Consider the following 57,671-nt stretch of genomic DNA (forward strand, 5'->3'; position numbering starts at 1 on the left):
AAAATCAGAGTGCACAAGCCAATGTGTCGGATAGACACCGATCATCACATCACCCACGCCCTTACGCTTTGCCATCGCAGAACGAGCGCCCATGATCTGCTTAACTTCCGTCAGACCATCCAGCGTGAAATCAACAATATTACCACGACTGGTATGGAAAACTGTCTGACCGTCCTTCATTTTCGGACCGGACAAGCTGCCCTGCTGCACATATGCAACCTGACGATCTGCAATTTCCGCAGCCATGCGCTTGCCAAACTGCGTACCGTCATTGCCAAGGCGAGAACCGGCATTGATCGTCAATTCATATGACTTGCTCGTAATGCCGCCGATCACGGCAACACTGACAGTTTCACCAGTTTCGTGAATGAACGAATGCTTGTATTCACCGCTTTCCAATTTGTCGGCGATTGCAAGGCTGGTCCAATCGGCAAGGCCGCGTGTTTCTGCATTGAATGTCGAAACACTGTCGCGACCAAACAAAGCGGCCATAGGCGAAGCCGCTGCATCCAGTTCGCGGCGCATAGCGAGATTGAAAGTGCCGCCTGCAATCAGTGGAAAATCGGACGTTGTGGCAGCACGACGAACAACTTCCGCATCAGACAGGCCGATGGTTGCAATACCAGCATTGCGGCAAAGGCGCTCGGCCAATGCGCGTTCACCCTGTGCAAACACTTCCGCAGCCTGTCCGTTCGGCTGTTCACCACGATTGACGGCATCATAGAAGTTCACAACCGCATTGCGCAGAACGACAGGATTGTCGAGTGTCTCGTCATTATGCTGGCGGATTGTGCGGACAGGTGGAGCGCCACGCTCTACCGCTGCAAGCGCCAAGGCCGTGCGCTCACTGTCGGGCGCATCAGAATTGCGCAGTGCTTCACGCACGGCATCTGGAACGCCAGCGGCACGACAAACCGTGTCCCATTGTTCAACCGACATGCGGTTGTTTTCGATCACATCTTCGGGGTCCATAGGACTGCTCCTGATTTTTGAATGGGGATCAGCAGGGTTGACCACAAAGCTGCCCTCGATCAGCTTCCCCGAAAGGGCTGTTCTGATCTTGCGGCCTGTTTCTGGGTCTTTGCTGTCACGCCATTTCGAAACTGAAAAGGAAATGGAAAAACTCGATTGCACGCCATCTTTAAGATTGGCTGCTAGCGCGTCATTATCAGCGCGCGAAGATAAGCGCCCTTCGGCTATGAGGGCTTGAATGTTGCCTTCGATTGTTTCGAGGCGGAAGTTTTTAAGAATGCCCACCGTGTCACGAACACTGATGGAATGATCTGTTTGCAGTGGCAGGCTTTCCGGCCAGCCGTCAGCGCCAAACGATGCAAGGTCCAGCACTTCGAAATGGCTTCCGCAATTTACGGGCGCAGATGTTGCGACAACAACCGTAAATGAACGCGTTTCTGGATCGTAACTGTTCGGTTTGGCCTGTGCCTGAAACCGACGAACAAGATTTGTCATTGTTTATTTCCTTGAATTTTGACGGTTTTGTCGGCTTCAATTTCTGACTGCACAGTCTCGTATTCGCGGCCTCTCGCTTCGATGATTTCCTTGCGAGATTTCAAACCAGCATTCAGCAAGGAAATATCGGCATTGGCTTCCTTGAGACGGTCAATTTCCGGCCAGCTTGGTTCAATCCAACCGTGGTCAAGATCGGCTCTTATCCGGCCTGCCAATCGCTCAATTGCTTGCCAGCGGGAGAATACGGGATCGAGAACGCCCTCGATCAAAATCACTTTGCGAGTGGCTTCCGCCTTGCGGCGTGCCGTCAAGGCACCGCCACGAAAGCTGGAATAATTCACACCCTCAAGATCACCGATCAGGTCTTCATAGGTCACGCCAACTGACGCCGCTATCTGGCGATAAAGCACCTTGATAAATGCGTTGAAGTCCGGCGACTGTGGGCCGTTGACGACTTCAACCTGTTCGCCTGGACGTGCACGAATAATGGCACCGGGTTCCAACGATGGATTAGGCTCACCGTCAAAAGCGTCTGTGCCGTCAGGACTGGTCAAGATTGCTGTCAGCATCGCACTGACTTGCAACTGCTTGAGCCGTGCTTCTATGGCAATGCTTGCATTGTTGAGAACCGGCAATGTTGCGACAAGCGCACTGATACCGCGCACCTGTCCGGGAAACTCATGCTCAAACACATGCACAACGTCCGATGCATCAAAACGAACCGATTGCGTGTTACGGGCAAATGGATCGCCGGGAGAGTTCGGCAATATCCAATAACCGGCAATCACGCCACGGCCATCACGCTCGACACCGGCGACGATAGAGCCAGACGTGCCCAAATCTTCATTCTTGGAGCGATCAAGCTGTTCCGGGTCGAGAAGCTGGAATGCGTACCGGCCATCAATGACACGATGCAAACCGAGAATTTCACCGCTGATCACCCATGAACGGATCGAAGCACGCTGCATGGCAGTGACCGACATTAGCGCAGATGGATCAATGCGCGTGGCATTGAACCGTGCATCAACGATCTGATCTGGCGTGTTCAACCGAACACCGCTGCCGACGATCTGCGATACAACGAGATTGACCGCCGAACGCACAACGGGATCGTTCACATAAAGACCCGCAACACGCTGCGAAACTGTCTGGCCTGCCTGACGAATATCAGCCGATCCAGAGATCATGCGCGAGTCATCGGGCCAATTCACGCTTGCGGCGTTCACGGCACGTTTATGATTTGGATTCCCTTTGTTCGCACGCGAGAAAAGTTTAGGGAAAGGCAGGCCCATTATTCGATCTCCATTCTCTAAACTTATTCAAACAGTCCGTTGAGAGGTTCGTGCAATTGTTCCATGACCTTATTTAGATCGAGGGCAATAAGCCCCAGAGGCTGTAACTTAAACACCTCGTCCAAGCTGGCGTGCACCTCAACTTGCAGCCGCCCTCCCTCCCAAAAATTAAAAGCTACAAGAAAAGGCAGCTTACCTACTTTTTTTGCGTAAACTGGATCATCAGCGACAGCAGCGTAAACGTATGGAACCGCAGAACCGGCGACGTGGAAAGCGTCTGTCAGATCTGAAATTATTCGCCACTTCATGAGAATGTTGACAACGGCCAATTGAGCTACATCGCCTACGGAATACCCCCATCGGCCATTATCCTGTTGAGTACCCAGTTGGAGAAGTCCACGACGCCGCCAATCCCTCAAAACATCAGGTGAAAGGCCGGTTCTTGCTTCAACTTCGGAAGGTGAGATTAAACGAGTCATCTTAAATATCCATGTGATTGTCTCACACATAATACCGTGTGATGATCCCATGTCAATGCTCGAACTACATACTTATTCAAGCTATGGCTTATATTAGTATCGAGCGTGACGGCGTGGATAAGTTTTCGCTACAAGCGAGACCGCGCCGAAGGCTCTTGCATTTCGACACCCTCTAATGCAGCTAACGCATTAAGTGTTTTCTTGTCCGCAATCTCAAGAACACGGCTCACACCGCCGAGAATGTTGTTATATGGGCGGGATAGATCTTCACTGATATTTCCTAAACACTCGATAGCAGTTCGCAGTAATGCAGAAACATCGTAAGCATCATCAATAGCCAGATTGATTTCGTCTTTATCTATCATGGCAAGAGAACCCCCTTTTTGGCGCAAACACGATACGCATAAGCGGCTTTTTCATGCGTCATTTCATTAGATTTTACTGCTTCAAGCCCTCGTATCAGAAGCGCTCTAATCGCATGGGAACGACTCGGCATTCCGGCTGGAACACCCCAACCATCTATCTGATCGAGAACTTCGCTATCGACGAGAAAGACAATTCGCTTGTCTGCCGACTTACCAACATATTGAGGCATGTCACTTCCTATTATCAAACGAATTACCATTTTTATGGTAACTTCATTTACAATTGTCTGTGTGACATAAGAATGTCAATAGGTATGTCAAAATTTAGAGGTGTATGGATGGCAAAACCTTCAGGTGATCACACGCGGCGCGTCTACGTCCTCCCCAACGACCTAGTGGAGCGGATTACCGCGTTTCAAGCAGAGCGCGGTTTTTCTTCTGAGGTAGAAGCTGTCAGAAAACTCCTCAATGACGCACTACAATCCAAAGACACCCCAGTAGTTTTGCTCAACAGAGCTATGGAACGCATGAGGGTAATCAGAGTTGCCTCTGAGGTAGCGCGAGAGATTCTAGTGGGCCATCCGCTTGTTAGTGAAATAAAGTTCGAGGATGACGACATAGATTTTTGGATTAAATCTGCCGGACATTATAAAATTAACTACAAGGGTGAATTATTCCACGATGCTGATAGCAGCGGTAATGGTTGGGAATTCATCAAAGGACTTGATTAACCTACAATCAAGTCGCCAAGTTGGCGACTTGATCAACTGGCCAACTTGGCCACATGAAATACGGGTGACACCGTGTCACCCGTACGGGTCTGCAAATTTGCAGACCCATAACCCTCACCGCAGCCACTTCGATTTCATAACCGTCTGCACCTTCGGCGCTACGGTTTCGACACCAAGCCGCAAATCATCAATGCGCTGATCCCAGTTGATATTCAGTATCTGGCGCGCTGCGAAACCATACACAACACAATCCAGCGCTTCGGCTCTACGACCGGGAATGCGCTCAAATCGACGCTGTGGCTGTCCGCGTGTATAGCGAACAACAACCCGCTCACTCGCAAGCTGTTCAAACCACGACAGCGGCAACCGATCAGAAAAACGGATTGTGCGCCCACGCGATAACCGTGCCGTCAGGTGCGATTTCAGCCCATCTACACCGACGATCCAGAGTGCCCCACCTTTCACCTTCGATTTGGATTTCTCAATCCATGGGCGATTTCCGTTCACACCCTTGATTGCGAGCACCTTGCGCGATGAACGCGGAAAGCAGAACGAATAGACATTTTCCATCGTTTCACCGTCCGAGCTATCGATTGCAACAGCGTCCAGACCGAGCTTGCCACCGAGCGGGTGATCAAAGCGCATTTTCAACACTGCATCGAGTTCGGTCCATGTCGCATCGTCGTCAGGCAAGCCCCAAATCACCTTGTGATCAAGGATCATGGCTTCGCCATCCCGCGTCCAGCCGATGATTGTAACCTCAAGGCGGTCGCGTTGCGTGTCTACGCCTGCTGTGAGGGCAAGAACGCTTTCCGGCAGCATATCAAGCGAGATCGCTTCGACGCGGCTTGCAAGCTCGCTATCGTCCATTTCTTCGCCGCTTTCGCGCCAGCCCTGCCCCAGCACAAGATTGATGAACGTTTGCAGCAATGCCGGATCATCTTTGGCCGCAAGAAACTCTTTGGCAAGAATGCCCCACGCTGCATTTTCAAGCGGCGACACAAGCGAGTTGATACGAAAACCCGCATGGCCCTTCACTTCCGGCGCTGTAATACGCCAGCGACCGGCTGCAACCATGCTGCCCTTATGCTTTTCCTCCACGATAGAACCGCAGCCAGGACAAGCCCAATGAGCCTTATCCGGTTCGCCTTCCGGCCAGTGAATATCCTTCCATTCGATTTCGTGGAAGTCACCACATTCAGGGCAAGGCACCTCATAGATTCGCTTGTCGGAACGCTCATAGGCGCTCAGAACATGGCTGCTATCTTCATAAATCGGCGTCGATCCAATGATGATTTTTCGATCTGGAAAGGACATGGTGCGCCGTTCCGCAATCGGGATCGGACTGCCTTCCTTGGTCATTTCCATGCCGTCTGTCTCGTCCATGATCAGAATACGGGCATTGTGAGCGCGAAGATTGCGCGGCGCTTTGGCTGCAATAACCTTGAGACTACCACCGGGAAAGCGCCGTGACAGAAGCGTGTTGCGCTTCTCGCTGCCCTTATCGCTCGCCAGCGCGTTTGCAAGGCATGGCGAAGCCTCGAAAGTCGGTTCGACATTTGACACAACGAATGTTCGGCAGTCATCCTCTGTCGGCAGCACGAACAGAACGGGTGCCGGTTCGTTCACCACATGCGAACCAAGCAAGCCAACCAGCAATGTGGTGTAACCGATACGCGCCGATTTCACGACCGTAATGCGTTCGATCTTCGAATCGCTCATTGCATCGGCCATGCCGCACTGAAACGGATATAGCCGGATAGGTCCGCGCATGGCCGATACATCGGCAGGCAACCGCACTTCACGCTCGATCCACTGCGACAGTTCCAATCGTGCAGGCGGAATAATCGACCGGCGTGCACGCTCACGTACTTCGAGAAGTGTTTCACTGATCATTGCCAAACTCCGTAAGCATCCGGCGCAGCTCGCCGTCTATGGCTTCGATATCCTCAGCCGCCAGTTGCGGCAGGATCTGCCGTAACCGCGAAGGAACCGCGAGAACGCTGGAGCGCAACTGCATCCACTCGCCTGACCAGAGCCGTTCCACTTCGCTTGCAGGCACCAATTCGCGCCGCATGGTCGCATTTTTCAGTTCGACAGCATCGGCTTGCGCCTTCGCCAGCCTTGCGCGCTCGGCTGTCAACGATACCGCCTGCTTTTCCTCGCCGAACAGCGTGGCACCTTGTGCCTGACTTGCTGCCCGTGTCGGATTGATATTCTCGGAGATCCAGAGTTTGCACCGCGCCACATCAAGCTTTCCATCACGCTCAACCGGCATTCCCGCCGTGATCATCTGCGAAACTCGACCGGGAGAAACATTGATCAGCTTGGAGAAACCGCTTTTCGAAATGGTGCGCGGCTCTTGTTTCAACGCTGGATCGGCTGAAACTTCATGAACAATATTCATGACTATCACCATTTAACCCATTGTTTTTAGCTATAAAATTTAATTGCACAGACCGAAATCCCGCAGTCGCGCTCACCCGCAGCAGACAGACGCCCGGAAGGACCCAAACATTCATGCCCCGACTGCCCTCGCAGCCATCGGCACCACATTCCCGCCGCCTGCCTGCCTTGCCACCAGTGCATTCATGAACGCTGGCAGTGCCTTCACTCCACCGCGTGGAAAGCTCATAGCCTTGGCATCTCGTGGAAACGGCCAGCCCCTTGCCTCAAACTCGCACTGCCAATCCTTCCATTGATCGCTGCCTGACATGACAGCCACCATCTCGAAAGCGATCTTGCGTATCGAAGGCGCAAGCGTTTCATGCTCAAGTGCCTTTGGCTGTTCGAACATGCTGTTGATCTCAGGCCATCCATGCTTAGCCTGATGATCCAGAACAAGGGCTGGCCTTTTCTCGATCTCGATCAGGTTTCGAAGCAAAGCAGTTCCCGGCCTTGGCAATGCCCCCGGCCCTTTTGCCAATTTGTCGAAAACAGCTATCGACCATGCAGCCTTGAACGGTTCATCGGCAGCGTCATGCGCACGCGCCGCGCTCAAGGATTTAATCAGGGATTTATTCAAAGAGGTTTGTAGGACATTTTTGTCCACCTTTTCGGCATTCAAATGTCCACCTTTAGGGACAGCCATGTCCACCTTTTCCACTAAACGTGGACAATTTTGTCCACCTTTATCAGTGACAACAGACGGCATATCAGTGACGGTTTCTTCCGTTCTCGCAATGGTCTTGATAACCGCAAAATACGTAAGCGCCTTCGAACGTCCGCCATTGCCATTCGTCACAACATGGCCGCGTTCCCGCAACAATGAAACCGCACGCTGGATCGTCTTTGGAGAGCAGCCAGCCTCTTTTGCAAGCGTCTCATATGACGGCCATGCATTCAGGTTTCCGCTGCCTGCAAAGCCCCTACGATTGAAATAACGGCTAATTCGAAAGGCGGCATCGCGTGCTACTGTGGTAAGTTGCTGATCATCGTATATCTGATCAAGCCACGCCATGCGGCAACGGGTGAAATCATCGCTCATGGCTACAATCCCCCGCATTGGCTGAATTTTCCAGCATACGCGCTTGTTTCATCGCCTCGATAGCGTCTAGCAGAGTAAGCGTGAAGCGCTCACGTAGGGCCGGTATTTTGGCCCCTACGCATTGGTGGCCGCATTCAATAAGCCATTTCGCAGCAACCAATATTTCAGGATTAAGGTGATCAGCCATCATCAAGCCTCACCAAGCTGCAAAACTAAACGGTTTTCGCCACGATCATCGACGGCTGAAACCTCAAACCAAGGCTGGCCTGGACGGGCCAATGCTCGCACCTTGTCCTTTGCCCTGACTATGACAGTCGGGTATTTGGTACGGTCGATATGAAGTTCTGATTTTTGGGCGACAATGCGCGTGCGCCAAGATGATTTGCTCGAACCGCCAATCGTAGTGGACTTGCCACCACCAACGCGCAGAACGGCTTCTATCTCGATTATAGGGCGGCTGGGATCGGCTGTGCCTTGAGCAGTGAAAAATGATAGTCGAACAGGCTCAGCAAATGCCCGATCAACCGCAGCCACAGTCCGATCTCGCAAGCGGTGATAACGTGCGGGCATCATAGTGACACCTCGCAAACGTTATCGGCAGTGGTTATTTCTCTGCCTTCAACTGTTTTACAATAGGCCGGTTTGTTCCAACTATGTTCACGGTTTTCCTTAGCTTTGCTGGAAAACGTATTCTCTTTAATTTCAATAGGTAAAGCGGGTTTAGGCGGAAGCCTCCACTTTCCCTTTCACAAAGCCTATGCAGCCGCAGCTTCCGTATCCAGTTCGCTCGCCTTGCGCGAAAGAACGATCTGCGTCAGCACGAAGGCCGTCAGCGCACAACCGGCGATCCCGCCTACCATCGGCAGAGCCGTTCCATCAAAGAATGAACCGGTTACACCAATCGCCACGCCGCCAATCACGAAATGCAGCGTCCCCATCAGCGCGGAAGCAGTTCCAGCAATCTCGCCGTAATCCTCAAGAGCCAGAACTGCCGTTGTCGGGATAACGAGGCCGAGAAAACCATATCCCACGAACAGGAAGCCTGCGATCAGCCAAAGCGACTGATGGCCCATGAGTGCCGCGGCGAACATGGCGAGCATTGCCGCTGCAAAACCGGAGACCGCGAATCGCATGACGCGGCGAAGCCCGAAGCGCGATCCCAACCACCCATTCAACTGCGACACGCCGAAGAACGATACCGCATTGGCCGAGAACGCAATGGCATATTGCGTTGGCGTCAGGCCGTAATGGTCGATAAGCACGAAGGACGAATTGGCGAGATAGACGAAGAACGACGCGATGCCAAAGCCGCCGACAAAAACCAGCCCAAGAAAATAACGGTCCTTGAGCAGACGGCCATAGCCGCGCAGGGCACTGCCCAGATTGCTTTCAAGTCGCGCTTCTGCCGTCCGCGTCTCTTTCTGTGCAGTTGCCACCAGAATGATACCAATGGCAGCAGCGACCAGAACCGCCCAGAAAACACCACGCCAGCCAAAGAAGCTGATGATGACCGAGCCGGTCAGCGGCGCCAGAATCGGCGAAATAGAGAAAACCAGCATCAGAAGCGACATCAGGCGCGCTGCCTCGATGCCTGTATGAAGGTCGCGCACGACAGCGCGTGGAATGACCATACCTGCCGCTGCTCCCAGCCCCTGAACGAAGCGGAAAAGCACCAGCACATCTATATCGGTCGCCATAGCAGAACCGATACTGCCGATACCAAACAGTACCAGACCGCCGTAAAGCGGAAGTTTGCGTCCGACCATGTCGGACAGCGGCCCGCAGAAAAGCTGCGCAACCGCAAGAGCAATGAAAAAGGCCAGAAGACTCATCTGCACAGCACCAGTTTCCGCATGCAGATCAGCGGCAATGGTGGGCAGAGCTGGCAGATACATATCGATCGCAAATGGGCCAATGGCGGAAAGAAGGCCAAGAACAATGGCATTGCGCACAAGACTGGAAGCCATGGGGAACGCGCTTTCATCAATGTTTCGTGAGATTCCCGCACCGATTTCGGATCTCCGGTTTTGCTTGGGAGGATGGCGCCATCGGGCTCGCAAAATCGGTACAGGACAGATAATTATTTGTATTCGCTACCAGTTTTCGTCTGAGCCGTATGATATCGACCTGTTTTCCATTACAGTCGACACTTGAAAACTCTCCAACGAAAGGCATTCTATACGCATGGTCAAAACAGATTTGACACTAATGTCAAATTAGACACCATTGTCCAAAACGTCAAGCTATCTTATGTTGGAGTTATGAAGCCTACTGACATAATCGACATGGCCGCCCTGCCCGAGAAGCGTGCTGTATCCGAAAAGGGCCTGAATTCCGCGGCGATAAAGCCCGGACAGTGCATGAAGCGCGACTTCATTTTGTGCTCTGCGGCACGCGTTTTCAATCGCGATGGTTTTCAGGGCGCGAGCATAGACCTTATTGCCAACGAAGCGGGCGTGTCGCGTCAGACCATCTATAATCACTATCGCGACAAGGAAGCCTTGCTTGCCGCCGTCGTTGAGGATGCGCTTGCGCGCATGAATGCGAGCCTGTTCGCAGTTCTGGCTACCTTCCCCCAGACTGGGGAAAATCTGGAGCACGATCTGGTGGCTTTCTCGATCCGCATGAGCCGGAATTGCATTTACGATTCGTCCGGTGCGTTTCTGCGCAAGGTCATGCAGGCCAACGAGACCAATCTGCCGCTCGCAGCCAATATTTGCAGTACCAAAGGTCCGGCACAAGCTATTCCGGCTATAGCGGCACGTCTGGCGCGCCTTGCCATGGATGGACATCTACGCGTTGACGATCCAGATCTTGCTGCACGCCATTTCATGGCACTCATCAATGCCGATACGCACTATCATATGCTGACGGGCCAAGGCGTTGATGATGCAATCATCGAGAAGAGCGCCGTCAACGGAGTGCGCACCTTCCTGATGGCCTTCGGAAGACGATAGGGCAAGCGCACCCTGCTGCGTTCAAAAATTGCACATCTTTCCGCCACAGGCATCGCCCTGTAGCATTTTCGGGTCATATATCATCGGTTCCTGCGAGAACGAACTTGACATCGACCTCCGAATCCGTGGGATAAGCAAACCATGGTACAGGACCTAATCCGTTACGATATTCTCGCTCAGGAAGCCCTACGCGGCGTCATTCGCAAGGTTCTTGCGGAAGTGGCCAAGGCTGGCTTGCCAGGTAACCATCATTTCTTCATCACGTTCCTGACTGGAGCGCCCGGTGTGCGAATTTCCTCGCGCCTGAAGGAGAAATATCCCGAGCAGATGACAATCGTTTTGCAGCATCAGTTCTGGGACATGCTGGTTACAGATCAGCTGTTCGAAGTTGGCCTGTCGTTCGGTGATATTCCTGAAAAGCTTACAGTGCCTTTTTCTGCCGTCCGTGGCTTCTACGACCCTTCGGTCAATTTCGAACTCGAGTTCGATGTCGCGGTCGCACAGCCGGAAAGCGACAATGACGAAGGCGGCAATGTAGCCCCTATTGAAATCCTCCCGACGGAAGCACCGGTCGAGAAGTCAGAAAAGCCCAAATCGAAGTCGCGCAAGACTGTAGCCGAAAAAGAAGCCGCTGCGGCCAAAGACAGCAATGCAGATGATGGCGCCGACAAGGAAGCCAAACCTTCTGCCGATGTTGTTTCTCTGGATGCCTTTCGGAAGAAATAATTCCGCGCGGTCCATCCTCATGTGAAGAATGTGCCAGAGCTCCTGCTGGTTTCGTCCGCTTGTTTGATTGGATAGTTCAGATTCACTGTTGATCGTGATCAATGGTGAAAAACAAGCAGGCGTTTTATACTCTGTTCTGACGGCAACCAGTTCAGGATTGATTTCGATGATTCGTGCAATTGCTCAGGCAGTATTGTGGATAAGCGGCATCGTAGCCGCCTTCTTTGTGGCAAAGGACGAACCCAACTTTCCTCTTCTGCAGATGACAGTTGGGCTCATACTTCTAATTCTGGTGTCCTTGGCCATCTGGTGGTTTACCAATCCGAAGGGCCCCCAGAAATAAAGCCAGCCTATTACGAGCTTGCTAGATTGAACCGAAACGCAGTATTTTTTCAGAAGCTTCAACATTTCCGCGTGGTTCCATGAGCGACATCGTCAATCTCAGGCAGTTTAAAAAGCAGAAAGCCCGCGCTGAAAAAGAAAAGCGGGCTGACCAGAACCGCATTCAATTCGGTCGAACGAAGACTGAAAAGGCCTTCGCCCGTACGGAAGCAACGAAAGTGGAACGTTTTCTGGATCAGAACCGTCTGGAAAAGAACGATAAGCCGGACGAGACAAAGTGAACTCGTCCGGGCGGTTACGCAAACATTCCGTCAGTATTCGCGGACACGCGACCAGCTACACGCTTGAAGACCCATTTTTCGAACTGATTGAGGAGATTGCTGCCGAGCGGGAGTTGTCCGTGGCGGCTCTGATCGCCGAAATCGACAGCAAGCGTGACAGGTCAATCAATCTGTCTTCCGCGCTCAGGCTCCACGTTCTCGACTGGCTTAAGTCCAGAATAACTCAAGGCTGAGGTGCTGGTAGCGCAGGTGTCGGTTCCAGACTTTTCAGGAATTCATTCAGGGATTGACCGCCCTCTGGCGATACCAGGGGATCTTTCGATCCACCAGCCGGCCCGCCTTGGGGTTTCTCTGCCTCAAGCCGTTGGGCTTCCTCAGCAGTTTTCCGAGCCACTTCGCGCGCACTGGCCTCGGCGCGTCGTCTCGCCTCGTCCTCACGCTGCGAACGATCACGTTCCGCTTCATCCGCTTCGAAAAGCCCAAGCTGACGACGAAGACGCTGCTTTTCCATCAGGCTCGCCTGCATGGATTCAACACGTTCCTGTTCCCGTTCAAGCGCACGCTGGGTCAGGAACTGAACGAGCGGCTGCTTGTCGAATGACATCTGGGGCTCGCTGTAGCTACCACCCAGCGAGAAGGCTACCTGCGGCGAGATGCCAGTATCGGCGCCATCCCCGTTCTGGAATGTCAAAGTACCGTTTCCGCCAATTCCAAGTGTCGACAGATCGAATTGCAGATCGCTGAGAAGAGCAGCACTTCCATCGCTCAGATTTGCCGCAGCCATACGCGCGACACCGCCGCTGATCGTAAAGTCAAACCGCGCATTACCGGGTGCAAATGTGCCTTGCCCGGTTGCCTTATCGGCAATGGCGGCAAATTGTTTGGAAGCGAGCTTGTCAGGACCGGAAGACTGGTCGCCCGTGGCATCGGCTGCCGCGATCATTGCAGGCAATGCCGTCCCATCCAGACCATTGACGGTAAAATTCTCCACATCAAAACTTGCAGTTCCGGCTAATGACCCGACCAGTGCCGTAACGCTCTCACCACTGCCATTCAGATTAACAGCAGCCTTCACGACACCGCCAAGCGGTGCAATACCACTCTCGAGCTGGTAAAAATCCTTGAGGTTTGCGCCACTCCATTTCAGCTCTGTCGAGAGGATAGCGTTCTTGTCGCTGTTGCTCAGAGACACGTTGCCAATGAGATATCCACCCGCCCAGTTGCCGGTCAATTCATTCAACTGGAGCCCGTCCATGGTCTTCACAAGCCGTGCGGCAAAGTCCGTGGCCGTTCCAAATCCATCCATGTGAGCCTGCGCCACGCTGAGTTTCATGTCCAACAGCAGCGGCAGTGACGGGCGGACCGCGAATGCTCCGCGTGGCCAGATTGACTTCGCAGTGGGCTTTGCCGGCTCGAATGCATCTTGCCCCAGCATGATCGCTGCAAGGCTAGCGACCTCAAGCGTCGCGAGCTTTGCCTCCCCCTTCAACTGCGGCAGACCGCTATCGGCAAAATTGGCCTCCAGCCGTGCGGAAACATCTTCTCCATCCAGCTTTCCGGCGAGATTGGGGAACCGCAAGATACCCTTTGCAAACTGAAAATCGCTGGCAAGGTCTGCCGAAAGCCCTTCACCAAATCCGGGCAGTGCGAAACCCGCCGTTGCGATGAACGGTTGCAGATCGGCGGACTTCAGTTGGGCCTTGCCGCTGGCAGCGACATCCCCTCCGATCAACGAAATCACACCATCTGCCACAGCCGACCCGTCAGGTGCCGTGAGCTTGAGCAATGTCCGCATGCCTGCACTCGGCGCACCCTGCATGCTCAGATCGGCAGTGAGCTCACCAGCAAGCCCAAGCGGCAAGGCGGGCAAGCCGATCAATGCGAGTACCGCCTCGCCTTGATCCGATGTTGCCGTGCCGTTCAATTGCATCTGTAACGGCTCGCTCTCACCCTCGCCGCCGCTCGCCGTGCCCGAAAGGTCCAACTTCATGCCGCCTGTTTTTCCGGTAACGCTGAACGAAAATTCGCCGACACCTGGAGCGGTTTTGGTATTTGTCTCGACAGGCCGTGCACCCTTGCCCTTGGATGCCGTACCTTTTGAAGGCACCTTGTCGGCTTGTGGCACGGACGGCGCCACCGCGTTGGCAATGACATTAATTTCGCTATCCTCGAACAACCCTGGAAAATTCGCCGCACGGATCGAGAGTGCATGAAACAGCGGGAGCTGCGGATAGCGATTGGCCATCAACGAGAAGAAACGCGAAAGGTCGCCGGAAAGGATCGTCGCATCGAGCGAGCCGGAAGGCGTATTGGCAAAAGGCTCATAAGTGCCTGTTGCGGTCAGCGTCGTGCCCGCTACATCACCGACCAGCAGCCGGTCGAAATCGAAGCGCCCGTCATGCAGCCGAATCGCCATATCGACATTGCCCGCTTCCATGTCCTGATAGCGGACGGGCCCTGCCTTGAATGCCAGGTTCAGCGACTGACCGTCGAGAAAACCCAGCCCGTCACCACTGGAGAAAAAGGCTGTAAAGGCTTGTAGCGCTTCGCTTTCAACCGCGCCGCCATTGAGGGCTAGCGTGATCGCTGGCTGCGCCAGCCCATTCACTTCGCGAACAAACGAGCCTTTGAGTGTTGTCTTCCCCAACGCAATTTCGAGATTATCGATCCGCTGCATTCCGTCACGAAGATCGACCTGTCCTGAAAAACCCGCGCCTTCGAGCTTGCGCACGGAATCGTCAACGGTCTCGTTGAGCCAGCTTGCCAGACCGGACGGCTGACGTGAGGCAACGAGCATATCGCCCCTGAAGCCGAAATCCTTGCCAACCGAGAGCGTGCCCTTGGCTTCTACCTTGGTTCGTCCCGGAAGGTCGGCAGCGAACTGACGAATATTCCAGTTCTTTCCGTCCGGTTCCGCGCTCACTGTGACCGAGCGTATCGTTGTGCCGCCCGCGATGACGGCAGGAAGACGCAAATCCACATTGCCGGGTATGGTCGGAATGGGCAGTTGCTCGAGAACGCGGCGTGCTATCGTAATACGATCAGCCGCCGGCATTGCGGAACCGGATTGTTCTTCGCTGGTGGCTTCATTCGGCCCCCAGAAAAGCTGCTGTCCATCGGCGCTGACCTCGAAACGCGGCTTGTCGCCATAATCGATAAATGCCTTGCCGTTCACTACATAAGGATTGTCGGCAGGTCCCTGCTCCATCCGGAATTCGCTGGCATCGAAGCGATTGCGATCCGCCTTGAATTTACCGGTTACTCGCACACCACTGAAGAAGGGCGCTTCCGTCGGCGTTTTCTGATCCTTAGTCGTCTTGGCAACCATATCGGAAGAGCGAAGCGAAAAATCACCGGCATAATCGAGCCGACCGTCAGTTACGGTCACATCGCCATCCGTCTCGAAAGCAGCTGGGATAGCATCCGGCGAGATTCGAGCGCGTACACGTAGCGACCCGTCCGGCTTCGCCTCGCCGCTCGAAAGATCGATCGCCAGCCTTTCGCCCTGAAGAACGAGACTTCCGTTTGCTTGCCACGGACCTGCAAGACTGTTTGCCGAGATCACAGCATTGAGTTCGGTAGCTGTATGACTGCGACCGCTTGCCTGTTCGCGAAGGGTAATCGTTCCGTCCTTGACGGAAAGCCGTTCCAGCTTGATTTTCGTCGGATCGAGCGGCGTCGATGGGCGGATTGCCCAATCAACCTTGCCGCTTTTGTCGAGAGAAATTGTAGCCCGAGGACGATCCACGCGCATATCGAAAATCAGAAGCTGGCCGCGCAGAAACGGCATCAGTTCGGCATCCATCGAAAACGTATCGACAGTCATCACCGGATGAGTTGCATCGGCCCCAACACGCACATCAGAGAACGCGACGGAAGGAAACGGCAAAAGCCGCGCACTGACGTCACCGGCGACCTTGACGGGACGGCCCAGAACACGGCTCGCCTCGCGCTCGAAATCGGCACGATAGCCGCTCCAGTCAACAAAAGGCGGCACAACAAGTGCTGCCGTCAACAGCAGCACGAGAAGCCCGCCGACGATGACGAATATGCGGCCCAAGAACCAGCTCCGGTCAAACAGATTGCAAGTTAGCGCGAAACAAAGAGTGAATCACGCTGTCTTTATCTGCGCAACATAACGGCATCGATCCGGCGACAACAAGGCAAATTGCATCGCAGCCACATCGATATGCACGCCTGCCTGAATCAAACTCTTGGCAAACCCGTCCAAACGGCTGATTTGAATCACGAAATCAGTATTTTGCCCGGATTCATGATGCTGTCGGGATCGAGTGCGTTCTTGATGGCCCGCATGTAATCCGTGGCTTCACCCAGCTCCATGGCCAGATACTTCATCTTGCCCTGCCCGATGCCATGTTCACCGGTGCAGGTTCCCTCCATTGCAATGGCGCGTTTGGCCAGCCGATCCATGAAAGCTTCGGCACGCTCCATCTCGCTGGCATCTCCTGTATCAAGGAGCAGGAGAAGGTGAAAATTACCATCCCCCACATGCCCGACAATCGGAGCTATAAGGCCTGTTTCGGCAAGGTCTTTTTCCGTCTCGCCGATGCAATCGGCCAGACGCGAAATCGGCACGCAGACATCGGTGGAAACGCCCTTGCAACCGGGCCTCAGCAGGAAGGACGCAAGATAGGCGTCGTGACGCGCGCGCCAAAGCCGGTCACGTTCCTCAGCATCGTGGGTCCACCGGAATTCGCCGCCGCCATTGCCCGCAGCAATTTCTCCAAACAATTCCGCCTGTTCGGCAACGCCACTTTCCGTGCCGTGGAACTCGACGAACAGATAAGGCTGTGCCTCGTAAGGCAGTTTGGAATGGAGGATCAGCGCCTGCATCTGAAGCGTGTTCACAAGCTCGATACGCGCAACGGGAATGCCCATCTGAATCGTTTCGATCACCGTACGGCAAGCCGAATCCACATCCGGGAAAGGACAGATACCGCCGGAAATCGCCTGCGGAATTCCCTGCAGTTTCAACGTCAGTTCAGTGATGATGCCAAGCGTTCCCTCGGCTCCGACAAGCAGCCTCGTAAGATCATAACCCGCGGCCGTCTTTTTCACGCGCTTGGAAGTTTCGATCAATCGTCCATCGGGCATCACGGCTTTCAGCGCCAGCACATTCTCGCGCATGGTCCCATAACGCACTGCATTTGTACCGGACGCACGGGTGGAAGCCATGCCGCCCAGCGTGGCATTGGCACCCGGATCAATCGGAAAGAACAGTCCCGTATCGCGCAGATATTCATTCAGTTCCCGGCGCGTAATGCCCGGTTCCACCACGCAATCCAGATCTTCTGCGTGCACGGCAATCACCCTGTTCATGCGCGTGAGGTCAAGAGAGACACCACCAGCGGGCGCATTCACCTGCCCTTCGAGCGACGAACCGGAGCCGAAGGCGATAACCGGAACGCGGTGTTCGGCGCAGATACGCACAACATCCTGCACCTCCTGCGCAGTCTCCGCAAAGATGACGATGTCCGGCGCCTGTGTCGGCACATAGGTCGTCGTGTGGCCGTGCTGCTCGCGGATAGCCTGGCCGGTCTGCGCACGCTCACCGAAACGCTGCTTGAGAATACCCACGGCTGCTGCAATACCGTTCTCATTGCGTGCAAGCGCGACAACATTTTCAAGCGACATCGTTCATTCTCCGAAATTCATATTCAAACAGCAGGCAACGCCAATGCGACAGGGTCTTGTCCAAGGTGTTCGGCGACAGCCCGGATAACCAGATTATGGTCCTCGCGCTGCGGCAGCCCCGATACGATTACGGCGCCGATCACGCCGGCCCCGGAAACACGGATCGGAAATCCGCCACCCGCGAGCGCGTAATCTTCCACATTCAATGCTTTATGGGGAGCAAACATGCGATCGTCGCGATTCTGTTCCAGAACAAGACGATAGGTCGAAGCATGAAAGCGGCGCACGACATTGAACTTGCGGCGCAACCACTCCTGATTGTCCACAGTGCTTCCGGCGGTCGTCGCATAAAATAATTGCCGGTCCCACAGGGAAATTTCGGTGGCAATACCTAGCTTTTCCTTCACGGCGATATCGCGAATGCGCGCGCCCACCGCAAATGCGCCGTTCTCGTCAAATGACGGAAAAATAAGCGCCTGTTCCTGCCGGATGATCTGCGCGATCGCCTGTTTGCTGTCGTCGCCCTGTGCCATTTTCTGCATTCCCCCGATGAGCCGCACGAAATCTGTGCGTTCCTTGTGCGCCTTCGATCACGTGATTGCAATAAGGGTTGTCCGCCATCAAACTTGATTGATCGAACACAAGCGGCTAGTGGAGCCTTATGGTTCAGAACCCCAATATAGATGTGCCTTTGAAAGGCGATCAAATACCGGAATTTGTCGAAACCGCCGTGTTCAAGCGCGACGTGTTCTCGGAAACCCATGCCGGCTACTTCGTAGGCGATCCCGATACCCGTATCATCCGTCGCGTCGTAAGCGCTGCTCCCTGGTGGTCGAAGCCGCTGGCATGGATATTGGCCCGGCGCGAAATCCGCGGCCTCAAGACGGTACGCGGCATTGAAGGTGTCCCGCAACTGATCGCCACCGACAAGGACGGGCTGTATCGATCCTGGACCGAAGGCACACCGCTGCATCTTGCGCGTCCTTCCGATCCGAAATGGTATCGCACCGCGCACCGCATCCTGCGCGATATGCGCCGTCTTGGTGTCACCCACAATGACCTCGCCAAACCACAAAACTGGCTGATGACGCCCGAAGGTGAAGCTGCAGTCATCGATTTCCAGCTTGCAAGCGTGCATCGCCGTCGTGGCGCCCTCTATCGCCTGATGGCTTATGAAGACTTCCGCCATCTCATCAAGCAGAAGCGCGCTTTTGCAAAGGACATGATGACACCAACGGAAAAGCGCATTCTGGCGCGCCGTTCCCTGCCGTCGCGCATCTGGCTGGCGACAGGCAAGAAAGTTTACAACTTCATCACGCGCGGCATTTTCAGCTGGTCGGACGGCGAAGGCACCGGTGACCGGATCGACAATGAAGGTCCTGCTATTCAGGCTGCCCTCAAATCCGATCCGCGTGTCTCGGATGTAGCTCTCGCGCTTTATTCGCTGCCAGCCAAGGGCGTCGGCATCTACGCCTTCGTGGAAACGCTAAGTGCCGACGAAAAAAGCCTGCGCGCAAGACTCAAGGGCCAGAAGGTTGAACTGATCCAGCCGGTTGCCCATCTGCCACGGCGCGCTGACGGATCCATCCGGGACGACATTCTGCGGCTGATCGCGATGAACCAGATGACGGAACTCGACGATCTGTTGCAGCGCGAACCGGAACTGCGTGGACTGGTTGAAGCACTGGCCTCGCATCGCCTGAACTTTACGGATCGTCGCGTCACTCAATTAGAGTAGTCGAATATTTTAACCCTTTCGCTGGTCTTTCAGCCACGAATCATTACATTCGGGTCAAATGTCTGACTTTCCCGACGATATGCCGTTTTTCGGCGATGACGACGCTCCGGCAGGCCGCACGCCTGCTCCCGGTGGCATTGCCGCACGTGCCATGGCAGCACGCAACCAGCAGCGTGGCGAACCCGATTACCTGAAAGGGCTGAACCCGGAACAGCGTCAGGCTGTCCTGACGACAGAGGGTCCTGTTCTGGTACTTGCCGGTGCGGGGACGGGAAAAACGCGCGTTCTGACAACGCGTATCGCACATATTCTGACCACCGGCCTTGCCTATCCGAGCCAGATTCTCGCCGTGACTTTCACGAACAAGGCCGCGCGCGAAATGAAAGAGCGCATAGGTCATCTGGTTGGAGGTGCGGTCGAAGGCATGCCATGGCTTGGCACGTTCCACTCGATCGGTGTCAAGCTTTTGCGCCGTCATGCGGAACTTGCAAATCTGACATCGGATTTCACGATCCTCGATACCGATGACGTGATCCGCCTCATCAAGCAGCTCATTCAGGCTGAAGGCCTTGATGACAAGCGCTGGCCTGCCCGCACCTTCGCCAACATGATCGACGGCTGGAAGAACAAGGGATTCGGGCCGTCCGATATTCCCGAAGGCGATGCGCGCTCGTTCGGCAACGGTCGCGGACGCGAGCTTTATCAGGCCTATCAGGAGCGCCTGCGGACATTGAACGCCTGCGATTTCGGCGATCTTCTGCTGCATCCGATCCGTATCTTCCGCAATCATCCGGATATCCTGCGCGAATATCACGCGAAGTTCCGCTACATTCTGGTGGACGAATATCAGGATACGAATACGGCGCAATATTTGTGGCTGCGTCTGCTGGCACAGCGACCAAAATCACGAACGACAGCGCCAACGCAGGCCGGAGGCTCGCCAGTACAGCCCGCTAGGGCGTCCGAAGGCCCCCGCAGAGCCGATGAGCGCAGCGAATTCGGCGTGAGCGGGGATAAGGTCAATCTATGTTGCGTCGGCGACGACGATCAGTCGATCTACGGCTGGCGCGGAGCGGAAGTGGACAATATTCTTCGCTTCGAAAAGGATTTTCCGGGCGCAGTCGTCATCAAGCTTGAGCGCAACTACCGCTCCACGGCACATATCCTCGGCGCAGCCGCCCACCTGATCGCACATAATGAAGGCCGTCTCGGCAAAACACTGTTTACCGAAGCGCCCAATCCGGACGATCCGAAGGTAAAAGTTCATGCAGCATGGGATTCCGAAGAGGAAGCCCGCGCTGTCGGCGAAGCCATAGAGCAGGCCCAGCGTCAAGGGCACCTCCTCAACAACATGGCGATCCTCGTCCGCGCTTCCTTCCAGATGCGCGAGTTCGAAGATCGCTTTGTCACGCTCGGCCTCAACTATCGCGTCATCGGCGGCCCACGCTTCTACGAGCGGCTCGAAATACGTGATGCGATGGCCTATCTGCGCGTCGTGGCACAACCGGCCGACGATCTGGCGCTGGAGCGCATCATCAACACGCCGAAGCGTGGTCTGGGCGAAGCCGCGATCCGCCAGATTCACGACTATGCCCGCGCGCACGATATTTCCATGTTCGCTGCTGCCTGCGATCTCATTGAAACCGAGGAATTGAAGCCAAAGCCACGCTCCGCACTGCGCGAAGTGGTCGAAAACTTCCTGCGCTGGCAGTCCCTGATCGACAACACACCGCATACGGAACTGGCCGAAACCATTCTGGATGAATCCGGCTATACGGCCATGTGGCAGAATGACAAATCTGCGGAAGCGCCGGGCCGACTTGAAAACCTCAAGGAATTGATCCGTTCCATGGAGGAATATGAGAGCCTGCGTGGATTCCTTGAGCACGTCGCACTCGTCATGGATGCCGAGCAGAACGAGGATCTCGATGCCGTCAACATCATGACGCTGCATTCAGCCAAGGGTCTGGAGTTTGAAACCGTTTTCCTTCCCGGCTGGGAAGAAGGCTTGTTTCCGCACCAGCGCGCACTTGATGAAGGCGGACGTTCCGGCCTTGAGGAAGAGCGCCGTCTCGCCTATGTCGGCGTGACCCGCGCCAAGAAAAATCTGCATATCTGGTTCGTTTCCAACCGACGCATCCACGGCATGTGGCAATCGACCATTCCTTCCCGTTTTCTGGAAGAACTGCCGGAAGCACATGTGGAAGTGGCCGAACTGGAGGGCAATTACGGCGGTTATGGCGGCGGCTACGGACAGTCCCGCTTCGACAAGGCCGATCCGTTCCAGAATTCCTATTCGACGCCGGGCTGGCAGCGTGCACAGCAGAACCGATCCGATGCCACACGCAACAACTGGGGTTCTCGTTCGGGCAGCAAAGTGGAACGCATCGGCTATGGCGAGACCGATTCCGGCTTTGGTGCCGGGCGCGGCTCCGTGAAGGGACGCACGATTGACGGTGAACTGGTGGCCAAGTCAGTGGCTGACAAGCCATCGGCCTTCAAGCCCGGCGATCGCGTGTTCCATATCAAGTTCGGAAATGGCACGATCTCGCTTATCGATGGCAACAAGCTGACCATCGATTTCGACAAGGCCGGACAGAAGCGCGTTCTCGACAGCTTCGTCCAGCCTATCTAAATTCCATCTTGAATCAGAGATTGGCAGCTGGACTATTCCGGCTTGCCCTTCGCCCAAGTGACATCACCCTTGTAAAGCGGCACGGTTGAAAGCGATGTTTTCGCTGAACCGTCCTGAACCTGTGTCGCATGAGCAAGATAAAGCAACGTATTATTTGTCTTGTCATAAATGCGGGTGATGACAAGCTTCTTCCAGATCAGACTGGTACGCTCGGAGAAAACCCGTTCTCCACCCTTGCCGAGATTGATATCACCGATTGTGATCGGCCCTGTCTGCTCGCATGAGATGGACGCATTGGACGGGTCCTCAAACCAATTGCCTTTCTGCAGCCGATCGATCATGCCGCGCGAAAACGACGCCAGATGGCAGGTTACGCCCTGCACTTTCGGGTCCTGCACCGCATCGATGACGATATCGTTTCCAAGCCAGTCGACGCCAACCTTGCCAACTTCTTCCGCCGGCGCCGCCGAAGCAGCAACGACCAGCATGGGAGCAAGCAAAAACCAGGCAAAACGCTTCAGTCCGACCATATCTTCCAGCCTCCAGAACTGTTGTGATGCGAAGGTGGGTGAACAATTACGGCTTTGCAAGAGCAGAAATCAGCTGCTCCACTTTTCAAGAAATGCTTCGATTTCGAGCATCTGAATGTCCGGTACTGCTTCATAGAGCTTTTCCACCGGCCAGTTCCACCATTCGAGTTCAAGCAGCCGTTCTATGATGGCATTATCGAAGCGTTTGCGGATGAACCGGGCGGGAACACCACCGACCACATGATAGGGTGGCACGTCCTTCGTTACGACCGCATTCGCGCCAATCACAGCACCATGACCGATCTGGATGCCCGGTGTGATAACCGCACCATGGCCGATCCATACATCGTTGCCGATGACCACACGCTGTTCCTGACGCCTTGCCCGGAACTCTCCATCAACGCCCAGATAGCGAAAATACTCATTCGGCCGATAGCTGACTTTATGAGTCGTCAGCCGTTCCATCGGGTGTTCGAGAGCATTGATGCGAACATTCGCGGCAATAGAACAGAACTTGCCGATTTCGGCGTAGATCCCCTCACCGTTACGCTCGAAATAGGTGAAGTCGCCGACCGTGACTTCACGAAGAATCACGCGCTCACCGATGTCGGCATACCGCCCCAGCTTGACGGATTTCAACTGAGCCGTGGAATGAATGCGCGGTTCGCTGTTCTGGAAACGAAGATCACCGGACGACGTCATTGCAAATTCACCCCAAGCTTCCCTGCAGCACAGTCAGCTCTGGAACGAACTGCCTAAGCCGCTTCCTGCGCACTATCTTCCTCGCCGGAAAGATAATCCTTGATAACATTCGGCAGAACATCGTCAAACTTCGCAATGAGGGTCTGGTGAATTTTGGCACGGAACGCGGGATCGAAACGCTCAAACCCCTGCACACAGCCGAAGGGTGCTGATCCCGTTTCGATTGCTTGCAGTTCTTCCGCCCAATGCTTCTCCTGGACGAAATCCAGATAAGCCAGTTCTCTTGCCGGGCGAACGGAGGCTTTGTGCCGCAAGATCTCCAGATGATTGGCGAGAGCAACGGTATTGAACTGTTCGATATCGCGATATCGGAAACTGACCTGCTTATTCAGAACGTCGGGCTTCTCCGCGAAGAAAGTCGCCAGCGTGCTGCGCCGCAGCGGATGGGGGTGATGATGGATCGACATAAAGCGATCCTTCGTGCCAGCGGCAACGGCGCCCTTCCATTGCGCCATGCGGAATTTCGGAAACGTATATTCGTATCGCGATACCTTGCCGAGCAATCGGCGCAGCTTGTATTTCCAGCGGGTGTTTTCGGGTCTTACCCAGTCACCATGGAGAACAGGACGTTCGTTCTCATAAAGATCGGAAATTGTCAGCGGAGCATTCACGAAGAAATCGTCGTTGGAATAGATGAAATGTTCCGACAGGCCCGGTATCCGCCACATCGCGCCTTCGATAGCACGGGCGTTGAACGAAGGACGGGCAGCGGGCAGACCTTTAAAAATGTCATCATGTGACACGATCTGGATAAAGGACGCGTCGCACTTGCTCTCCTGCTTGAACGCATCGAGGAACCGTGGCTTCTGATGATCGGTGATGATGAAAATACGCTTGATGAACGGCGCGAATTTGATGACGGAAGCGATGTTGTAATAAATCTCGCCATTATCGAGATAGCGTTCGCTGGTTACGGCTTCAAAATGCGTGCGAGCGGAATCGGGAGCGAACTGTTTTCTGGCAGCCATATGCGCCGGGTCCTGCCCATCGACCCAGGCAATGATATAATCGATTTCCACTATGTCACTCACAAGAAATTGCGGTTTTATGACGGAAATATATCAGTTTAGCTGACCTTGCAAAAAGAAAGAATGGAGAAGCTGTTCAACTTTGGTCATGTCTGAACGACTCTGGCTCCACAAGCTATGAGGAGCCATTTTCACCGCGCGACAAATCGTCAAAAATTTCAGAAATTATTGAAAATTGAGCAGATGGCAGTACATTACCGACACGCTCTTCGTGATGGCAGGATGCGGCTATATCGACCGTTCTGCAGCGCATAAAGAAAAGATAGGTTGTTGAGCAGCGCAGCAAGGCGCGTTGCGAAATTCAAGGCTGACTGGACATGAAAAAATTTCTGCCCATCTTCATCATTGCCTTCATCGTCGTCATTGTCGGCGCTGCAGGTTTCAACCTTTTCCGCGACAAGCAGGCAGCAAAAGAACCGTTCGGTGGTCCGCTCAACCTCGTGACTATGGACGGCACGCCTTTCACCGAGAAGGACCTGCGCGCCGCGCCAGCAGCCATTTTCTTCGGTTTCACCCATTGCCCGGACGTTTGTCCTACGACGCTTTATGAACTGGATGGCTGGCTGAAGCAGCTTGGACCCGAAGCCAGCGACATCAAGGCTTATTTTATCACTGTCGATCCGGAGCGCGATACGCAGGAAGTCATGAAGACCTATGTGAGCAATGTTTCCGACCGCATCATCGGAATCACGGGCACGCCGGAGAATATTGCTGATGTAGTCAAATCCTACCACGTCTACGCCAAGAAAGTTCCGGGCGAAGACGGCGAATATACGATGGATCATACGGCGTCGGTATTTCTGCTCGACAAGGGCGGTCGCTTCCGCAGCACCATCGCCTATCAGGAAAACCCGGATACAGCTCTAGAAAAGTTGAAGAATCTGGCCAAAGGCGCTGCGAACGGCTAGCGCGGTTCTTGTGAAAAGTGGAAGCGTGAACCCGCCCCCGCTGTTTGGTTTTACGCATTATCCAACGCAAAACCGCTTCGCACTTTTGCAGGAAATGCTCTAAGTAGAGGCTCCGAAGCATTTCCTTCGGAAATGCGTCAAAGATAGAGAGCTTTTTACTTCATGGCCCAGTCACGACTTTTCTTTTCGGCGGATAAGGCGGAAGCCGAGCGCGTCTACAACACTCTCGAACAGTCTTTCGAGGAAGACGGTTTCCCAATCGCTATCACCGAGATCGATGAAGACCGGCAGATTTTCGAAGTGTCGGTCTATGTCGAGGACGATGCCGAAGATGTAGCCAGGCGGATCGATGCCTTGGTAGGGCCGGGTCTTTTCGCCGTCGAGGAACTCCCTGATATCGACTGGGTCACACATTCGCTGGAAGGTCTGAAGCCTGTCAGAGCCGGACATTTCTTTGTCCATGGCTCGCACGACCGCGACAAGATCGAAGCAGGCGACATCCCTATCGAGATTGATGCTGGTCTTGCCTTCGGCACCGGTCACCATGGTACGACCGCCGGATGCCTTGAACTGATCGAGGAAACCGTCAACAGCGAACACCCGACCAATGCGCTCGACCTTGGCACCGGCAGCGCTGTTCTTGCCATCGCCATCGCCAAGCTGGCTCCCATTCCGGTACTGGCTACCGACATCGACCCTATCGCCGTTACGGTCGCCGCTGAAAATGCCGCCAAGAACGGCGTGGCAGAACATATCGTTACGGCAACGGCAGAAGGCTTCGGTCATCCGATCTTCCGCTCCTATTCGCCATTCGACCTGATCGTCGCCAACATTCTCGCCAATCCCCTGATCGAGCTCGCGCCATCCCTCAAGGAACATATGGCATCCGGCGGTTCCATCATTCTGTCCGGAATACTTGACAGCCAGCACGATGCGGTGCTCGCTGCCTATCAGGCACAGGGACTCACCCATCAAAAGACGCTTCATCGCGAAGGCTGGGTGGCAATTCATCTGAAGTAACAGGCCGTATAAATCACGGCGTATTCCTGTTTTGAGCGAGTTACACCTATGGCTTTTCAGAGTTTCGACGTCACCACAAACCCGGCCAATGGCAGCCCGCGCGTTGCGAAGCTGCGCGCGAAAATGGCCGAATTGGGCCTCGACGGTTTTCTGGTTCCTCGCGCGGACGAGCATCAGGGCGAATATGTTCCGCCCCGTGCGCAGCGCCTCGCATGGCTGACCGGTTTCACCGGATCGGCCGGTGCCGCGCTCATCCTCAAGAACAGTGCCTTTATTTTCGTCGATGGACGTTATGAGCTGCAGGTTCGCGCCCAGACCGACCCAAAGGTCTTCTCCTATGAAAGCCTCGTTACAAATCCGCCAGCTTCCTGGCTGGCAGACAACGGCAAGGGCCTGCATATCGGCTTCGATCCTTGGCTCCATACCATTTCCGAAGCCCGCAGTTTACGTGAAGCACTGGAGGCTCAGGGCGGTCAGCTCGTTCCGGTCGAAATCAATCTTGTCGACGCCGTATGGGACGACCAGCCTGAAGTGCCGACGGCGGAAGTCACTATTCAACCGGCCCGTTTCGCAGGACATGAAGCGGAAGACAAGATCAAGGAAATGCAGGCAGCAGTTGCCGCAAGCAGCGCTCGTGCTACCGTCCTGACCGACCCGTCATCAGTCGCATGGGTGTTCAATATTCGCGGCAAGGACGTGTCCAACACGCCGCTTCCATTGAGCTTTGCCATCATTCCTGCAAAGGGTGAACCAGAGCTTTTCATCGATGAACGCAAGCTCGCCATCGAACCGCGCGCCTATCTGACCCAACTCGCCAAGCTCTCGGCACCGAGCGATCTGGAGGGGCACCTCAGCGCTCTCGCGGCCAAGGGAGAAGCTATTCTTCTCGACCCGATCCTCGCGGCAGAAAAACTTCGCCTCATTGTCACCAGCGCAGGTGGCAGCGTAATCGAAGGCAAAGACCCTGCCCGTATTCCACGCGCAATCAAGAACAAGGCCGAGCTTGACGGCTCACGAGCTGCCCATGAGCGCGACGGCGTGGCGATGGTCAATTTCCTATCATGGGTCGACGCCCAGAAGCCCGGCACAATCGATGAAATCAGCGCGGCGCAGAAGCTGGAAGAATCGCGCGCAGAAGCTGGGCGCGACTTCCAGATGCCGCTGGAAGATATATCCTTCGACACGATCTCCGGTGCGGGGCCAAACGGCGCTATCATCCATTATCGCGTCAATACCGACACCAACAGAACGCTTGAAGATGGCGAGCTTTATCTGGTCGATTCCGGCGCACAATATCGCGACGGCACCACCGACATCACACGCACCGTCCCCATCGGCAAGGTAACGCCAGAGACGATCAAGGCATTCACGCTCGTATTAAAAGGTGTGATTGCGATCACGACGGCTCGCTTCCCGAAAGGCACACGCGGGCAGGATATCGACGTTCTGGCGCGTATCGCACTATGGAAGCACGGTTTCGACTATGCGCACGGAACCGGCCACGGCGTCGGCTCCTACCTGTCGGTGCATGAGGGCCCGCAGAGCATTTCGAAAAAGGGCGCACAGGAACTGCTGCCGGGCATGATCCTTTCCAATGAACCTGGCTATTACAAGCCAGGCTCATTCGGCATCCGCATCGAAAATCTCATCATCGTCACCGAACCGGAAATCCCTGAAGGCGGCGACATTCCGATGATGGGCTTCGAGACACTGACGTTCTGCCCTATAGACCGGCGCCTGATCGACAAGTCACTTTTCACGCAGGAGGAAATCGACTGGCTGAACCGTTACCATGCCAGCGTGCGCGAAAAGCTTTCAGCCCATCTCAAGGACGCTGAACGCAAATGGCTCGAAGCGGCAACTGCACCGCTTTGATCTCTATTTCACACGGTGAAATGGCGTAGCGCGATCAAAAGCGCTACGCCTGCAAAAAACATGGTCATCATGCTGAGCCGCAACGAAAGCACGATACAGACCGCGAGGACGAGCAGTTCCCGCCAGCCGTGATCTGATGCAGGTGCGGCCACAATGGCCGTCAAAACGGCCGCAGGCACGGCGTTGAGCGCCGCTTCCACCCTATAATGCACATGGCTGAAGCGTGACAGCACCAGATGTCCGCCGATGCGGGTGAGATAGGTGCAGAGCGCACCGGCAAGAATGATCCAGATCGTGGTGGACATTTACGCCTCCCCTTCGCGTGGCTTGGCAATAATCGCCGCAAGTACAATGCCGCCGAGTGCACCCAGCGAAACATGCCACGGAGATCCCACGAACTTGTAGGCCGCCACGGCTGAAATCGCACTGACGATGACAACCGGCAACCAGTTCTGCCGATGGCGGAAACTCATCACCATGCCGAGAAAATAGATCGGCAACAAAAAGTCGATGCCGAAGGCATAGGGATTCGTGATCAGATTGCCGAACAGCCCGCCAATCAGCGCTTCGAGAACCCAGGTCAGATAGAATGTGAGCCCGATGGCCATATACCAGACGAAGGTGACCGGCTTACCGGCTTCGGCTCGTTGTTCAACTTCCGCATACTGGATGTCCACCAGTACGAAAAAGGCCAGCGCCTTCTGCCATGGCTTGAAGTGACGGATGCGCCGACCCGTGGTCGCCGAATAGAGCACGTGCCGGAAATTGACGGCGAAGATCGACATGACGATCATCCACGGCGCGATGTTCTGGCCGAAAAGATCAAGCCCGACCATCTGGCTGGCCCCGGCATAGATGATGGAGCTCATGAACACCGCTTCGGCAAGCGACAATCCGTTATCGACTGCAAGTGCGCCGAACAGCAAGCCAAAGGGCGCTCCGGCAACGACAAGCGGAAGTCCGCGCCGGACACCGTCAATAATATCGGCGCGCGCTGAAGCCCTTACGGGCCGAAAAGTCTGGTCCACGAATATTCACTCCTCCGAATGAAGAGTAGTTAGGAAATTCTGCGGCCCGTTGGAATATGATTTCCCAAAAAATCATACTATTAAACAGGAATGCCGCATTTGCGCATCACTCATAAATCCGGCTGATGCATTCATGAACGATCATGATTGTTGCGGAATGGTCTTTTCGATTTTGTGCATCCAGTCCACAAGCGGGCGAGCCCGTTCAGTGAAGTCGACAAGACGATCTGCCAGATCAGCGCGGGTAATCGTTTCAGGGTCGATTTCTATCCGCACCGAAAAATGCCGATTGCGAATTGCTTCCAGCAAATCATCATCGGTCACGGCCTCAAAACCACGCGGCGTGCGTTTCAGCCGGTCGTAGTCGCTGATTTTCAAACCGTTTTTCTTGAGTTTCGCGACCATGCCGCGGAATTCTTCCGGCTTCTCGGCAATAGAAGTGCGTATGGCCAGAAGCAGTTCTTTTTTCGGGCCCCACCACGCAACACAAGCGTAGCAATCGCGGACACCCGGCAGGCCGATGCAGACATAGAAGCACCCGCTTTCGTCCCATTTCGTGCCCGATTGCGACAGCAGTGCAGACAGGTGGCGGTTATAGGGTGCCTTGTCCTTGGAAAACCGCGTATCGCGTTTGATGCGGAACTGCGATTTCACTCGGTCGCCCTTGAACGGCAGACCGGCCTTTTCGAAACGACCTGTCAGTTCGTCCACAAGATCGCCAAGCGGCTCCTTCAATTGCTGCTCGAAAAGATCCTTGTTCTCAACGAACCATTCGCGTTTCTGGTGAAAATCCAGAGCTTTCAGAAACGGGATCGCTTTCTCACCGAATCCACTGAACGGGGCCATTATTCTTCTCCGACCAATGTGAACCAGGCGTCTTCATCGATGACTTCGATGCCAAGCTCCGACGCCTTGGCGAGTTTGGAACCCGCTCCCGGTCCGGCCACCACGAGATCGGTCTTTTTCGACACCGATCCGGCTGTCTTTGCCCCGTAGCGCTCGGCCATGGCCTTTGCCTCATCGCGTGACATACGTTCCAGACTGCCGGTAAATACCACCGTCTTGCCTTCAACCGGCGAACCGGTGGCAACGCGCGCTTCCTCATCAAGCGGCGTTACTTCGGCGAGAAGAGCGGCCAGCACTTCGCGGTTATGTGGCTCCGCATAAAAATCCACGACAGCTTCAGCAACGATGGAACCGATGCCCTCAACCGCAATCAGTTCCTGCCAGGATTCATTACCCTTATCGGTGCGGTCGCCTTCTTTCGGCGGTACAGCCTCCAGAGCAGCTTTTTCAAAAGCCGCATAAGACAGATAGGCCCGCGCAAAACGCTTGGCATTCACCTCGCCAACGTGACGGATGCCAAGGCCGAACAGAAAACGATGCAGGGCAATCTCGCGCCGGTCATTGATCGCATCGTAAAGCTTCTTCACGGAAGTCACGCCGAAGCCTTCGATGTTCTCGAGTTTCTTCAGAGGCGATTCGGCTTGTCGTTTTTGAAGCGTGAAAATATCCGCAGGCGATTTGATCTTCAGGCTGTCATCTTCGGCATGGAAGAAAAACTCGACCTGTTTTTCACCAAGACCTTCAATATCGAACGCATTGCGCGATACGAAATGGCGAATGCGCTCAACTGCCTGTGCAGCGCAGGTCAGACCGCCGGTGCAGCGATAAACCGCCTCCCCCTCTTCGCGGACCGCATGGCTACCACAGACCGGGCATTCATGCGGGAATTGGAAAGGCACAGCATCAGCCGGGCGCTTCTCCAACACAACATCGACAATCTGGGGAATGACATCGCCTGCACGCTGCACGATGACCGTATCGCCGACGCGAATGTCATGTTCGTCTGCGCGAATACGCTCACCCTTAAGGCCGACACCCTTGATATAGTCCTCGTTATGCAGCGTCGCATTGGTCACGACCACACCGCCGACAGTGATCGGCTCCAGTCGCGCCACTGGCGTCAACGCGCCGGTGCGCCCGACCTGAATGTCGATACCGCGCAAGATCGTCGTAGCCTGTTCTGCCGGAAACTTGTGCGCAATGGCCCATCGCGGGCTGCGCGAGCGGAAACCAAGCCGTGTCTGCAGATCGAGCCGATCAACCTTATAAACGACACCATCAATGTCATAATCGAGTTCGGCGCGCTCAAGACCGATGGCACGGTAATGCGCGAGCAATTCGTCTGCACCGTGAAGCCGCTTCGTCAGCGGATTGACCGGGAAACCCCATTCGCCGAAAATCTCGACCATGCCCGTCTGCGTATCGGCAGGCATGTCCGACATCTCACCCCAGGCATAGGCAAAGAATTTCAGCTTGCGGCTCGCTGTCACCTTGGCGTCGAGCTGGCGGAGCGAACCTGCTGCCGTGTTGCGCGGGTTCACATAAGTCTGCTTGCCTTCTGCTGCCATCTGCTCGTTGAGCGCGAGGAAATCGCTCTTGGCCATATAGACCTCGCCGCGCACTTCCACGACGGAAGGCGCACCCGCCGGAAGCCGGTTCGGAATTTCAGCAATAGTGCGGATATTCGCCGTCACATTCTCGCCGGTCGTGCCGTCCCCGCGCGTCGCACCGCTAACCAGAATTCCATTCTCGTAACGGATCGACATGGAAAGTCCGTCAATCTTCGGTTCAGCAGTAAATGCGATGGAATTATCCGGCAGATGCCCGAGGAAGCGATAGACACTGCCCACGAAATCGCGGACGTCCTCGTCCGAAAACGCATTGCCGAGCGAAAGCATCGGGCGTGCGTGAACAACCTGCGCGAATTTCGAAACCGGCGCAGTACCAACCCGCAAGGATGGGCTATCCGCCCGCACCAGATGCGGGAAGCGCACTTCTATCGCATCGTTACGCCGCTTCAGCGCGTCATACTCGGCATCGGAAATCTCTGGCCGGTCATTGGCATGATAAAGCTCATCATGATGAGCAATTTCGCGCGCCAGCCGTTCCAGTTCAGAAACGGCTTCAGGCTCGGTCAGTTTTTCGACGGGAGTATCGGTCATAAGCGAAGCAAAACCTGCTGATTCAATTTTGCTCAACATAACCAAGAAATACGGCTACGCATACAGCCGCGCACGGTTACGAACATGTGGTCACACTGACAACGTTCTGTCAGGAGACGAGCGCGCTATTTCTTTGTTGGTACCCCATATCCGACGCCAAACCGCTTCGCACTTTTGCTGGAACTGCTCAATTCTCGGCCAGCAACCGTTCCGCTGCTGCACGCGCTTCGTCGGTGATGCTGGCACCGGCCAGCATACGGGCAATCTCTTCCTGCCGCTCATCGACCCCGATGGATCGGATCGAGGTAGACATACGATCTTCATTGGTCGCCGACTTGGCAATCAGGAAATGTGTGGAGGCACGCGCTGCCACCTGCGGCGCATGCGTGACCGAAAGAACCTGTACACGACCGGAAAGCCGTGCAAGGCGCTGCCCGATGGCATCCGCCACCGCACCGCCCACGCCGGTATCGATTTCATCGAATACGAGCGTCGGAGCAGAACCGCGATCCGCAAGCGCCACCTTCAGCGCCAACAGGAAACGCGAAAGCTCGCCACCCGAAGCGACCTTCATCATCGGCCCGGCCCGCGTGCCGGGATTGGTGCGCACCCAGTATTCAACCGTATCGATGCCTTCCGCAGCCCGCGCTTGCGCATCAGTCGTCATTTCAACGATGAATTCTGCGCGCTCCAGCTTCAGTGCAGGCAATTCGGCCATTACGGCGGCCTTTAGATGCTCCGCCGTCTCCTTGCGCAAACCGGAAAGCTTGGCCGCCGCCGTGTCATAGGCCGCCCGCATTTCGGTTGCCTGACCTTCAAGCTGGTTAAGCTTTTCCGCTCCAGCGTCCAGATCGGCAAGATCAGCATCCATTTTGTCACGCAGCGCAGGCAATCCCTCCACCGCGACAGAATACTTGCGCGCCGCAGCGCGCAGAGCAAAAAGCCGCTCCTCGACCTGTTCCAGCACACGCGGATCGAAATCGATCTCGCGCATGGCGTGATCTATACCGTCCTGAGCGAGAGCCAAACTGTTGAGCGCCTCATCGATTGCCTTGCAAACCGGCTCCAGCAGATGCGGCGCTTCCGGAATCTTGCGCTCCAGACGGCGCACGAGGCTCGCCAGCGTCGGTACAGGTGATCCCTGCCCCGACAGCAACTCGCCAGCTTCGTTCACGTCACCGGCGATCTTTTCGGATTTCATCATGATCGCGCGGCGCTCGGCGAGCTCTTCTTCCTCGCCGGGTTGCGGATCAAGCTTGGTCAGTTCTTCAACCGAAGAGCGCAGGTAGTCACCTTCACGCTCGGCCTGCTCGACGCGGGCGCGATGCTTGGCAAGTGCGGTTTCCGCATCGCGCCAGGCCTTGTGACGCTCGCGAACCACTGCCACCTCTGGCTCGAGACCACCAAAAGCATCCAACAATGTGCGGTGAAGATCGGTATCGATCAGCGCGCGGTCGTCATGCTGGCCGTGGATTTCCACCAGCCTGCGCCCAAGATCGCGAAGAAGCGCGACGCTTGCCGCCTGATCATTGATGAAGACGCGCGTGCGACCATCGCCCATCTGCAGGCGACGCAGGATGATGTCACCATCATCGTCGAAACCGTTATCACGCAGAAAAGTCCGGGCCGGATGCGCGCCCGGCACATCGAACACCGCTGTCACCTGCCCCTGATCGGCACCGTGACGCACCAACGAAGCGTCGCCACGTGCGCCAAGCGCCAGCGAAAGCGAATCAAGCAAAATAGACTTGCCCGCCCCGGTTTCACCGGTAAGCACGGACAAGCCTGTCTTGAACTCGATGTCGAGCCTTTCAATCAGAACAATATCGCGGATCGACAGGTGCGACAGCATGTGAGAATCAGCTTATGAGCCGCCGCCGGTGATGAGCGACGAAGCCTTGGCCAGCCACGAATTGCCGTTTTCGCGTGGTTCAAGACCACCACTCTGCAGAAGCTTGTAGCTGTCCTTATACCACGGGCTATCCGGATAGTTCTTGCCGAGAACCGAAGCTGCCATCTGGGCTTCAGACGTCAGGCCAAGCGCATAGTAGGCTTCGACGAGACGAGCGAGCGCTTCTTCCACCTGACGGGTGTTGGAATATTCCTCCACAACGCCACGGAAGCGCTTGATAGAGGCAAGATATTCCTTGCGTTCCAGATAGTAGCGGCCAACCTGCATTTCCTTGCCTGCGAGCTGGTCGCGGGCGAAGCGGATCTTGGCCTTGGCATCATCCGTATATTCGGAATCCGGGAAACGATCGACCACCTCCTGCATCGCAGCGATTGCGCGACGGCTTGCAGCCTGATCGCGGGTCACGTCCGGAATCTGGCGGAAGTAGGAAAGACCGATGATGTAATAGGCATAGGCTGATTCAGGCGAAGTCGGGTAAAGCGTATTGTAACGCTTCGCCATCGAGATCGCTTCTTCGTAATTGCCCTTGCGGTAGTTGGTAAAGGCAGCCATCACGAGCGACTTGCGTGCCCATTCCGTATAGGGATGCTGGCGGTCGACGGCGGCGAACTTCTTCGCAGCTTCATCAAGGCGACCTGCATCCAGATTGGCGAGACCTTCATTGTAGGTTTTGTCGGCAGGATCGATCGTCTCGACATACTTGGTGAGATCGATGTCGTCGTCCTTGCTGGCACAACCGGCGAGCGGGATAAGAACGGCGATAGCGCCAGTCAGCAGCGCGGTTTTCGTCACACCCTTGAATTTGAAACTCGTCATGCGGTCTCCGGCCTTTTGGCAGCGTCATTCCTGTTTGGAGTTGCGTGCTTCTAGCACTGCACGGCTGCTCCATCCATACAAATCATTCAGCTTCAGCGAATGTACAAACATAGCTGACGCCGTTTTGGCCGTCCATAAACCACATGCAGGCGAAATCGGCAATCGTCTAGTGGTCTGAAATCCGCGGGACGGCATATCGAAACGCGTAACCAGTGTGAATTGTCCCCGGTATTGGCTACCCGTATGGGTAGATGCCCCCCCGATCAATCCACCGCAGAACGGCGCATCGACTCAATTGCGAGGTGAACCGGCGAACACGGCTCAATTAAGGCCATGCGCCGATGCACACTCATTTCTTTGCTGATATTAAAGCGCCCATGGAGCCGCGATATTCGGCTTCACGGCAACGAAATCGGATGCTCTGGAATTCTGGCGAACACCGGATGCCTCGACAATATCGAATGCCGTCTTGTCCGACAGCAGCGCCTTGACCGTTTCTGCATTCAGCCGGTGGCCGCTGCGATAGGAACGGAAGCAACCGAGAAACGGCAGACCGGCTAGTGCCAGATCGCCGACGGCATCAAGCGTCTTATGACGGACGAACTCATCCCTGAAACGCAGACCGCCCGGATTGATGACAGAATTGTCGTCACCAATGACAAGCGAATTGTCGAGCGACGAGCCAAGCGCATGGCCGGAAGCCCAGAGGCGCTCCACATCCTTCATGAAACCGAAAGTGCGCGCGGTGGAAAGCTCCTTGCGGAAGGTCGCTTCGTCCACATCGTCGGCAAATTTCTGTCGGCCGATCAGCGGGCACTCGAAGTCGATCTCGACCTCAAACCTTGTACCGGCAAAGGGACGGAATTCCCCCCAGGAGCCACCGGCTTCAACGCGGACCGTTTTCAGAATACGGATAAAGCGGCGTTTCGCTTCCTGCGTGACAATACCCGCCTCATCGAAAGCTTCGATGAAACGAGCAGAAGTACCGTCGAGAATAGGAACTTCAGGACCGTCAATTTCAACGACAAGGTTATCAATGCCCAGCGCAGCGACCGCAGCCATCAGGTGCTCAACCGTGTCGATCTTGGATTCTTTCGGTCCGAGCGACGTGCAGAGGTCAGTGGCACCAATCTGAGAAACATGAGCGCGCACTTCCGGTGCCTTGCCCTTCAGGTCCGAGCGCTGAAACACGATACCCGTATCGGCATCGGCTGGGAAAAACGTCGCCGAAGCCGGGGCCCCGCCATGAACGCCGACGCCTGAAAGCGTGACCGCACGACCAATTGTCTTTTGATAAGCGCTCAAGACAGTTCCAATCTGCTGAATAAAATGAATGCAGGCCGTTCAAACGGAATTTCAACACAGCCCGTTTCGCAATTCTTTGCGTCTATATGGATAGATATAGCTAAAATTGCGACCGGAAATACACAGGGTTCACAAACATGTGCTGCCCCAACCATACCCCGTTTCAATTAAAATAATAATTTGCGTGACTTGAACAAAATCACGCTTTCTTACGAATGTTTCGATTTTGTTTACTGAAACGAAAAACCGCGGGAGTTACCCGCGGTTTTCCTATTCACTAACCGAAATGGCTCAGTTCGACTGACGGCGCAGGAAGGCCGGGATTTCGAGCTGATCTTCTTCCGAAGCCGCACGCGGCTGCGGGCGGCCTTGATCGTCAAGCTGGCCGCGACGCGGTGCGTAGATCGACGAGTCCTGCTGCGGAGCGCGACGTTCAGCCGGGCGCATGCCAGGTTCACGATGCTGAGCCGGTTCCAGACGAGCCGCTGGCTGATCTTCCTCACGACGCGAAAGACCATGGGTCAGGCGCTTCAGAAGGCTCATCGGGCCGCGTGGTTCTTCCTGTGCAGGCTGCTGCGGAGCGCGACGGGCATTGATTTCAGCCTGTGCAACCGGCGGGAAATCCGAAACGGCAGGCATGCGCGGAGCAGGACGCGGTTCACGAACCGGCTGTTCGTGCATCTGCGGCTGCTGGTAGGCCTGTGGCTGTGCTGCCTGATGACCTGCCGGGGCCTGCGGCATCGGTGCACGGGCAACCGGAGCGCGTTCAAAGGATTCCGGTGCCGGAGCCTGGAAAATGCGGCTCTGCGGGCGGAATTCCGGCTCAGCAGAAGCGGCAGGAGCTGCCGGTGCGGCTGGAATTTCAGCTTCGGCAGACTGGATTGCCTGGGCAATCGGATCGACCTGACGCGGCTGTTCAACGACCGGAGGACGAAGTGCGCCATGTGGAGCCATCGGCTTCGCCTGTGCCGTCTGCTTTACCGGCTGGCGAAATTCCAGCGGCGCAGGCGCCGCGTCTCCTAACTGCTTATCGATACCGGTAGCGACGACAGAAACGCGGATGACGCCTTCGAGGCCTTCGTCGAAGGTTGCGCCAAGGATGATGTTCGCATCTGGATCGACTTCTTCACGAATACGCGTCGCAGCTTCGTCAACTTCGAACAGGGTCATGTCGCGACCACCGGTGATCGAGATCAGGAGGCCCTTTGCGCCGCGCATCGAGGTCTCGTCGAGCAGCGGGTTGGCGATTGCAGCTTCGGCAGCAGCCATTGCACGGCCTTCGCCGGAAGCTTCGCCCGTACCCATCATGGCCTTGCCCATTTCGCGCATCACCGAACGAACGTCGGCGAAGTCGAGATTGATGAGGCCTTCCTTGACCATCAGGTCTGTGATGCAGGCAACGCCCGAATAGAGCACCTGGTCAGCCATTGCGAAAGCATCGGCGAAGGTGGTCTTGTCGTTGGCGATGCGGAAGAGGTTCTGGTTCGGAATGACGATAAGCGTATCGACATTCTTCTGCAGTTCTTCAATGCCAAGATCGGCAGTCTTCATGCGGCGGGCGCCTTCGAAATGGAAAGGCTTGGTCACGACGCCAACGGTGAGAATGCCGCGTTCACGGGCAGCGCGCGCCACGACCGGAGCTGCACCCGTACCGGTACCACCGCCCATGCCGGCAGTCACGAAGCACATATGCGTGCCGTTCAGGTGATCGACGATTTCGTCGATGCATTCTTCAGCAGCCGCGCGGCCAACCTCTGGCTGGGAACCAGCACCAAGGCCTTCTGTGACAGCAGCGCCAAGCTGGATCATGCGTTCGGACTTCGACATCGTCAAAGCCTGAGCGTCGGTGTTGGCTACGACAAAATCCACGCCGCGCAGACCGGCATTGATCATGTTGTTGACCGCATTGCCGCCGCCGCCGCCGACACCGAATACGGTGATGCGGGGCTTCAGCTCGGTGATATCCGGCTTTTGCAGATTGATAGTCATAGGTCCTTGTTCCTCTTAAGCCTTACCACCGCTTCGCCGCCGCGGTGTGGATTGGTTGTTACCCAGATGGTCACGCCCCAATAATTCAACACGCTATTTCAAAAGCTTACACAACACTTGCTACTCAGAAACTCTCTTTCAGCCATTGGCTGACACGTTGAATGCGCCCACCCGTACCGGTCATGAGACCGGAGGAAGCCGCTTTCACCGACCGCTCTTCTATCCCGGCCACCTGCGGGTAAATCAGAAGTCCAACGGTCGCGGCAAAAGCTGCCCCCTTAGCCGCCTCAGGCAATCCCGCTATTCCTAGAGGACGCCCGATTCGTACATTTCTTGCAAGGATTCGCCGGGCCGCCTCTGGCATACCTGGCAGCTGGCTTGCGCCGCCGGTCAGAACCACACGCTTGCCGACAATATGTCCAAGACCTGACTGGTTGAGCCTGTCGCGCACCAGTTCCAGCGTCTCTTCCACTCTTGCACGGATAATCCGCGTCAGCACCGAGCGCGGATATTGATTGGGTACATCACGCTCATCGTCGCCGATGGGCGGCACTGAGATGAGATCGCGGTCATCGGCCGCGCTCGGCAGAGCGGAGCCGTACATGACCTTCAGGCGCTCGGCATCTTCCATCCGGGTGGAGAAGCCGCGAGCCACGTCCATCGTCACGTGATTGCCGCCGATGGCTACTGCATCGGCGTGAATGAACTTGCCTTCGGAGAAGACGGAAATCGTCGTCGTGCCGCCGCCCATATCGATGCAGGCCGCACCCATTTCAGCCTCGTCGCCGACCAGAGCTGCAAGACCGCTGGCATAAGGCGTCGCTACGATGGCTTCCACCGACAGGTGGCAGCGATTGATGCAAAGTTCCAGATTGCGCAACGGCGCCGCATCGGCAGTCAGCACATGCATGTCGACGCCAAGGCTGTCGCCCAGCATTCCGAGAGGATCGCGAATACCACGTTCACCGTCGAGCGTATAACCGACAGGGAGCGAATGAACGAGGTGACGCTCGGCTGCGAGCGCCTGCTTGGCACCAGCGGCCAGAACGCGGCGAATATCAGTCTGCTCGACTTCATGGCCGCCCAGATTGACGCTTGCCGTGAAGGTTTCGCTCTTGAGGCGACCGGCTGAAATATTGACGATCAGGCTATCGACGGTAAGGCCAGCCATGCGTTCTGCTGCATCAACCGCAAGACGAATCGACTGCTCAGCCGCATCCAGATCGATGATGACGCCGGACTTGACGCCGCGCGAACGCTGATGGCCTATGCCCAGCACTTCCATACGATGCGTGCGACCTGGCAGCAGTGCGCCGCCTTCATGCGGACGCAACCGTGCGATGACGCAGGAAACCTTGCTCGATCCGACATCCAGAACCGTTAACAGGCGCACTTTGCGCCCTGCAGTTCCGCCTTGTGATGATCCCTTGCCGCCCAGAATACTCATACGCGCTTCCCCGTGCGGGATAGTTCTTTTTTACGCTCTGCCAGAAACTTCTGGCGCTGCTCCATGCCAGTTGCCGTCAATTGGACCGTCACACGATCATCGAGACGAAGATCGACCGCAGCGATATCGCGCGACAGAAGATGCTGGTCCTGATCGAGCTTTTCGACCTGCGCCAATGCCTTCAGCGGATCGGTTTCCGGCAGCATGATGCGCACGCCATTATCGAGAAGCAGATCCCAGCGTCGGTCGCCAACGCGGATATAGGCGCGAACCTTTCCGGCCAGACCGGGATAGGCAGCAATCTCGTCGACGAACCCTTTGACCTTCTTTTCCGCGCCTTCACCCACGACGAGCGGCAGCGAATTGTAACGGCCGGAACGGAACGGAACGATCGTGTCGCCAGCGGCGTCGATCAGCGACAGGTCCTTGTCGTTCTGCCAAATGGCGAACGCCTTGCGTTCATGCAGCGAAACAAGAACGGTGCCGGGATAAACCTTGCGAACTTCTGCGCTTTCAACCCAAGGCAGCTTGTCGATGGACTGGCGCGCTTCTTCTGCACTCAACCCGACAAGAGACGTCTCGCCGTCGAGATCAAGCTGGCCCAGAACATCAATATCGGAGGTCTCGTTGTTTCCAACGACCTTTACATCCTCGATTGCAAAACCGAGCGTGGAAGCAGTCGCCTTGACCACCTCCGGCGTGTGACCGCCAACCGCCATGCCATAAAGGCCGGTAGCACCGAGGAAACCCAGCATGCCGACAGTGCCGGCATGGCGCGGAATATTAACATTGCCCTGGAAAAGGCGGACGGCAAAGCGGAACGGCTTGCGCAGGAAGCGCGGCAGGACAAAAGCGGCACCCATCGCTCCCGATGCATCCCGCATCGGGCCCGAGCGCCCATATCCGTCCGATTTTCCGTTCAACGCAAACAAGACGCGTCCTCCACCATCCAACTCAACAATTCACCGAAAGAGATACCAGCAGCTTTGGCGATATCAGGCACGAGCGAGGTAGGAGTCATCCCCGGCTGGGTATTGATTTCCAGCCAGATAACTTCGCCATCTTCAGAGAAACGATCATCGAAACGGAAGTCTGACCGGCTTACGCCCCGACACCCGATTGCCCGATGCGCCGTAAGGGCCATTGTTTGTATTTTTTGGTAAATATTTGGTAAAATTTTTGCCGGACACACGTGAGAAGACGCGCCTGCAACATATTTTGAATCATAGTCGTAGAACTGATGCCCTACCGGAATGATCTCGCACACGTCCATGACGCGATCACCCATCACAGCGCAGGTCAATTCCCGACCGGGAATGTATTGTTCGACCAGCACCTCGGCACCGTAATTCCACTCAGCCGAACTGATGATTTGCGGAGGATGCGCCTGATCCTCCTTAACGATCACAACACCAAAGCTCGAGCCTTCACGGACCGGCTTGACCACGTAAGGTGGCTCCATCGGATGCTCTGTACCGATTTCAAAACGGTTGAGCAGAAGCGAGGGAGCAACAGCAACGCCAGCAGCAGCCGCAACCTTCTTGGCGCGATCCTTGTCCATGGCAAGTGCCGAAGCGAGCACGCCCGAATGGGTGTAGGGAATCTGGAGATATTCGAGAACACCCTGAATAGCACCATCTTCACCGAAAGGACCATGCAGCGCATTAAACGCAACGTCAGGCTTCAGTTCGGCAAGAACGCTGGCAACATTGCGGTCCACATCAACACGCGTCACGCGATAGCCGCACTCTTCAAGGGTCGCAGCGCAAGCCGTTCCGGAGGACAAACTGACCGGACGCTCCGAAGAGAAACCGCCCATCAAAACGGCAACGTGCTTTCCCGTCATGTTAGCATCCCCTCTGCGCAATCCCCTGCGCATCAATTAAACAGAATCCGAGCAACCCAGCAGCACAGGCCGCAGGCACCCGCGGCAGGAAAATCCTGCCGAATCAAATCACTGTGTGGTTAACCCTAAAGAATCAGAGGATTGATTCCGTGACAAGACCCTATAGGAAGGGACGAACCTTACGCGTCGCTTGTGAAGGCAAAAAAGCCCGGAATATCAGGTAGAAAATCCGGGCAACTTTTTTATCAAAATTTTCCAAGAAACTCTTCAACCGGCTCACCCTCGCGGAACAAACCAAGACGTTTGATTTCCCAATGAAGGCGAATACCCGAATTTTCGAAAACTTTGGCGCGTACCGTTTCGCCCAAAGTCTCCAAATCATGCCCCGTTGCGGTGCCTGTATTGATCATAAAATTGCAGTGCATTTCGGACATCTGCGCGCCGCCGACACGCAAACCCCGACAGCCTGCCTTGTCGATTTCCTTCCAGGCCGACGTGCCTTCCGGATTCTTGAAGGTCGAACCGCCCGTCTTTTCGCGCACCGGTTGCACCGTCTCGCGATGGTGCTGCACCTCGTCCATGGCCTGCCTGATTGTATCAGGCTCGCCCGGATTGCCTTCGAACAATACGGAAGTGAAAATCAGATCCGGTGAGGCTGAGGAATGACGATAGGCGTAGCCCATATCGGCATTGGAAAGCACATGCACCTCGCCCTTTCGATCAAGTGCACGAACTTCCACGACGCGCTCGCGTGTTTCCACGCCGTTTGCGCCTGCATTCATGCGCAAAGCGCCGCCAATGCCGCCGGGTATGCCGTGGTAGAAATGAAAGCCAGCCAGCCCCGCTTCCAGAGCCGCTGCGGCCACACGCTTGTCAGGCGTCGCCGCCCCGGCCCGCAACTGCGTATCGGAAACCTGTTCAACTTCGCCGAAGCCTTTTGCAGAAAGCCGCACGACGAAGCCGGGAACACCGCCATCGCGTACGAGCAGATTGGAGCCGATGCCGACAACGAGAATCGGTATCTCTTCCGGCACGGCTTTCAGAAATGTGGAGAGGTCTTCTTCGTCGGCAGGCTGAAACAGGACCTGTGCCGGTCCGCCAGCGCGGAACCAGGTAATCTTGTCCATACCGGCATCGGGTGTCAGCCGACCACGCAGGCCCGACAGTTTGCCGTCGAGCTTCTTCAGAAGCGTCTCGCCGCTTTCCATCTTACTTCTTACCCTGCTCAGCCAGTTCCTTCGGCAGTGCATATGCCCACTGCGTAATATTGCCTGCGCCGAGGCAGACCACGAAGTCGCCCGGCTCTGCAATCGACGCAACCAATGGTGCCAGCGCCTCTGGACCACTGGCATAGCGCGCATCGCGATGACCTGCGGTCTTGATGCGCGATACGAGCGCTTCGGAATTGACGCCTTCGATCGGGTCTTCGCCTGCCGTATAGACCGGCGCCACGATGACCGTATCGGCATCGTTGAAACATGCCGCGAATTCATCGAACAGGCTTGCCAGACGCGTGAAACGGTGCGGCTGCACGATGGCAACCACACGGCCTTTCGTGGCTTCACGCGCGGCTTTCAGCACGGCGCGGATTTCAACCGGGTGATGGCCGTAATCGTCGAATATCTCGACGCCGTTCCATGTGCCTGTATGGGTAAAGCGGCGCTTCACGCCGCCGAACGAGCCGAGACCGCGACGAATATCGTCGGCAGAGATACCCAGTTCGTGCGCAACAGCGATTGCCGCCGTCGCATTGGATACGTTGTGCTGGCCCGGCATCGGCAGACGCAGATCCTTGATCTCGGTCGCCTCGCCCTTGCGGGAGCGGATCACGACATCGAACAGGCTCGCCGCACCATCCATGCGGTGATTGACAAAACGCACATCGGCCTGCGGGTTTTGGCCATAAGTCACAATGCGGCGGTCTTCGATGCGGCTCACCAGAGCCTGCACTTCCGGATGATCGAGGCACATCACGCCAAAGCCATAGAAGGGAACATTCTCGACAAACTGCGCGAAAGCCGCACGCACTGCATCGAAATTGCCGTAATGGTCGAGATGTTCCGGATCGATATTGGTGACGACCGCAATATCGGCAGGAAGCTTGAGGAACGTACCGTCGCTTTCATCCGCTTCCACCACCATCCAGTCACCGTCGCCCATGCGGGCATTGGTGCCATAGGCGTTGATGATACCGCCATTGATAACGGTTGGATCGAGGTGCCCGGCATCAAGCAAGGCCGCAACCATCGACGTCGTGGTGGTCTTGCCATGCGTGCCGCCAATCGCGACCGCATGACGGAAGCGCATCAGCTCGGCCAGCATTTCGGCGCGGCGCACGATGGGCAGCAGCTTTTCGCGTGCCGCAACCAGCTCGGGATTGTTTTTCTTGATTGCAGTCGAAACGACAACCACTTCGGCATCACCGATGTTTTCAGCCTTGTGGCCGACAAAGACCTCAATGCCTTTTTCACGCAGGCGCTGTACATTGGCGCTGTCGGACTGGTCAGAGCCCTGCACATGATAGCCAAGATTATGCAGCACTTCGGCAATACCGCTCATGCCGATGCCGCCAATTCCGATGAAATGGACAAGCCCGATATTCAGCGGCATTTTCATGGCCGAGTTCCTTCTTTAAATTCCTGAACAGATTTACCTGCTGCAATAGCCTCTGCCAGATCAGCAAGCAACCGCGCTGCATCCGGCCTACCAACGCTTTTTGCAGCTTTTGCTTGTGTTTCGAGGCGTTCGGGCTCATTCATCGCCGTCTGGAGTATCGTGGCCAAGCGTTCGGGCGACAATTCCGACTGGCGGACGACCTCGCCACCGCCGACAGCCGCGAGCGCTGCCGCATTCGCCGCCTGGTCATGATCGAGCGCATGCGGAAACGGCACCAGCATCGCCGGGCGACCGATCACCGTGATCTCGGAAACAGTCGAGGCACCGGAACGCGAAATCACAAACTGGGCATCCGCCATGCGTGCTGGCATATCGTTGAAAAACGGCGCAACATCAGCGGGAACACCAAGTTTCTTATAAGCTTCCCGCACGGCGGCTTCGTCTTCCTTGCGCGCCTGTTGGGTAATCAGCAACCGCGCCCGGTCTTTCTCTGGCAGCAAGGCCACGGCAGCGGGAATGGCTGTCGAAAAGAACTGCGCGCCCTGGCTGCCGCCAAAGACCAGCAGGCGAAACCGTTCATCCGCCTTGACCGGCTTGTAAGAAGTCTCAGCTGCGGCCAGAACTGGAGGACGCACCGGATTGCCGGTCGTGACCGTCTTTTTAGCATAGGCCCCGCCGGTTTCGGGCAGGAAACCACCAGCAATTGCTTTCACGCGACCTGCAAGCCCTTTATTGGCGCGGCCCATGACGGCATTCTGCTCGTGCACCATCGTCGGGATATTCATGTTGCTCGCGGCATAAAGCGGCGGCAGCGTCGGATAGCCACCAAAGCCCGCGACGAGTTTGGGCTTCAGCCGGCGGAATAATTTACGGGAATCGAGATTGCCCTGCCACAGCGACCAGAACGTCTTCAGGAGCGCTATCGGATTCCGGCCCGCAATTGTTGCCGAACGAATGACATGAACATGGTCTTCCGCGAAGGCACCCGCGAAACGCTGCGCGCGCGCATCAGTCGCCAGATGGACGTCCCAACCACGTGTCTTCAATTCATGCGCCAGCGCTTCCGCCGGAAAGAGATGGCCGCCCGTTCCACCGGCGGCCAGTACGATTACGCCTTTTACCATCGGCTCCTCACAGCGCAGGAATGCGTTTGCCCATATCGACACCGCTACCGACCGTATGGGTCATCCGGGCTTCTGGACGGCGGCGCGTCAGAGCCAGAAGAATACCCATCGTGATGGCGATGGCGATGAGCGAGGAACCGCCATAGGAAATGAACGGCAGGGTCATGCCCTTTGCAGGCATGAGATGCAGGTTCACGGCCATGTTGATGATCGACTGGAAGCCGAACAGAATGACAATCCCCGAGACGGCCAGACGGGTGAACGGATCACGCTCGCGCAGCGCAATCGAAAGACCGCGCACAACGATGAATGCGAAAAGCAGCATGATGATCATGCACAGAATGATGCCGTATTCTTCCGCCGCAACCGAGAAAATGAAATCGGTATGGCTGTCCGGGATGATGCGCTTAATAGTGCCTTCGCCCGGACCTTGTCCGAACCAGCCGCCGCGCAGGATCGCTTCACGACCGGCATCAACCTGAAACGTGTCGCCCTCGCCGGTCAGGAAGCGATTGACGCGCCCCGAAACGTGATCGAACACAAAATAGGCTGAAACACCACCGCAAACAGCAAGACCACCCAGGACCAGAATCCAGAACATCGGCAGGCCGGCGAGGAAGAACATGGCACCCCACGTACCTGTGGTCAGCATGGTCTGGCCAAGGTCAGGCTGGAGAACGAGCAGAGCGGCAACAGTGCCGAAAAGCAGCATGGCTAGAAAATTGCCGGGCATTTCGCCACCGCGTTCCCGCTCTGAGAACAGCCAGGCGCAAACCACCACAAACGCGGGCTTCATGAATTCCGACGGCTGGATGGAGATGCCCGCCAGATTGACCCAGCGCCGCGCACCCTTCACCTCGATGCCGAAAAACAGTGCGGCAACCATCAGCACGAGTGAAATACCAAGCAGGATCAATGCAAATCGCCTGATCTGACGCGGCGAGAGAAACGAAACGCCGATCATGACACCAACTGCCGGAACCATGAAGAAAATCTGGCGTTCTACGAAATGGAACCCGTCGAGGCCAATACGCTGGGCCACGGCAGGACTTGCGGCGAATGACAGCAGAATGCCAAGCCCCATCAGGGCCAGACATGCAGCGAGGAAGAAGCGGTCTATTGTCCACCACCAATTGGCGACAGGACCGCGATCGACACGGCTTACCATCAGCTTTTTCCTCCTATAGGCTCAACACCCGGAAGCGCCAGAACAGCGCTGCGGAATGCATCGCCACGTTTTTCAAAATTCTGGAACTGGTCGAAGCTCGCGCAGGCGGGTGACAATAGCACGACTGGCTCGGGAGCAGCATCGTTACCGGCATCGTGAGCCGCGTGTTCGACGGCGACCGCAAGCGTGTCGGAAATCTCAAACGGCGCTGCATCGCCGAGCGTTGCCGCAAACTGTGCTGCGGCTTCACCAATCAGATAGGCCTTGGCAATCCGCGGGAAGAACTCTGCCAGCGACGCAATTCCGCCAGCTTTCGGCACACCGCCTGCAATCCAGTAGATGTTTTGCGGGAAGGACGACAAAGCAGGAGCTGTTGCTTCCGCATTGGTCGCCTTGGAATCGTTGACGAACAAGACTTTCCCGCGATGCCCGACCTGCTCCATGCGATGAGCCAGACCAGGGAAACTCTTCAATCCGGCATGTATCTCTTCAAGGCTTAAGCCCACCGACAGACAGGCAACTATAGCCGCCAGCGCGTTCTGCGCATTGTGCGCGCCACGCAGCGAACCGATGCCTTCCAGCGAAGCGATTTCATCGATTTCGCCATCCTGCGACCAGAGCAGCTTTGCGCCGTCAGCAAAATAACCTTTGCCGAGGCGCTTTTCCTTGGAAATCCGCACGACATTTACGCCGTCACGATAGAGCCGGTCTGCAATGGCTTCGCAATAATGATCGTCAACGCCGACAATTGCCGTATCGCTCGCCACCACCAGACGTTCCTTGATCGCGGCGTAATTTTCCATCGAACCATGACGGTCGAGATGATCCGGCGTCAGATTCAGCAGGATGCCCGCCGTCGGGTTCAGCGAGGGCGCGAGATCAATCTGATAGGAAGAACACTCGACCACATAAAAGCGATCTGCCTGCGGCGGCTCCAGCGTCAGGATTGCCGTGCCGATATTGCCGCCCAGTTGCATATCCCGGCCAGAGGCCTTGATGATATGGGCGATCAAAGCAGTCGTCGTCGATTTGCCATTGGTGCCGGTAATGGCGATGAACGGGCAGTCGGGAGCAATATGATTGCGCTCGCGGACGAACAGCTCCACATCGCCGATGATTTCGACATCTGCGGCATGCGCCAGATCGACAGTCCAGTGCGGCTTTGGATGGGTCAGCGGGACGCCCGGCGAAAGCACGAAGGCCGCGAACTGCGACCAGTCGGCCTGCCGTAGATCACCTGTGGCAATACCCGCGCTCTGGGCACGGGCAACGCTGTCTGGATTGTCATCCCAGGCAATGATCTTTGCGCCGCCCGCAAGAATGGCCTTGGCGGTCGCAATGCCCGACCCGCCCAGTCCGAAAAGGGCGACTGTCTTATCCTTGAGGGCGGTGATCGGGATCATTCGATATGCCTGTTATCTGAGCTTCAAGGTGGAAAGACCGATCATCGCGAGAATGATCGCAACGATCCAGAACCGGATCACGACCTGGCTCTCGGTCCAGCCCTTCTTTTCGAAATGGTGGTGGATAGGCGCCATGAGGAAGACGCGCTTGCCGGTCAGCTTGAAGGAGCCAACCTGAATGATGACGGAGAGCGCTTCGACGACAAACAGGCCGCCGATGATCGCGAGAACAATTTCATGCTTCGTCGCAACTGCAACCGTGCCCAGCATACCGCCCAGCGCCAGCGAACCTGTATCGCCCATGAAGATAGCCGCGGGAGGCGCGTTGAACCATAGGAAGCCAAGTCCCGCGCCGATAACAGCGCCGAGAACCACGGCAAGTTCACCTGTGCCTGGCACGAAATGGATCTGCAAATAGTCGGCGAAGATCGCATTACCGGAAAGATAGGCGATGAAGCCGAAGGAGGCTGCAGCCACCATGACCGGCACGATTGCAAGCCCGTCGAGACCATCGGTCAGGTTTACGGCATTGCCTGCGCCGACCATGACGAAGGCGGCAAACGGAATGAAGAACCAGCTCAGATTGACGACGAACTGCTTGGCAAACGGGAATGTCAGTGAAGAGGAGAACGGCTCCTGCCCTGCCCGCATGATGACGAAAGCGGCAATAGCGGCGATCAGGAATTCGATGCCAAGACGCGCCTTGCCGGAAAAACCCTTGTCGGACTGCTTCGTCACCTTGAGATAATCGTCATAGAAGCCGATGGCGCCGAAACCTATCGTAACCAGCAGAACAACCCAGACATAGACGCTGGCCAGATTGGCCCAGAGCAGGCACGACACAAGAATGCCGGTCATGATCATGAGGCCGCCCATGGTGGGCGTACCGGCCTTCTTGAAGTGGGTCTGCGGACCGTCAGCACGGATCGGCTGGCCCTTCCCCTGACGCACCCGCAGCGAATTGATGATCGACGGGCCGAACAGGAACACGATCAGCGCCGATGTAATCATCGCGCCTCCGGTGCGGAAGGTAATGTAGCGGAACACATTGAGCGGTGTCATATGTTCGGCGAAGAAGGTGAGAAGCATCAACATGTAGAGAAAAATCCCTCAAATACCGCTTACTCCGCGGGTTCCACCGGCGGAAACTGGCGGATCAGAGCCTTGACTATTTTGGAAAAGCCGATCCCCTTCGACGATTTCACCATGATGACATCGCCCGGACGGACCGCCTTGATCACCAGAGGCAACAATTCGTCGGTGCTTTGCCTGTACTCGGTCTGAATTTCAACCGGCAAGGCATTTTTAAGTGCCGACATGTCCGGTCCACCGATAAAAAGCGCATTCACTTCGGCATCCACAATCGGGCGCGCCAGATCGGCATGAAGTTTGCCCGACTGGCGGCCAAGCTCCAGCATGTCCCCCAAAACAGCAATGCGACGGCCACGCGAGCCTTCCGGTGTTGTCGAATGCAGCAGCGACAGGGCTGCGCGCATCGAGGTCGGGTTCGCGTTGTAGCTTTCGTCAATCAGCGTGAACGTTCCCTCGGGATGCTGAAGCACATGGCGTGCGCCGCGACCACCTTCGGCGGAAAGCGTCGCCATGGCCATCATCACCTTGGCAATATCAGCCCCGACCAGATCAGCGGCACCGAGAACAGCAAGCATATTCTGCACGATATGACGGCCCGGCATGCCAACCTTGACCGCAGCTTCATGCGTGCCGATCTTCACCGTCATGCACGAGCAGGTAGGATGAAGCTTCACTTCGCGCAGGCGGTAGTCGGAACGGGCATTTTCCCCGAATGTGGCAATGTGTTCGACACCGGCCTTTTCGGCCAGTTCTTCCAGTTGCTTGAAGCGTTTGTCGTCCCGATTGAGAAGCGCATAGCCACCCGGAACAATGCCTTCAAAAATTTCCGCCTTGGCGACAGCAATTTCTTCCAGATTGGCGAAATGACCGAGATGTGCGGGTGCGATCAGCGTAATCAGCGCCACATGCGGACGCACCATCTTCACCAGCGGACGAATTTCATCGTGGTGGTTCATGCCAATTTCGAAGACACCGTAATCGGTATCAGCTGGCATGCGTGCAAGCGTCAGCGGCACACCCCAATGATTGTTGAACGACGCCACTGAGGCATGAACCTTGCCAACTTCCGAAAGCACATGACGCAAGGCTTCCTTGGTCGTCGTCTTGCCGACGGAACCCGTCACCGCAATGATCTGTGCCTTCGAGCGCGCCCGCGAAGCAATGCCGAGCTTGGTCAGGGCCTCAAGCACATCCTCAACGACGATCATCGGCACTTTTGAATTGCCGAATGCGGGCAGACGATGCTCGGCCACCACAAGAAGACCCGCACCGGCGGCCATGGCAGAGGTTACGAAGTCATGCCCGTCGAATTGTTCGCCCTTGATCGCGAAAAATGCCTCGCCGGGTTTCAGCGAGCGGCTATCAATGGAGATACCGGTTATACCAGCAGGAAGGTTGCCGAAGGGCCTGCCTTCCATGGCTTCAACCATATCGTTGGACGTCCAGAGCCAGTCACTCATTCCGAGCGCTCCTCAAGGCGGGCAGCAAGTGCTGCAGCAACTTCCGCATGATCCGAGAACGGCAGGGTAATATTGCCGACAATCTGCCCTTCTTCGTGCCCCTTGCCTGCAACGACCAGTGTATCACCCGGCTGCATCATGGACACGGCGGTGAAGATCGCTTCACGACGATCACCGATTTCGGTCGCACCCGGCGCTGCCGCCATGATTTCGGAGCGAATTTGGGCTGGAACCTCCGAACGCGGATTGTCGTCCGTGACGATCGCCACATCCGCCAGTCGCGAGGCGATCTCGCCCATGATCGGACGCTTGCCCTTGTCGCGGTCGCCACCGCAACCGAAAACCACGATCACCCGGCCCGTCGTAAACGGGCGCACGGAAGTCAGAACATTTTCCAGTGCCTCGGGCTTATGGGCGTAATCGACATAGGCCGGGGCGCCATCTTCCGTCGCGCCGACGAGATCGAGTCGTCCCGGTGCGCCTTTCAGGAGCGCCAAGGCACGCATTGCAGCTGCTGCCGGAACGCCCGTAACCATGGCAAGCCCGGCGGCAACCAGCGCATTTGCGACCTGAAAATCTCCGGCGAGCGGCAGTTCGATCTCAAAAATCTCGTCGCCGATGCGCACTTCGACATGCTGGCGGAAACGCTCGTGTTCCACGCGCTTGAGCGCAATGAAATTGCCTTTCCGGCCAACCGTTTTCACGTCGCATCCGGCAAGCGTTGCCGCTTCGATGGCCTGCGCCGAGAAATGATCGTCGGAGAAGATGATGGCTGGCGCGCCCTTCGGCAGCAACGTATTGAAGAGGCGCATCTTCGCACCAAGATATTCTTCGATGGTCGCGTGATAATCCATATGGTCGCGACCGAGATTGGTGAAGGCACCGGCAGCGAGCCTGACGCCGTCCAGACGGCGCTGGTCAAGGCCATGCGATGAGGCTTCCATAGCCGCATGAGTCACACCTTCATCGGCAAGTTCTGCCAGTACACGATGCAGTTCCACCGGATCGGGTGTGGTCAGCGAATTATAGTCACTGCGGGTCGGCGAGAATACGCCGGTCGTGCCGATATTCGCCGCAGGAAAACCGGCATAGGCCCAGATCTGCCGGGTAAAGGACGCAACGGAAGTCTTGCCGCTGGTACCTGTAACGGCAACCATAACTTGTGGCTGCTTGCCATAGAACTGCGCCGCAGCAACTGCCAATGCAAGGCGGGGATCATCGACATGAAGAACCGGCACACCTGCATCAGCGACAGCCGTATCCTTGCCTGCGATAATGGCGCTTGCGCCGCGCTTGACAGCATCGGCGACAAAAGCCGCACCGTCCGCTTTCACGCCCTTTAGCGCTGCGAAAAGAAAACCGCGTTCGACCTTGCGGGAGTCCGACGTAACGCCGGTGATCTCCACCTCACCGGCATTGCCGGAGGCCAGTTCCTTAAAGAGAGCGATTTCCTTCAGTTTCATGGTCATACCAAATCCAGATTCAGTTGTGCGCGTTTCGCTGCAAAGGCTGCTTTATGCGAATCAGTCGTATTCGTTGGAAACCATTGCTGGCGGCACTTCCTGTTGAAAATCAGGCCTGCCGCTTAAATTGCTAACCATTGCTGGCTGGGCTTCGAGTTGGAAATCGGGTTTCACACCGAGGAACGAAGCAGACCGGCGGATGATCTCCGAAACCATCGGTGCTGCATTAAGACCAGCGGTTGCGCTGAACTTGCCTTCTTCCGGCTTCGGTTCGTCAATGATGGTCAGGACGACATAGGTCGGATCATCCATCGGAAATGACGCCAGAAATGCGTTGAAGCGCACGTCCTTCGAGTAGCGGCCATGCACGACCTTTTCCGCCGTGCCGGTCTTGCCGCCGACGCGATAGCCCGGAACCGTGGCCCGCTTGCCGGAGCCGCCCTGGGCGGTTGCATTGAGACGGTAGAGGTAGCGCATATCCGCAGAAACCTGTGGATGAATGACCTGCTTGGCCACCTGATCGGCCTGAGCCTGCGATCGCATCAGGAAAGTCGGCTCCATCAGCTTGCCGCCATTCATCAGCGCGGCAGCACCAACCGCCGTCTGCAGCGGTGTCGTCATCATGCCATGACCGAACGAAATGGTCATCGAATGGACCTTCTTCCACACGCGCGGCTCGACGGGACGCGCCACTTCCGGCAACTCCGTCTGCATGCGGTCGAGAAGGCCGATCTTCTTCAGAAATGCGCGATGACCTTCGATGCCGACAGCATCCGCTTCGCGACCCGAACCGATATTGGACGAGAAGATGAAGACTTCCGGCAGCGTCAGCCAGCGGCCCTTGCCGTGGAAGTCGCGGATCGTCTGGCGACCGAATACCAGCGGACGGCTGGCATCGAGTTTCGACTGCAGGTTGAACTTACCTGAATCGAGCGCCATCGCCGTGGTGAAGCTCTTGATGGTCGAACCCATTTCATAGGTGCCTGCCGACATGCGGTTCAGGCGGTCCTTGTCCAACGCATGGACCGGATTGTTCGGATCAAAATCCGGCACCGATGCCATGGCAATCACTTCGCCAGTCTTGACGTTCAGCACCACCGCACCGGCAGCAATCGCCCGGTAGCGTTCCATGGCCTTGACCAGCACGTCGCGCATGATGTGCTGCACGCGAATATCGATCGACAGGCGCACCGGCTCCAGCGACTGGCCGGTCGCAAGGCCGACAGAGCGCAGGTCGGTCAGCCCCTGGCTGTCAATATATTTCTCCATGCCCGCAATGCCCTGATTGTCGACATTGACGAGACCGAGGATGTGCGAAGCGGTTGGGCCGCCCGGATAGAAACGGCGCTTTTCCGTACGGAAGCCGATGCCCGGCACGCCGAGCGCCATGATCTGGCTCTGCTGTCTCGGGGTCAGCCCACGCTTGACCCAGACGAAACCGGCACCGCTTTTCAGACGCTTATATGTCGCTTCCCAATCGAGATCGGGCAGCACCGTCGACAGCATTTCGATGGTTTCGTCGGGATCGACAATCTTGCGTGGCTCTGCATAAAGCGAAGCAGTCTTGATATCGGTCGCGAGAATTTCGCCGTTGCGGTCGAGGATATCCGGCCGCGATGCCAACTGGTGAACCGCCGGGCCTGCATTATCTTCGTTTTCGCCGCCGATGACACCGAAATAGATAAGCTTGCCGCCCATCACACCATAGATGCCGACAAAGCAGGCGATAGCCATCCAGAGGCGATTGCGCGCGCGATTGCCATGCTTCTTGCGCGAGCCGACAAACGCCATGTTGCCGGCCAGCTTTTCTTCGCCAACCGGCTCAACACCGTCACCTGCCTGCATATTCTTTTTTCTGAAAAGTCTCAGCCGCATGATCAGTGCCTCGCCCCGCTTTTCTTGACGCTGCCGGTCGTGATGGCATCCTTTTCAAGCACGCCGCTTGCAAGCAGTTCGTCGCTGCCGGAGATGATCTTCTGGATATCATCAACCGGGCGTTCCGGAATTTCGCTGACGCCCAGCACAAGCTGTTCGGCTTCGATCGGCTGGAGGTTGAGTTCCTTTTCGTAGACACCAACGAGGCTTTGCAGGCGGCCAGGCTGAGTCATCAAAGCCCAGTCAGCGCGCAGGAGCGTGATCGTGTCCTTTTCGGAGTCGATCTGTCGCTTCAGCTTGGCGATGACCGCGATCTGCTTTTCCGCGTCATATTTGATCGTGTAGGTGACGGTCGCCGCCACCAGCATCGCCGCTATCATGATGATGTCGAAAGTACGCAGCACTCGTTTAACTCCGGGCCAGTTCGTTCGTCTCGGGCAGTTTGGGCAGTCCGAAAAGGGATAGATCGTCTTCCAGTGGCGGATTTTCCGTCCTGATGCCTGCGCGCAGCTTCGCCGAGCGCGCGCGCGGATTTCGTTCTTCTTCCTCTGCGGTCGGGCCGACAGCGCCCTTAACCGCGGGTGTAAAGCTCGGCAGACGCACATGCGTTTCCGGTAGATGGCGCGACCCCGCACTGCCACCCGCACGGTCCGCGAAATAGCGCTTCACCATGCGGTCCTCGAGCGAATGGAAAGTCACGACAACCAACCGACCGCCTGGCTTCAGGATGCGTTCGGCCGCAAGTAGCGCACGCGCCAGTTCGCCCAGTTCGTCATTCACATAGACGCGCAGCGCCTGAAACACCCGCGTCGCCGGATGAATAGGTACTTTCGGATTACGACCCACAAGCGTTTCGATGGCGTTGGCAAGATCGAGCGTGCGCGTGAAAGGCTGCGCGGTCCGGCGCTTGTCGATCATGCGTGCGATGCGGCCTGCGTGGCGTTCCTCGCCAAGAAAATTGAAGATGCGGGCAAGATCACCGGTCTTGAGGCGGTTCACCACATCGGCAGCGCTTGGTCCTTTTTTCGACATGCGCATGTCGAGCGGACCATCCTTCTGGAAGGAAAAGCCGCGCTCGGCCTCATCGATCTGCATCGACGATACGCCAATATCGAGCACAACGCCGTCCACCTTGCTGCCCGTTCCCTTAACCTTCGAGACTGCCTCGTCAAGAACGGAGAACCGGGACTCGACCAGATCGAGCCTGCCCGGAAATTGCTTTTCCATCACCCGCCCGGCTTCGATTGCAGTCGGATCGCGGTCAATCGCGATCACGTCCGCGCCCCTTTCCAGTATGCGGCGCGTATAACCACCGGCACCGAATGTCCCATCGACAATCACTGCGCCAGGTACAGGCTTCAGGGCGTCGATCACTTCGGCGATCAGCACCGGAACGTGACGGACTTCAGCCCCTTCGGCTTGAGAATTGTCTCCGCCGAGGCTTGCCATCATTCCGATCCTTTCCCGGGTACGCAGCCCGTTATCTAAAGCGTGTGGCGCTTTAATCGTTTGTTTTCGCACATGTCCTTGCCCCAAAATCGGTTCCCATTTTTGGGAGACATGCTGTGATATCTGCTTGCGGATTCCGGCCATTTGCCGTCAACTTGTCGACATGGCGGATTCGTTCGTCAGTTATCGGATATTAAGCTTAATGAAGCGTTATCCTTTGGGTCAGGTCCGCTGCAGAGCCCTCCTATTATCAGAATTTTCATCAGAGATTTTTTAAACAACGTCAGCGCTGGCTGGCGTCGAAAGCAGGCGCTGGCTTCACTCCACACACAATACATCACGAGCTTATGATTTGTGATGCCCCTCCCCCTGTTGACGCATTCCCATCATTGGCATATTTAATGCAAATAGTTTGCAACTGCATAAACACCCAAGGCATACATTATGGCACCCCATGGAGCAGGCCCCTCCGGCGCTGGTGAAGTTACATTTGAAGGCTGGCGGCGAGATCGTGGCGAAGCATCCATGTCCGATGTTCATCGCTCCATCAGAGTCAATCGTTCCAGTTCGAAGTTCCGCCGCGCATTATCATTTTTCGGACCAGGCTATCTGGTAGCAGTTGGCTATATGGACCCCGGCAATTGGGCCACCTCGCTCGCTGGTGGTTCCCGCTTCGGCTACACATTGCTATCCGTCGTCCTGCTCTCCAATATCATGGCGGTTCTCCTGCAGGCGCTCTGCGCGCGCCTCGCCGTCGCCACGGGCCGCGATCTGGCGCAGGCCTGTCGCGATGCATATCCGCGTTTTCTAGCCTGGCCGCTCTGGCTTCTGGCCGAACTTGCGATCTGCGCCACCGATCTGGCGGAAGTCATCGGCACAGCCATCGGCCTCAACCTCCTCTTCGGCATTCCGCTTGAAATCGGCGTTATCATCACTGCTGCCGATGTGCTTCTGGTTCTTTATCTCCAGAACAAGGGATTCCGCCGCATTGAGGCGCTCATCATCACCCTTCTGGGCGTGATCGCGCTCTGCTTCCTCATCCAGATTCTGATGGCGCAGCCGCAATGGGGGGCGGTCATAAAGGGATTTGCGCCAACGACCGAGATTATCCGCAATCCGGACATGCTCTATATTGCTCTCGGTATCATCGGCGCCACAGTCATGCCGCATAACCTCTATCTGCATTCCGGCATCATCCAGACACGCGATTACGGCCATACGACCGCTGAAAAGCGCGAGGCTATTCGCTTTGCGACGTGGGATTCCACGATTGCCCTGACTTTCGCGCTTCTGGTCAATGCATCGATCCTGATCCTGGCTGCGGCAAGCTTCAACGCCACCGGCAATACCGGTGTCGAAGAACTGGACAAGGCGCACGCCCTTCTCAACCCGCTTCTGGGATCAGCCCTCGCGCCAACGCTCTTCGCCATTGCGCTTCTGTGCTGCGGTCTGAACTCGACCATCACTGCGACCATGGCCGGACAAATCGTCATGGAAGGCTTCATCGATATTCGACTGAAGCCGTGGCTGCGCCGTGCGATCACCCGCTTTGTGGCCATTGTTCCGGCTGCCGTCGTAACAATCATATACGGTTCCCGAGGGACAACCGAGCTTCTGATCCTGTCTCAGGTCGTGTTGAGCCTTCAGCTACCCTTTGCCGTCATTCCGCTCGTCATATTCACCGCCGAGAAAAAGAAAATGGGATCGCTGGTCGCGCCGCGCTGGGTGACCTTGCTTGCCGCTATCACCGCTGCAATCATCGTCGTGCTGAATATGAAGCTGATCTACGATTTCCTGTCCGGCGTACCAATTTAAGCCCCTCCCGAGGCTTTTCGAATGGGCGACTTCACATCTCGAAGCCGCCCATTCTTTTACTTCACCGCCGCATTGCCGCCATCAGCATAAAGCGCCGAACCAGCGACAAAACTCGACATCGGGCCTGCCAGAAACAGCGCCGCCTGTGCGATTTCTTCGGGCTGGGCGATCCGTTTCATCGCATGCAGGCCAGCCGCCCATTCCTTCTGTTTCTCATCTCCGCCCATCGGCGTATCGACACCACCCGGCAAAAGCGCATTTGCCCGGATGCCGCGAGCGCCGTAGTCTGCGGTTATGCCCTTCACCATCCCCATGAGGGCTGCCTTCGAGGTTCCGTAAACCGACATGCCGGGAATGCCGACGCTGGTGCCGACAAATGTCGAGGTGAAGACAATCGAGCCCCCACCCCTTTCAAGCATCAGCGGGATTTGTGATCTCGCTCCCAGAAACGCCGAGGTCAGATTACCTGCCAGCACCCCCGCCCAATCATCGGGCGCGATTTCGGCAAGCGGCGCAATAGAACCCACCGTGCCAGCATTGTTGACTGCTATATCAAGCCCACCGAATTTATCCTTCG

General features: G+C 56.2%; 52 protein-coding genes (2 of these 52 running past the window's edge). 12 read left to right on the plus strand and 40 right to left on the minus strand.

Annotated elements, in window-relative coordinates:
* The 5 genes from MKS82_RS15685 to MKS82_RS15705 form a co-directional block, all read right to left on the minus strand.
* On the minus strand, positions 1 to 1,467 hold the 5' portion of the coding sequence (locus tag MKS82_RS15685; protein ID WP_240578990.1) for a Mu-like prophage major head subunit gpT family protein. 309 nt of this gene lie to the left of the window's left edge; the window shows 1,467 of its 1,776 coding nt (coding positions 1-1,467); it begins with the start codon at positions 1,465 to 1,467; its stop codon lies beyond the left edge, outside the window.
* The gene (locus MKS82_RS15690) at positions 1,464 to 2,654 is read right to left on the minus strand and encodes a phage portal protein (RefSeq protein ID WP_240578991.1); all 1,191 of its coding nucleotides are present in this window, start codon (positions 2,652 to 2,654) and stop codon (positions 1,464 to 1,466) included. The genes MKS82_RS15685 and MKS82_RS15690 overlap by 4 nt, the downstream gene beginning before the upstream one ends.
* 128 nt (positions 2,655 to 2,782) lie before the next feature.
* The gene (locus MKS82_RS15695) at positions 2,783 to 3,238 is read right to left on the minus strand and encodes a MerR family transcriptional regulator (RefSeq protein ID WP_240578992.1); all 456 of its coding nucleotides are present in this window, start codon (positions 3,236 to 3,238) and stop codon (positions 2,783 to 2,785) included.
* A 128-nt stretch (positions 3,239 to 3,366) separates the two neighbouring features.
* Entirely contained in the window at positions 3,367 to 3,603 is a 237-nt protein-coding gene (locus tag MKS82_RS15700; RefSeq protein ID WP_240578993.1) for a hypothetical protein, read from the minus strand.
* Positions 3,600 to 3,833, minus strand: a complete 234-nt coding sequence (locus tag MKS82_RS15705) for a hypothetical protein (RefSeq protein WP_240578994.1) — start codon at positions 3,831 to 3,833, stop codon at positions 3,600 to 3,602. The genes MKS82_RS15700 and MKS82_RS15705 overlap by 4 nt, the downstream gene beginning before the upstream one ends.
* A gap of 108 nt (positions 3,834 to 3,941) precedes the next feature.
* On the opposite strand from MKS82_RS15705, the gene MKS82_RS15710 reads away from it, so the two are divergent.
* Positions 3,942 to 4,334, plus strand: a complete 393-nt coding sequence (locus MKS82_RS15710) for a hypothetical protein (RefSeq protein WP_240578995.1) — start codon at positions 3,942 to 3,944, stop codon at positions 4,332 to 4,334.
* A gap of 114 nt (positions 4,335 to 4,448) precedes the next feature.
* Here the strand turns inward: MKS82_RS15710 and MKS82_RS15715 are convergent, their stop codons facing one another.
* The 6 genes from MKS82_RS15715 to MKS82_RS15740 all read right to left on the minus strand — a co-directional run bounded on the left by MKS82_RS15715 (position 4,449) and on the right by MKS82_RS15740 (position 9,788).
* Entirely contained in the window at positions 4,449 to 6,230 is a 1,782-nt protein-coding gene (locus MKS82_RS15715; RefSeq protein ID WP_240578996.1) for a phage terminase large subunit family protein, read from the minus strand.
* Positions 6,220 to 6,741: a DNA packaging protein gene (locus MKS82_RS15720; RefSeq protein WP_240578997.1), complete on the minus strand. Its 522-nt coding sequence runs from the start codon at positions 6,739 to 6,741 to the stop codon at positions 6,220 to 6,222. Before MKS82_RS15720 ends, MKS82_RS15715 begins: the two co-directional genes overlap by 11 nt.
* 111 nt (positions 6,742 to 6,852) lie before the next feature.
* Complete coding sequence (locus tag MKS82_RS15725; RefSeq protein ID WP_240578998.1) at positions 6,853 to 7,821, minus strand: helix-turn-helix domain-containing protein; 969 nt, start codon at positions 7,819 to 7,821, stop codon at positions 6,853 to 6,855.
* A complete protein-coding gene (locus tag MKS82_RS15730) occupies positions 7,811 to 8,011 on the minus strand; it encodes a hypothetical protein (RefSeq protein WP_240578999.1) in 201 nt (66 codons plus the stop codon). Before MKS82_RS15730 ends, MKS82_RS15725 begins: the two co-directional genes overlap by 11 nt.
* A complete protein-coding gene (locus tag MKS82_RS15735) occupies positions 8,011 to 8,394 on the minus strand; it encodes a hypothetical protein (RefSeq protein ID WP_240579000.1) in 384 nt (127 codons plus the stop codon). Before MKS82_RS15735 ends, MKS82_RS15730 begins: the two co-directional genes overlap by 1 nt.
* 182 nt (positions 8,395 to 8,576) lie before the next feature.
* Positions 8,577 to 9,788 (minus strand): multidrug effflux MFS transporter, encoded by a 1,212-nt coding sequence (locus tag MKS82_RS15740; protein ID WP_176036891.1) that lies wholly within the window; start codon positions 9,786 to 9,788, stop codon positions 8,577 to 8,579.
* Positions 9,789 to 10,082: 294 nt separating this feature from the next.
* On the opposite strand from MKS82_RS15740, the gene MKS82_RS15745 reads away from it, so the two are divergent.
* The 5 genes from MKS82_RS15745 (at position 10,083) to MKS82_RS15765 (ending at position 12,360) form a co-directional block, all read left to right on the plus strand.
* Positions 10,083 to 10,778, plus strand: a complete 696-nt coding sequence (locus tag MKS82_RS15745) for a TetR/AcrR family transcriptional regulator (RefSeq protein ID WP_109989066.1) — start codon at positions 10,083 to 10,085, stop codon at positions 10,776 to 10,778.
* Between the two features lie 141 nt (positions 10,779 to 10,919).
* On the plus strand, positions 10,920 to 11,504 hold the full coding sequence (locus MKS82_RS15750; protein ID WP_109989065.1) for an SspB family protein: 585 nt from the start codon (positions 10,920 to 10,922) through the stop codon (positions 11,502 to 11,504).
* Between the two features lie 88 nt (positions 11,505 to 11,592).
* Positions 11,593 to 11,847, plus strand: coding sequence for a hypothetical protein (locus MKS82_RS15755; RefSeq protein WP_109989064.1), 255 nt, complete (start codon positions 11,593 to 11,595; stop codon positions 11,845 to 11,847).
* Positions 11,848 to 11,926: 79 nt separating this feature from the next.
* Positions 11,927 to 12,127: a DUF4169 family protein gene (locus tag MKS82_RS15760; RefSeq protein WP_109989063.1), complete on the plus strand. Its 201-nt coding sequence runs from the start codon at positions 11,927 to 11,929 to the stop codon at positions 12,125 to 12,127.
* Entirely contained in the window at positions 12,124 to 12,360 is a 237-nt protein-coding gene (locus MKS82_RS15765) for a ribbon-helix-helix domain-containing protein (protein ID WP_109989062.1), read from the plus strand. The genes MKS82_RS15760 and MKS82_RS15765 overlap by 4 nt, the downstream gene beginning before the upstream one ends.
* Here the strand turns inward: MKS82_RS15765 and MKS82_RS15770 are convergent.
* From MKS82_RS15770 to MKS82_RS15780, 3 genes are all read right to left on the minus strand, one after another.
* Entirely contained in the window at positions 12,351 to 16,187 is a 3,837-nt protein-coding gene (locus MKS82_RS15770; RefSeq protein WP_109989061.1) for an AsmA family protein, read from the minus strand. The two genes, MKS82_RS15765 and MKS82_RS15770, sit on opposite strands and share 10 nt — an antisense overlap.
* A 185-nt stretch (positions 16,188 to 16,372) precedes the next feature.
* The gene (locus MKS82_RS15775) at positions 16,373 to 17,782 is read right to left on the minus strand and encodes an FAD-binding oxidoreductase (RefSeq protein ID WP_109989060.1); all 1,410 of its coding nucleotides are present in this window, start codon (positions 17,780 to 17,782) and stop codon (positions 16,373 to 16,375) included.
* Positions 17,783 to 17,805: 23 nt separating this feature from the next.
* Complete coding sequence (locus MKS82_RS15780; protein WP_109989059.1) at positions 17,806 to 18,315, minus strand: heme-degrading domain-containing protein; 510 nt, start codon at positions 18,313 to 18,315, stop codon at positions 17,806 to 17,808.
* Positions 18,316 to 18,443: 128 nt separating this feature from the next.
* Here MKS82_RS15780 and MKS82_RS15785 point away from each other — a divergent pair, with 128 nt between their 5' ends.
* Both MKS82_RS15785 and MKS82_RS15790 read left to right on the plus strand, forming a co-directional pair.
* The gene (locus MKS82_RS15785; protein ID WP_109989058.1) at positions 18,444 to 19,520 is read left to right on the plus strand and encodes a serine/threonine protein kinase; all 1,077 of its coding nucleotides are present in this window, start codon (positions 18,444 to 18,446) and stop codon (positions 19,518 to 19,520) included.
* Between the two features lie 58 nt (positions 19,521 to 19,578).
* Complete coding sequence (locus MKS82_RS15790; RefSeq protein WP_109989057.1) at positions 19,579 to 22,155, plus strand: ATP-dependent helicase; 2,577 nt, start codon at positions 19,579 to 19,581, stop codon at positions 22,153 to 22,155.
* A gap of 32 nt (positions 22,156 to 22,187) precedes the next feature.
* Here the strand turns inward: MKS82_RS15790 and MKS82_RS15795 are convergent, their stop codons facing one another.
* From MKS82_RS15795 to MKS82_RS15805, 3 genes are all read right to left on the minus strand, one after another.
* The gene (locus MKS82_RS15795) at positions 22,188 to 22,685 is read right to left on the minus strand and encodes a CreA family protein (RefSeq protein ID WP_109989056.1); all 498 of its coding nucleotides are present in this window, start codon (positions 22,683 to 22,685) and stop codon (positions 22,188 to 22,190) included.
* Positions 22,686 to 22,754: 69 nt separating this feature from the next.
* Positions 22,755 to 23,387 carry a DapH/DapD/GlmU-related protein gene (locus tag MKS82_RS15800; protein WP_109989055.1) on the minus strand — a complete coding sequence of 211 codons (633 nt, stop codon included), beginning with the start codon at positions 23,385 to 23,387 and terminating at the stop codon, positions 22,755 to 22,757.
* 53 nt (positions 23,388 to 23,440) lie between these two features.
* The gene (locus MKS82_RS15805; RefSeq protein ID WP_240579001.1) at positions 23,441 to 24,478 is read right to left on the minus strand and encodes a hypothetical protein; all 1,038 of its coding nucleotides are present in this window, start codon (positions 24,476 to 24,478) and stop codon (positions 23,441 to 23,443) included.
* A 314-nt stretch (positions 24,479 to 24,792) separates the two neighbouring features.
* Here MKS82_RS15805 and MKS82_RS15810 point away from each other — a divergent pair, with 314 nt between their 5' ends.
* The 3 genes from MKS82_RS15810 to MKS82_RS15820 all read left to right on the plus strand — a co-directional run bounded on the left by MKS82_RS15810 (position 24,793) and on the right by MKS82_RS15820 (position 28,278).
* Positions 24,793 to 25,383: an SCO family protein gene (locus MKS82_RS15810; protein ID WP_109989053.1), complete on the plus strand. Its 591-nt coding sequence runs from the start codon at positions 24,793 to 24,795 to the stop codon at positions 25,381 to 25,383.
* 162 nt (positions 25,384 to 25,545) lie between these two features.
* Positions 25,546 to 26,403, plus strand: coding sequence for a 50S ribosomal protein L11 methyltransferase (locus MKS82_RS15815; RefSeq protein WP_109989052.1), 858 nt, complete (start codon positions 25,546 to 25,548; stop codon positions 26,401 to 26,403).
* A 48-nt stretch (positions 26,404 to 26,451) separates the two neighbouring features.
* The gene (locus tag MKS82_RS15820; protein ID WP_109989051.1) at positions 26,452 to 28,278 is read left to right on the plus strand and encodes an aminopeptidase P family protein; all 1,827 of its coding nucleotides are present in this window, start codon (positions 26,452 to 26,454) and stop codon (positions 28,276 to 28,278) included.
* An 8-nt stretch (positions 28,279 to 28,286) separates the two neighbouring features.
* On the opposite strand, the gene MKS82_RS15825 is transcribed toward MKS82_RS15820, so the two are convergent.
* From MKS82_RS15825 to rsmH, 22 genes are all read right to left on the minus strand, one after another.
* Positions 28,287 to 28,583 carry an AzlD family protein gene (locus tag MKS82_RS15825; RefSeq protein ID WP_061346017.1) on the minus strand — a complete coding sequence of 99 codons (297 nt, stop codon included), beginning with the start codon at positions 28,581 to 28,583 and terminating at the stop codon, positions 28,287 to 28,289.
* The gene (locus MKS82_RS15830) at positions 28,584 to 29,306 is read right to left on the minus strand and encodes an AzlC family ABC transporter permease (protein WP_061346016.1); all 723 of its coding nucleotides are present in this window, start codon (positions 29,304 to 29,306) and stop codon (positions 28,584 to 28,586) included. It lies immediately after the preceding gene.
* A 141-nt stretch (positions 29,307 to 29,447) separates the two neighbouring features.
* Positions 29,448 to 30,152: a DUF2461 domain-containing protein gene (locus MKS82_RS15835; protein WP_109989050.1), complete on the minus strand. Its 705-nt coding sequence runs from the start codon at positions 30,150 to 30,152 to the stop codon at positions 29,448 to 29,450.
* Positions 30,152 to 32,314 (minus strand): NAD-dependent DNA ligase LigA, encoded by a 2,163-nt coding sequence (gene ligA / locus MKS82_RS15840; RefSeq protein WP_109989114.1) that lies wholly within the window; start codon positions 32,312 to 32,314, stop codon positions 30,152 to 30,154. Before ligA ends, MKS82_RS15835 begins: the two co-directional genes overlap by 1 nt.
* A 187-nt stretch (positions 32,315 to 32,501) precedes the next feature.
* Positions 32,502 to 34,166: a DNA repair protein RecN gene (recN, locus tag MKS82_RS15845; RefSeq protein ID WP_109989049.1), complete on the minus strand. Its 1,665-nt coding sequence runs from the start codon at positions 34,164 to 34,166 to the stop codon at positions 32,502 to 32,504.
* A 12-nt stretch (positions 34,167 to 34,178) separates the two neighbouring features.
* On the minus strand, positions 34,179 to 35,042 hold the full coding sequence (locus MKS82_RS15850; RefSeq protein ID WP_010659737.1) for an outer membrane protein assembly factor BamD: 864 nt from the start codon (positions 35,040 to 35,042) through the stop codon (positions 34,179 to 34,181).
* A gap of 366 nt (positions 35,043 to 35,408) precedes the next feature.
* A complete protein-coding gene (gene lpxC, locus MKS82_RS15855) occupies positions 35,409 to 36,347 on the minus strand; it encodes a UDP-3-O-acyl-N-acetylglucosamine deacetylase (RefSeq protein ID WP_151557280.1) in 939 nt (312 codons plus the stop codon).
* Positions 36,348 to 36,638: 291 nt separating this feature from the next.
* The gene (gene ftsZ / locus MKS82_RS15860; protein WP_012091754.1) at positions 36,639 to 38,336 is read right to left on the minus strand and encodes a cell division protein FtsZ; all 1,698 of its coding nucleotides are present in this window, start codon (positions 38,334 to 38,336) and stop codon (positions 36,639 to 36,641) included.
* A gap of 124 nt (positions 38,337 to 38,460) precedes the next feature.
* Positions 38,461 to 39,783: a cell division protein FtsA gene (ftsA, locus tag MKS82_RS15865; protein ID WP_010659734.1), complete on the minus strand. Its 1,323-nt coding sequence runs from the start codon at positions 39,781 to 39,783 to the stop codon at positions 38,461 to 38,463.
* On the minus strand, positions 39,780 to 40,715 hold the full coding sequence (locus MKS82_RS15870; RefSeq protein ID WP_109989777.1) for a cell division protein FtsQ/DivIB: 936 nt from the start codon (positions 40,713 to 40,715) through the stop codon (positions 39,780 to 39,782). The genes ftsA and MKS82_RS15870 overlap by 4 nt, the downstream gene beginning before the upstream one ends.
* A complete protein-coding gene (locus tag MKS82_RS15875; protein ID WP_109989776.1) occupies positions 40,703 to 41,629 on the minus strand; it encodes a D-alanine--D-alanine ligase in 927 nt (308 codons plus the stop codon). The genes MKS82_RS15870 and MKS82_RS15875 overlap by 13 nt, the downstream gene beginning before the upstream one ends.
* A 245-nt stretch (positions 41,630 to 41,874) precedes the next feature.
* The gene (gene murB, locus MKS82_RS15880) at positions 41,875 to 42,837 is read right to left on the minus strand and encodes a UDP-N-acetylmuramate dehydrogenase (RefSeq protein ID WP_109989775.1); all 963 of its coding nucleotides are present in this window, start codon (positions 42,835 to 42,837) and stop codon (positions 41,875 to 41,877) included.
* A 1-nt stretch (position 42,838) separates the two neighbouring features.
* Positions 42,839 to 44,245, minus strand: coding sequence for a UDP-N-acetylmuramate--L-alanine ligase (gene murC / locus MKS82_RS15885; RefSeq protein ID WP_109989774.1), 1,407 nt, complete (start codon positions 44,243 to 44,245; stop codon positions 42,839 to 42,841).
* On the minus strand, positions 44,242 to 45,369 hold the full coding sequence (gene murG / locus MKS82_RS15890) for an undecaprenyldiphospho-muramoylpentapeptide beta-N-acetylglucosaminyltransferase (RefSeq protein ID WP_109989773.1): 1,128 nt from the start codon (positions 45,367 to 45,369) through the stop codon (positions 44,242 to 44,244). Before murG ends, murC begins: the two co-directional genes overlap by 4 nt.
* Before the next feature lie 7 nt (positions 45,370 to 45,376).
* On the minus strand, positions 45,377 to 46,537 hold the full coding sequence (gene ftsW / locus MKS82_RS15895) for a putative lipid II flippase FtsW (protein WP_109989772.1): 1,161 nt from the start codon (positions 46,535 to 46,537) through the stop codon (positions 45,377 to 45,379).
* The gene (murD, locus tag MKS82_RS15900) at positions 46,537 to 47,940 is read right to left on the minus strand and encodes a UDP-N-acetylmuramoyl-L-alanine--D-glutamate ligase (RefSeq protein ID WP_109989771.1); all 1,404 of its coding nucleotides are present in this window, start codon (positions 47,938 to 47,940) and stop codon (positions 46,537 to 46,539) included. Before murD ends, ftsW begins: the two co-directional genes overlap by 1 nt.
* A gap of 12 nt (positions 47,941 to 47,952) precedes the next feature.
* Complete coding sequence (mraY, locus tag MKS82_RS15905; RefSeq protein ID WP_061346004.1) at positions 47,953 to 49,035, minus strand: phospho-N-acetylmuramoyl-pentapeptide-transferase; 1,083 nt, start codon at positions 49,033 to 49,035, stop codon at positions 47,953 to 47,955.
* Between the two features lie 26 nt (positions 49,036 to 49,061).
* A complete protein-coding gene (locus tag MKS82_RS15910; RefSeq protein ID WP_109989770.1) occupies positions 49,062 to 50,492 on the minus strand; it encodes a UDP-N-acetylmuramoylalanyl-D-glutamyl-2,6-diaminopimelate--D-alanyl-D-alanine ligase in 1,431 nt (476 codons plus the stop codon).
* On the minus strand, positions 50,489 to 51,961 hold the full coding sequence (locus tag MKS82_RS15915; RefSeq protein ID WP_109989769.1) for a UDP-N-acetylmuramoyl-L-alanyl-D-glutamate--2,6-diaminopimelate ligase: 1,473 nt from the start codon (positions 51,959 to 51,961) through the stop codon (positions 50,489 to 50,491). The genes MKS82_RS15910 and MKS82_RS15915 overlap by 4 nt, the downstream gene beginning before the upstream one ends.
* A 54-nt stretch (positions 51,962 to 52,015) precedes the next feature.
* The gene (locus tag MKS82_RS15920) at positions 52,016 to 53,830 is read right to left on the minus strand and encodes a peptidoglycan D,D-transpeptidase FtsI family protein (protein ID WP_109989768.1); all 1,815 of its coding nucleotides are present in this window, start codon (positions 53,828 to 53,830) and stop codon (positions 52,016 to 52,018) included.
* A gap of 2 nt (positions 53,831 to 53,832) precedes the next feature.
* Entirely contained in the window at positions 53,833 to 54,234 is a 402-nt protein-coding gene (ftsL, locus tag MKS82_RS15925) for a cell division protein FtsL (protein ID WP_109989767.1), read from the minus strand.
* Between the two features lie 4 nt (positions 54,235 to 54,238).
* Entirely contained in the window at positions 54,239 to 55,282 is a 1,044-nt protein-coding gene (gene rsmH / locus MKS82_RS15930) for a 16S rRNA (cytosine(1402)-N(4))-methyltransferase RsmH (RefSeq protein WP_181394349.1), read from the minus strand.
* Positions 55,283 to 55,723: 441 nt separating this feature from the next.
* Between rsmH and MKS82_RS15935 the strand changes: the two genes are divergently transcribed.
* Positions 55,724 to 57,094, plus strand: a complete 1,371-nt coding sequence (locus tag MKS82_RS15935) for an Nramp family divalent metal transporter (protein ID WP_109989765.1) — start codon at positions 55,724 to 55,726, stop codon at positions 57,092 to 57,094.
* Positions 57,095 to 57,150: 56 nt separating this feature from the next.
* Here MKS82_RS15935 and MKS82_RS15940 read toward each other — a convergent pair whose 3' ends face one another.
* A protein-coding gene (locus MKS82_RS15940) for an SDR family oxidoreductase (protein ID WP_109989764.1) crosses the window boundary here: on the minus strand, positions 57,151 to 57,671 show its 3' portion. Its footprint extends 229 nt past the window's final position; 521 of the gene's 750 nt are visible here — the last part of the coding sequence; its start codon lies beyond the right edge, outside the window; it ends in the stop codon at positions 57,151 to 57,153.

It is taken from the genome of Ochrobactrum sp. A-1 (genome assembly GCF_022488005.1).
In the GTDB taxonomy this organism is placed as follows: domain Bacteria; phylum Pseudomonadota; class Alphaproteobacteria; order Rhizobiales; family Rhizobiaceae; genus Brucella.

What these genes read in the sequence shown, in the direction of transcription:
- MKS82_RS15910 (WP_109989770.1), bottom strand. Translation starts at nt 50,492, where the DNA reads ATGAGTGACTGGCTCTGGACGTCCAACGATATGGTTGAAGCCATGGAA.
- recN (WP_109989049.1), bottom strand. Translation starts at nt 34,166, where the DNA reads ATGCTGTCGCACCTGTCGATCCGCGATATTGTTCTGATTGAAAGGCTC.
- MKS82_RS15780 (WP_109989059.1), bottom strand. Translation starts at nt 18,315, where the DNA reads ATGGCACAGGGCGACGACAGCAAACAGGCGATCGCGCAGATCATCCGG.
- mraY (WP_061346004.1), bottom strand. Translation starts at nt 49,035, where the DNA reads ATGTTGATGCTTCTCACCTTCTTCGCCGAACATATGACACCGCTCAAT.
- MKS82_RS15920 (WP_109989768.1), bottom strand. Translation starts at nt 53,830, where the DNA reads ATGCGGCTGAGACTTTTCAGAAAAAAGAATATGCAGGCAGGTGACGGT.
- MKS82_RS15790 (WP_109989057.1), top strand. Translation starts at nt 19,579, where the DNA reads ATGTCTGACTTTCCCGACGATATGCCGTTTTTCGGCGATGACGACGCT.
- MKS82_RS15690 (WP_240578991.1), bottom strand. Translation starts at nt 2,654, where the DNA reads ATGATCTCTGGATCGGCTGATATTCGTCAGGCAGGCCAGACAGTTTCG.
- ligA (WP_109989114.1), bottom strand. Translation starts at nt 32,314, where the DNA reads ATGACCGATACTCCCGTCGAAAAACTGACCGAGCCTGAAGCCGTTTCT.
- MKS82_RS15710 (WP_240578995.1), top strand. Translation starts at nt 3,942, where the DNA reads ATGGCAAAACCTTCAGGTGATCACACGCGGCGCGTCTACGTCCTCCCC.
- MKS82_RS15835 (WP_109989050.1), bottom strand. Translation starts at nt 30,152, where the DNA reads ATGGCCCCGTTCAGTGGATTCGGTGAGAAAGCGATCCCGTTTCTGAAA.
- MKS82_RS15800 (WP_109989055.1), bottom strand. Translation starts at nt 23,387, where the DNA reads ATGACGTCGTCCGGTGATCTTCGTTTCCAGAACAGCGAACCGCGCATT.
- murD (WP_109989771.1), bottom strand. Translation starts at nt 47,940, where the DNA reads ATGATCCCGATCACCGCCCTCAAGGATAAGACAGTCGCCCTTTTCGGA.
- MKS82_RS15935 (WP_109989765.1), top strand. Translation starts at nt 55,724, where the DNA reads ATGGCACCCCATGGAGCAGGCCCCTCCGGCGCTGGTGAAGTTACATTT.
- MKS82_RS15850 (WP_010659737.1), bottom strand. Translation starts at nt 35,042, where the DNA reads ATGACGAGTTTCAAATTCAAGGGTGTGACGAAAACCGCGCTGCTGACT.
- rsmH (WP_181394349.1), bottom strand. Translation starts at nt 55,282, where the DNA reads ATGATGGCAAGCCTCGGCGGAGACAATTCTCAAGCCGAAGGGGCTGAA.
- ftsW (WP_109989772.1), bottom strand. Translation starts at nt 46,537, where the DNA reads ATGGTAAGCCGTGTCGATCGCGGTCCTGTCGCCAATTGGTGGTGGACA.
- MKS82_RS15820 (WP_109989051.1), top strand. Translation starts at nt 26,452, where the DNA reads ATGGCTTTTCAGAGTTTCGACGTCACCACAAACCCGGCCAATGGCAGC.
- MKS82_RS15915 (WP_109989769.1), bottom strand. Translation starts at nt 51,961, where the DNA reads ATGACCATGAAACTGAAGGAAATCGCTCTCTTTAAGGAACTGGCCTCC.
- MKS82_RS15785 (WP_109989058.1), top strand. Translation starts at nt 18,444, where the DNA reads ATGGTTCAGAACCCCAATATAGATGTGCCTTTGAAAGGCGATCAAATA.
- MKS82_RS15740 (WP_176036891.1), bottom strand. Translation starts at nt 9,788, where the DNA reads ATGGCTTCCAGTCTTGTGCGCAATGCCATTGTTCTTGGCCTTCTTTCC.
- murG (WP_109989773.1), bottom strand. Translation starts at nt 45,369, where the DNA reads ATGGTAAAAGGCGTAATCGTACTGGCCGCCGGTGGAACGGGCGGCCAT.
- ftsA (WP_010659734.1), bottom strand. Translation starts at nt 39,783, where the DNA reads ATGAGTATTCTGGGCGGCAAGGGATCATCACAAGGCGGAACTGCAGGG.
- murC (WP_109989774.1), bottom strand. Translation starts at nt 44,245, where the DNA reads ATGAAAATGCCGCTGAATATCGGGCTTGTCCATTTCATCGGAATTGGC.
- MKS82_RS15745 (WP_109989066.1), top strand. Translation starts at nt 10,083, where the DNA reads ATGAAGCCTACTGACATAATCGACATGGCCGCCCTGCCCGAGAAGCGT.
- MKS82_RS15815 (WP_109989052.1), top strand. Translation starts at nt 25,546, where the DNA reads ATGGCCCAGTCACGACTTTTCTTTTCGGCGGATAAGGCGGAAGCCGAG.
- MKS82_RS15705 (WP_240578994.1), bottom strand. Translation starts at nt 3,833, where the DNA reads ATGCCTCAATATGTTGGTAAGTCGGCAGACAAGCGAATTGTCTTTCTC.
- MKS82_RS15700 (WP_240578993.1), bottom strand. Translation starts at nt 3,603, where the DNA reads ATGATAGATAAAGACGAAATCAATCTGGCTATTGATGATGCTTACGAT.
- MKS82_RS15695 (WP_240578992.1), bottom strand. Translation starts at nt 3,238, where the DNA reads ATGACTCGTTTAATCTCACCTTCCGAAGTTGAAGCAAGAACCGGCCTT.
- MKS82_RS15730 (WP_240578999.1), bottom strand. Translation starts at nt 8,011, where the DNA reads ATGATGGCTGATCACCTTAATCCTGAAATATTGGTTGCTGCGAAATGG.
- MKS82_RS15795 (WP_109989056.1), bottom strand. Translation starts at nt 22,685, where the DNA reads ATGGTCGGACTGAAGCGTTTTGCCTGGTTTTTGCTTGCTCCCATGCTG.
- MKS82_RS15725 (WP_240578998.1), bottom strand. Translation starts at nt 7,821, where the DNA reads ATGAGCGATGATTTCACCCGTTGCCGCATGGCGTGGCTTGATCAGATA.
- MKS82_RS15735 (WP_240579000.1), bottom strand. Translation starts at nt 8,394, where the DNA reads ATGATGCCCGCACGTTATCACCGCTTGCGAGATCGGACTGTGGCTGCG.
- MKS82_RS15750 (WP_109989065.1), top strand. Translation starts at nt 10,920, where the DNA reads ATGGTACAGGACCTAATCCGTTACGATATTCTCGCTCAGGAAGCCCTA.
- MKS82_RS15715 (WP_240578996.1), bottom strand. Translation starts at nt 6,230, where the DNA reads ATGATCAGTGAAACACTTCTCGAAGTACGTGAGCGTGCACGCCGGTCG.
- MKS82_RS15825 (WP_061346017.1), bottom strand. Translation starts at nt 28,583, where the DNA reads ATGTCCACCACGATCTGGATCATTCTTGCCGGTGCGCTCTGCACCTAT.
- MKS82_RS15760 (WP_109989063.1), top strand. Translation starts at nt 11,927, where the DNA reads ATGAGCGACATCGTCAATCTCAGGCAGTTTAAAAAGCAGAAAGCCCGC.
- murB (WP_109989775.1), bottom strand. Translation starts at nt 42,837, where the DNA reads ATGGAAAGCGGCGAGACGCTTCTGAAGAAGCTCGACGGCAAACTGTCG.
- ftsZ (WP_012091754.1), bottom strand. Translation starts at nt 38,336, where the DNA reads ATGACTATCAATCTGCAAAAGCCGGATATCACCGAGCTGAAGCCCCGC.
- MKS82_RS15775 (WP_109989060.1), bottom strand. Translation starts at nt 17,782, where the DNA reads ATGTCGCTTGAAAATGTTGTCGCGCTTGCACGCAATGAGAACGGTATT.
- MKS82_RS15875 (WP_109989776.1), bottom strand. Translation starts at nt 41,629, where the DNA reads ATGACGGGAAAGCACGTTGCCGTTTTGATGGGCGGTTTCTCTTCGGAG.
- MKS82_RS15720 (WP_240578997.1), bottom strand. Translation starts at nt 6,741, where the DNA reads ATGAATATTGTTCATGAAGTTTCAGCCGATCCAGCGTTGAAACAAGAG.
- MKS82_RS15810 (WP_109989053.1), top strand. Translation starts at nt 24,793, where the DNA reads ATGAAAAAATTTCTGCCCATCTTCATCATTGCCTTCATCGTCGTCATT.